Source organism: Xanthobacter agilis (genome assembly GCF_021730435.1).
GTDB classification, from domain to species: Bacteria; Pseudomonadota; Alphaproteobacteria; order Rhizobiales; family Xanthobacteraceae; genus Xanthobacter; species Xanthobacter agilis.
This window is the reverse complement of record NZ_JABWGX010000031.1, coordinates 1-54092: the sequence shown is the minus strand read 5'-3', so window position 1 is coordinate 54092 and position 54092 is coordinate 1. Positions and strand designations below refer to the sequence as shown.

The window sequence follows — 54092 nt, the reverse complement described above, 5'->3', positions numbered from 1 at the left end:
GCGCGGCGACGATGCGCGGGCCGGCCTGTGCGAGCGGTCCGGCTTCCAGCAGCTGGTTCGGCAGGCCGAGGAAGGCGCCCCACCAGATCTCGATGCCCGCCGGGTCCAGCCTCTGGAAGCTCAATTCGCCGTCCAGCATCACCACCACGGTGTCGGTCCCCTCCGGCCAGCCGAAATCCCTGAGGCGTCGACCGGTGGTCACCGTCACCGCCCCGTTCACGGCGTTGAAGGGGATGGCATGGGCGGCGGTGAGCGCTTGCAGGGCCGAGATGCCGGGAACGACCCGCACCCGCGGGCGTGGATCAAGCCGGGCGGCGATGCGCAGCGTGCTGTCGTAAAGGCCGGGATCGCCCCAGACCAGCAGCGCCACCGGGCCCTGTGGTCGCGCCGTGGCGATGGCCCGCGTCCAGAGCGCGGCGATCTCGTCGTGCCAGTGGCGGACGCGCTCCAGATAGGGCCGGCCTTCGTCCCGTACCGGCATGTCGAATTCCGCCACCGGCGCGCGGCTGCCGCAGGCGTTCAGGATGGCGTGGCGCAGGTCGGCAAGGTCGGCCTTGTCCGGTCCTTTGCGGGGCACCAGGACAAGCGCCGCATCGCGCAGCGCCTGCCGGGCCTCCAGGGTCACATGGGCGGGATTGCCGGTGCCGATCCCGATCAGCCAGAGGTCAGTCAAAGCCTACTCCCAGTTCGGCCAGGGGTCCGTAGACGATCAGCGCCGGTCGGCTGCTGATCGCCGCCGCGAGCCGCTCGGCCAGGAGCGCCACGGTGGACCGGGAAAGCGCCTGCGCGGGCGTGCCCACCGCCTCGGCGAGGAGGGCGGGCGTGGCGCCGGGCAATCCGCGTTCGAGCAAGGCAGCGGCGAGGGCCGGGAAGGTGCGCTGGCCCATGAAGACCACGGTGCAGGCCCTCGGATCGGCGAGGGCGGCCAGGTCGAGATCGGGCGGCAGCCGGCCTTGCGCATCGTGTCCGGTCACGAACTGCACCCGCCGCGCGGTGAGCCGCCGCGTCAGCGGGATGCCGCAGGCCGCGGCCGCCGCGAGAGGCGAGGGGACGCCGGGCACGATCTCGTAGGCAATCGCCGCCTCGCGCAGCGCCAGCAGCTCTTCCTCCAGCCGTCCGAACAGGCCGCCATCTCCCGATTTCAGACGCACCACGCGCCCGCCCGCCCGCGCATAATCCACCAGCAGCCGGCTGACATGGTGTTGGCGCGGCGAGGGGCGGCCGGCCCGCTTGCCCACGCCCACGAGATCGGCGCCCGGCCGCGCGAAGGCGAGGATCGGCCCGGCGGAAAGGTCGTCGAACAGCACCGCATCCGCCTGTTTGAGACGATCGACGGCCTTTAGGGTGAGAAGCTCGGGATCGCCCGGCCCGGCACCGACGAAGCTGACAAAGCCGCTCACGGGACATCCTCGGCGATCAGGTGGAAAAAGGTGCCGGTCGCATGGCCGCGGCGTGATCCGGTCTCGGGCACCTCATGGCCGTCGGCGTCGGCCACGCGGGCCAGCGGCGGATCGGGCTGTTCGAGGATGGTGGAGTAATGGAATTCGTGGCCGCGCAGCGCCGTGCCCGCGACGTGGCCGGGCATCGCCGCTTCGAGAACGGCCCGGCGATAACCCAGATGGAGCTTGCGGGTTTCATAGGATGTCACCATGCCTAGCAGGCCCGCCATGGGGTGGCGCACACCCGCCTTGTCGATGAGCGCGGTGCCGAGAACCATGTATCCGCCGCACTCCCCATGGACCGGGCGGGTCTCGGTATGGGCGCGAAGCCCGGCCATGAAGCGTTCGGCCGCAGCCAGCCGCCCGGCATGGAGCTCGGGATAGCCGCCCGGAAGCCAGACGAGATCGGCGGTGGGATCGGGTGGCTCGTCCGCCAGCGGCGAGAACGGCAGGATCTGCGCTCCCGCCGCGCGCCAGCCTTCCAGAAGGTGCGGGTAGGCGAAGGAGAAGGCCGTGTCGGAGGCCAGGGCGATGCGCTGCGCCGGCGGGCGCGGCAGGAGGCCGGACGCAAGCGGCCGGTTTCCACGGGCCGCCGCGGCCACGGCGGCAACGTCCACATGGGCGCGCAGGAAAGCGGCATAACCCACGATGGCCGCCTCGAGGTCGGGATGCTCGGCGGCCTGGATCAAGCCAAGGTGGCGCTCGGGCAGCGTCAGGTCGCCGCGCCGGGGCAGCGTGCCGAGCACGGCAAGGCCGGCGCGGTCCATGCCGAGCCGCACCAGCCGTTCGTGCCGGGCGCTGGCGACGCGGTTCAAGATCACTCCGGCGAACGGCAGGTCGGGTGCATAGGTGGCAAAGCCGAGCGCCGTGGCGGCGGCGGATTGGGCCTGTCCGCTCACGTCGAGCACCAGGATCACCGGCCAGCCCATGGCCCGCGCCGTTTCGGCGCTGGAGCCGAAGCCCAGGCGGCCGCGCGTCGCCACCCCGTCGTGGAGGCCCATGGAGCCTTCACCGATACACAGATCCGCACCGCGCGCTGTCGCGGCCACCGCTGAGAACAGCGTCTCTCCCATCGCCCAGGTGTCGAGGTTGAACGAGGCGCGGCCGCAGGCGGCGTGGTGAAAGGCCGGATCGATGTAATCGGGCCCGGATTTGAACGGTTGCACGGTTCGCCCGTCCTGTGCGAGCGCGCGCAGCAGCCCGAGCACGACAGTGGTCTTGCCGCTGCCGGAGGCGGGCGCCGAGATCAAAAGGCCCGGCGGCAGGAGGGGAGGCAAGGGCTCATTCATCGCCGGGCGTCCAGTGCGCCCACGGGCTGGCGGCCGATTGCGGGCGGTAGCGGCGGTCATAATCGGCGGCGTAGAGGCGGCTTTCGCCGAACCCCTCGCCGGCGAGCGCCGGCCCGACCAGGATGAGGGCGGTGCGCGACATGCCGGCGCCGATGCGCGCCGCGATGGTGGAAAGGGTGGCGCGCACGATCCGCTGGTCCGGCCAACTGGCCCGGTAGACCACCGCCACCGGGCAATCGGCGCCATAGGGCGGCATCAGGTCCGCCACCACCTGATCGAGGTTTTGGATCGACAGATGGATGGCGAGCGTGGCCCCGGTGGCGCCGAAGGCGGCCAGCGTCTCGCCCGGCGGCATGGCGGAGGCGCGCCCCGGCGTGCGGGTCAACACCACCGATTGGGCGATGCCCGGCAGGGTCAGCTCGGCGCCGAGGGCCGCCGCGGCGGCCGCGAAGGCGGGCACGCCCGGCGTGACGGTGTAGGCGATGCCCAGCGCTTCGATGCGGCGGATCTGCTCGCCCATGGCGGACCACACGGAGAGATCGCCGGAATGCAGTCGCGCCACATCCTGCCCGGCGCCATGGGCGCGCGCGATTTCGGCGATGATGGCCTTAAGGTCCAGCGGCGCGGTGTTGACGATGCGCGCGCCCGGCGGACAATAAGCGAGCACCGCCTCGGGCACGATCGACCCGGCATAAAGACAGACCGGGCAGGCGGCGATCAGGTCGCGTCCGCGCAGCGTCAGCAGATCCGGCGCGCCGGGGCCGGCGCCGATGAAATGCACCGTCATCGGCCATCTCCCATTGTATTTCGCTGCCGGCCGAGGTGGCTTGCGCGCATCATAGAACGCTCCGCCATTGCACGATCGGATAGGACGCCTTCCACCCGAGCCGGGTGCCGAGTGGGGTTGCCTGCGCCAGCTCGATGCGCAGCAGATCGCCGCCGAAGCGCGCCCGCGCCGTCACCAGCAGCGCTTCCGATTCCAGCGTCACGGCATGCGCCACCAGCCGCGTGCCGGGGACGAGCCGCGCCGCGAGATCCTCCAGCAGCCCCGCGCTCAGGCCCCCGCCGATGAATACTGCCTGCGGGGCCGGTAGGCCCGCGAGCGCCTCGGGCGCCGTCCCTTCCACCACTTCGAGCCGGTCCGCGCCGAGGCGTTCGGCATTGGCGCGGATGCGCCGCGCGCGGTCGGGGCGGGCCTCGATGGAGACGGCGCGGGTGCGCGCATCGCTCAGCAGCCACGCGATGGCCACCGAGCCGGAGCCGCCGCCGATGTCCCACAGCAATTCGCCCGGCCGGGGCGCCAGCGCGGAAAGGGTCAGCGCGCGCACCGGGCGCTTGGTGAGCTGGCCGTCGTTTTCGAACAGATCGTCGTCGAGGCCTGCGGCGCATGGCAACGCTGCGCCCGCGCCCGCGGTCTCGACGGCGGCGCAGACGGGATGGGTGAACACGGCCGGCGGCAGCCCATTCGCCCGCGCCTCGGTGATGCGCTCGCGCGGGCCGCCCAGCGCCTCCATGATCCACAGGCGGCTGTCGCCGAAACCCAGCTGGGACAGATAGGCGCCCAGCTGCACCACCGCCGCGCCGTCGCGCAGCAGCACGAGAAGCCGCTGCCCCGGCGCAAGGTGGGGCCGCAGCTGCGCCATCGGGGCGGCATGCAGGCCGACGCAGGCGGTGCGCTCCAGCGCCCAGCCGAGCCGGGCGGCGGCAAGGGTGAAGGTGGAGGGGCTCGGTAGGGCGCGCCACTCGCCGGGCGCGAACGCGCGGGCGATCACGCTGCCGGCGCCGAACCAGAACGGATCACCCGAGGCCAGCACCGCCACCCGCCGCCCACGCAATTCGCGCAGACGTGCAAGCCCCTCGGCGAAGGGGGTCGGCCAGACGATCCGCTCGCCCCCGAGATCGGGAACGAGTGCCAGGTGGCGCGGGGGCCCCATGATGATCGCGGCGGATTCGAGCGCGGCCCGGCTTGCGGGGGACAGGCCTTGAAGTCCATCTTCCCCGAGCCCGATGATCGTCAGCCAAGGAGCCTCAGCCATGTCCCCCAACCTCCTGATTCTGGCCGGGACGACCGAGGCGGCGGCACTGGCCCGGTCGGTGGTGCAGGCGGGGCTTTCGGGCACGGTGTCGTTCGCCGGACGGGTGGAGCGCCTGCCGCCCCAGCCCTTGCCGCAAAGGGTCGGGGGCTTTGGCGGCGTCGAGGGGCTTGCGGCCTATCTGCGCGCGCACCGCGTCACCCATGTGATCGACGCCACCCATCCCTTCGCCGCGCGGATGAGCGCCAACGCGATCGCGGCCTGCGCCCAAACGGGCGTGCCGCTGGTGGCCCTCACCCGCGCGCCGTGGGCGCCGGTGCCCGGCGACCGCTGGATCCGCGTTTGCGACATCGCCGGCGCCGTCGCCGCGCTGGAGCGGCCCGCGGCGCGCGTGATGCTGGCCGTGGGCCGGATGCACCTGGCGGAGTTCGCGCCCAATCCCCAGCACTTCTACCTGCTGCGCCTGGTGGAGGCCCCGAAGGAGGCGTTTCCGTTCCCCGATCATCATGTGGTGGTCGATCGCGGCCCCTTCAGCGCGCAGGCGGACCGTTGCTTGATGGAAGGCCACGATATCTCGCTGGTGGTCTCGAAGAATTCCGGCGGCACGGGCGCCTACGCCAAGATCGCGGCGGCACGGGCGCTGGGCCTGCCGGTCATCATGATCGACCGACCCGCGCAGGCGCCACGGGCGGAGGTGGAGAGCGTGGAGGCAGTGCTCGACTGGGTCGCTCATGCGGGCACCGCTCTCGGCGTGTAGATGAACGGCGCGCCCTGGCGCGCGATGATCCGGGTCGCCGAGGAGCCCACCAGCACCACGGTGCGCATGTCGGCCATCTCCGGCCGTGCCTGCGCCAGGCAGACGACGCGGATGTCCTCGTCCGGCGTGGAGACGGCGCGGGCGAAGATCAGGATGCGACCCGGCGCGCAGGCCGCGTGCAACAGGTCGAGCGCCCGCGCGAATCCCTCGGGCCGGGCCACCGAGCGCGGATTGTAGAGGGCGATCGCGAAATCGGCCTCTACCGCCAGCCGCAGGCGCCGCTCGATCAGCGTCCACGGTTTCAGGTTGTCCGACAGGTTGATGGCGCAGAAATCGTGGCCCAGCGGGGCGCCGGCGCGGGCGGCGGCGGCCAGCATGGCGGTGATGCCCGGCAGCACGCGAATGTCCAGCTCCCGCCAGCGCGGATCGCCGTGCTCCACCGCCTCGAACACCGCCGAAGCCATGGCGAACACGCCGGGATCGCCCGAGCTGACCACCACCACGCGCCGGCCCTCGGCCGCCAGGGTCAGGGCGTGGCGGGCGCGCTCGATCTCTTCGCGATTGTCGCTCTCGTGCCGGCGGAGCCCCGCGCGTGGCGCGATGCGGCGCACATAAGGGCCGTAGCCCACCACGTCCGTGGCCTCGGCGATCGCCGCCTCGGCTTGCGATGTGACGAGCTGTGCATCGCCCGGACCCAGCCCGGCGACGGCGAGCCAGCCGGCTTTCGTGCCCTTCGCGCTCATGGCCGCCGCCCCTGTCCGTGCACGATGACGATGGAGAAATAGGGCACCGCGGTCGCTTCCACCTGTGCGAGGGGGGTCACGCGCTGATCCCCCATGCTGGCATATTCCACGAGCAGGGCGCGTTCCGCCTTGCCGGCGGTCTCCAAGGCCCGACGGACACGGCCGAGGTTGCGACCGATCTTCATGACCACCAGGGCATCGGCCTGTGCCATGCGCCGGGCGAGATCGGCCTCGGGCAGGGTTCCGGCCAGCACGGTGAGGGCATCGTCGCCCCAGGTCACCGGCTGGCCGGTCGCGGTCCACGCCGCCGACATGCCGGTTACCGCCGGCACCACCTCCACCGGCACATGGGCCTTGAGGCGCACCTGCAGGTGCATGAAGGAGCCGTAGAAAAAGGGGTCGCCTTCGCACAATACGACGACATCCTCGCCGGCCTCCGCCAGGGTGCGCAGATGCGCGGTGGCTGAGGCGTAGAAGGCCGAGAGGGTTTCATTGTAGCGCGGGTCCGTGAGCGCGATCTCGGTGGTGACGGGATATTCCATCGGATGCTCCCGCGCATCGGGGCGCAGCATGCCCTCGACGATGGCGCGCGCCCGGCCGGCGAGACCGGCCTTGCGGAAATAAGCGACATGCCGCGCGGCCCGCACCAGCCGGTCGGCGCGCACGCTCATCAGTTCCGGATCGCCCGGCCCGAGCCCGACGCCATAGATGGTTCCGACGCTCATTCGGCGCTGCTCGCGATGGCGTTGACGGCGGCCACCGTGATGGCGCTGCCGCCGAGGCGCCCTTCCACCATCAGGCAGGGCGCCGGTTGGGCCGCCCACAGGGCGTCCTTGGATTCCCGCGCGCCGACGAAGCCCACCGGGCAGCCGATGATCGCCGCCGGGCGTGGACAGGTGGCGTCCTCCAGCATCTCCAGCAGGTGGAACAGCGCCGTGGGCGCATTGCCGATGGCCACCACGGAACCCTTGAGCCAAGGCCGCCACAGCTCCAGCGCCGCGGCCGAGCGCGTGGTCTTGTGCCGCGCGGCGAGGGCCGGCACCTCCGGCTCGTGCAGCGTTGCGATCACGGCATTGCCGGCCGGCAGGCGGGCGCGGGTGATGCCCTCGCTGACCATGCGCGCATCGCACAGGATCGGCGCCCCGGCCTCCAGCGCCGCGCGCGCGGTTGCCACCAGCCCCAGCGAGAAGCGCAGATGCGCTTCCAGCCCCACCAGGCCGGCGGCATGGATCATGCGCACCGCCACTCGCTCCTCGTCGGGCGTGAACCGCGCGAGATCAGCCTCGGCCCGGATGGTGGCGAAGGACTGGGCATAGATGGCCGCGCCATCGGTCTGGTAATGGTAGGGCATCGCTTCACCCGCCGAACAAGGTCAGGATCTGGTGCGGGCTGGCCCCGCGACGCAGCGGCTCGTCCCAGGGGGCACCATCGCGAACGAGGTCGAAGGCGCCCGCGCGCCCCACCAGCGTCAGCTCGGACCGCGCCGGATGGGCACACCCCTTGGCGCATCCCGAAATGTGGAGTTGGCCCTTCTCCGGCAGGCGCGCGGCGAGCTTGAGCGCCAGATCGCGGGTGGCGACGCTGGCCTGCGGGCAGGCGGGCGCCCCGGAACAGGCGATCACGCGCAGTCGCGGATCGTCGCCGTCGAAAATCAGGTCCGACGCGCCGATCATGGGAGGGAGGTCGTGGACGGAGGGGTCGTGGACGGAGAGGTCTTGGACATCGGGCAGGAACACCATGCGGAAGGGGGTGATGCGCAGCACCCGCGCGCCGCTGTCGGCAAGCCGATGCAGGCTCTGCGCCCGGATGAGGCCGAAGGCGGCGGCAAGGCCGATGCCGGTGCCGATCGGGCCGGGCCGAGGGGCCGGGCGGTCGGCCTGGGGGTGCGTGTCGCCGGAAAGTTCGGGCGGAAGGGTGGCGCCGGCTGCAAGGTGCCGGCGCATGCGGCCGCGCCCATCGGGCCCCACCCCGCCGGAGGCGAGAAACCAGCGGGCGAGCTCCAGCGCGAGGCGGACGGCGGCGGCGGCGTTCGCCACCATCCGCCCGGTCGCCCGTCCGTCCGCGCGGACCAGCAGGTGCGCGCCAGCCGCCTCGATCCGCACGTCGCCGCTGATGCCGGCCAGCCGTCGTTCGGGGCCGGCATCGACCACGAAACCGAACTTTGAAGGCAGCGGCGCGAGATCCCGGCTGGCGAGCCCGCGCGTGAGGGCGGCCGCACAGCGGGTCTGGACATCGTCCACGCCGAGGGGGCGGAACGGATCGGTCACGATGTTGCGCCGGCGCTCCGCCGCGCTGTCGGCATCGAGCAGGTCGAGCGCGGCCAGCCCTTGGATCAGGGCGGGATGGTCGGCCTCCGCGACGCCGCGCAGTTGCAGGTTCGCCCGGTTGGTCAGCTCGACGACGCCATGGCCATGGGCCGCGGCCAGATCGGCGAGGCCGCGCGCCTGACGGGGTGTCATCTCGCCCAAAGGCGGGCGCACGCGCACCACCAGCCCGTCGCCGGACATCATGGGCCGGTGAGCCCCTGGGCACCATCCCTTGATGGTGGGCGCGCTCATGGTTCCACCCTCATGGTTCCACCCTCATGGTTCCACCCTCATGGTTCCACCCTCATGGTTCTACCCTCATGGCGCGTTCCCGAGGGCGACGACGACGGAGTTGCGCCGGGAGGTCCAAAGACCGGCGGCGTGAAGGGCGGCGAAGCGCGCGCGCATGGCCGCGAGCGCCTCCGGGTTGGCGGTGCACAGGAAAGCGGCCACCTCGGGGTCGCCCAGGGTGGCGTCCCAATAGAGATCGAACAAATGGCCCGGCACGTCGCGGGTGAGGTGGGCGAAGGCGGCCATGTTCTCAAGCGTCGCGGCAATCTCCGCCGCGCCGCGGAAGCCGTGTCGTCGCATGCCGGCGATCCAGCCCGGATGGGTGGCGCGCGCCCGCACCACCCGCGCGATCTCCTCCGTCAGCGTCCGTGCTCGCGGACGGGTGGGGTCGGTGGCGTCGAGGTGGTAGAGCGCGGCGGTGCCGCCCGCCACCGCCTGCGCCGCCGCGAAGCCGGCCTCATGGCCGGCATAGTCCTCCGCCAGCAGAAGATCGGTCTCGGGGAGATCCTGCAGGTGCACGAAGGCGTCGGCCTGGGCCACCCGCGCGCGGAGCCCGGCGGCGTCCGGCCGCGTGGTCTCGCCGTCGTGGGCGAACGCGCTTGCCGCAAGCCAAGCCTCTCCCGCCGCGCGGAGCCCGGCTTGCGAATAGTCCTCCAGGGTCGCCGCCATGCCCAGTCCGAAGGCACCGGGGGCGGGACCGTAAACCCGGGGCGCCTCGCGGCCCGCATAGGGGTTCCACTCCGCTTCCCCCTCGCGCCGGGACAGCGCCCGCACCGCCTGCTGGAACAGCGCCGAGAGGGTCGGGAACACATCGCGGAACAGGCCGGAGATGCGCAGCGTTACGTCGATGCGCGGCCGGTCGAGCGCGGCGAGGGGCAGGATGTCGATGCCGCACACCCGCTCGGATCCCGTATCCCAGAGCGGGCGCACGCCCATGAGCGCCAGCGCCATGGCGAATTCCTCGCCGGCCGTGCGCATGGTGGCCGAACCCCACAGGTCAAGGACGAGCGCGCGCGGCCACTCGCCGTCGTCCTGCAGGTGGCGGCGCACCAATTCTTCGGCGAGGCGTGCCCCTTGGGCATAAGCGGCGCGGGTGGGTACCGCGCGCGGATCGGTGGTGAACAGGTTCCGCCCCGTGGGCAGGACATCCGCCCGTCCGCGATACGGCGAGCCGGCGGGGCCGGGCTCGATGCGGCGCCCGTCGAGGGCATCGAGCAGCGCCTGCCGCTCGGCGGCCGCGCAGGCGTGCGCGTCAAACGCGGTCGCGACCTCGGGTGCCCGTCCCCAGACGTGGAGGCCGTCGCCGAACTGGCTCTCCTTCACATCGCAGACGAAACGGTCGATCCGGGTCACCGCTTCCGCCGGGCTCAAGCGCGCGTCGATGCCGAGGTCGCGCTCCACGCCGAGCGCGCCGGCCTCCTCGCGGATGTCGCGCACGAGCCGGGCGCGCCGCTTGGGATCGAGCCCGTCGGCATTGGAGAACTCGTCCAGCAGCGCTTCCAGCCGCGCGAGGCGCAGCGGCGTGCCCGAAGGGCGCAGCGGCGGCGGGATGTGCCCCAGCGTCAGCGCGCCGATGCGACGCTTGGCCTGGGCCGCCTCGCCCGGATCGTTGACGATGAAGGGATAGACGACCGGCAGATCGCCCACCAGCACCTCCGGCCAGCAGCGCTCGGACAGGGCCACCGCCTTGCCGGGGAGCCATTCCAGCGTGCCATGGGCGCCGATGTGGACGAGCCCGTCCACCTCTCCGCGCAGCCACAGATAGAACGCCACATAGGCATGGCGCGGCACCCGGGAGAGGTCGTGATAGTCGCCGTCGCGTTGCTCCGCCACGCCGCGCTCCGGTTGCAGCGCCACGATCGCCCGTCCGCGGCGGACGGCGGCGAAGGCGAACCCCTCGGCGGTGGCCTGTGCGTCGGCTTCCGGGGCGCCCCATGCCCTCTGAAGGGCGTGCCGCAGGTCCTCGGGCAGGCGCGTCAGGGCCGCCTTGTACGCGGCCATGGGCCAGACGATGCGCGCCTCGCGCAGGGCCGTTGTGAGCGGCGGGCCGTTTTCCACCGCATGCCCCGCCGCCGAAAGGTCAGACAGGATCGCTTCCGCCGAGGCCAGCGGATCAAGGCCCACGGCATGGGCCATGTTCCACGCCCGGCCCGGATAGGTCGACAGCACCAGGGCGAGGCGCCGGGCGCCGGGGGGCTGCGTCGCGAGGCGGTGCCAGGCGGCGACCCGGTCGGCGATGGCGGCGATGCGCCCGGCATGCGGGGCGTGGACGGCGCGTGCGAATTGGAGGTCCGGATCACGTTCCGCCGGCGCCTTGAAGGAGGCGACGCCTGCGAAGATCCGCCCGTCCACCTCCGGCAGCACCACATGCATGGCAAGGTCCGCCGGTGACAGCCCACGCTCGGCCTTCTCCCAGCCGGCGCGCGTGGAGGTGGCCAATGCCACCTGGAACACCGGCACGCCGGCCGCGTCGAGCGGCGAGGCGCCCCCTTCCTGCCGGCCCGAGAAGGCGGTGGCGTTGACGATCGCCGCGGGCCGCAGGCCGGCCGCCTGTCGGGCCAGCCAGAGGCTGGCCTCGGGATTCTTGAGGGACGGGGCGAACAGGCCCAGCGCGCGGAAGCCGCGCTGGCGCAACGCCGTGAGCAGCACCTCCACCGGTTCGGTGTCGGCCGCCGCCAGATAAGCCCGGTAGAACACCACGAGCACCAGCGGCCCGGTGCCGCCCGGATCGGGCGCGGCGGCGGCCTCGCGCACGCCACCTTCCGGGGTCCAGATCCCGAATGGCGGCAGGGCCTTGGAGCCCGGCACCGGGGCGGCATAGAGGCCGGCCGCCAAGGCCATCTGCGCCAATGCCGCCTGCGCCGCCACGGCGCCGCCGGTGTCGCACAGCTCCGCCAGCCGCCTCAGCGTGGAGTGCGGCATGGTGGAGACCGCGTCCAGCCGCGGGTCGGGGCGCCCATCCCCCGGCAGGACCGCGAGGGCGATGCCCCTGGCGCGCGCCAGCGCCTCGATCTGGCCCAGCCCGTAGGGCCAATAGGAAACGCCGCCGATGAGGCGGATCAGGATGCCCCTGGCGCCGGCGAGGGTGCGTTCCACATAGGTGTCGACCGACAGCGGATGCCGCAAGGCGGCGATGTTCGCGAGGCGCAGCGAGGGCATGCCGCCATCGCGCCCGCCGCCGCGACGCCAGCCGGCCGCGAACATGCCGAGGTCGGAATCCGAGAACGACAGCGCCACCAGATCCGCCGGGCTCTGGCCGAGGTCGGCGGGCGTCTCGGTCTCTTCGATGCCATGGCTTTCGCGGAAGACGACGTGCATCGCCTATTCTGCGGCCTTCGCCGGGGGCACCAGCGCGGCGCGGATGGCCTGCGCATCGATGTCGTCATGCTCGGCGATGACCACGAGCCGCCCCTGGCGCGGCTCCCCGGCCCGCCACGGGCGGTCGTACTGGTGGCGCACCCGCGCGCCGACCGCCTGCACCAGGAGCCGCATGGGCTTGCCCGCCACCGCCGCATAGCCCTTCACCCGCAGGATGTTCTGCGCCTTGGCCAGGTCGACGATCCGGGCGGCGAGCAGCGCCGGGTCGTCCTGCTCGGGAAGGTCGATGACCACGCTCTCGAACTCATCGTGATCGTGGTCGGTCGCGGTGTCGTGGTGGCTTGGGCGGGCGTCGAGGTCGTTTTCCGCCGCGGCGCCGAGGCCGAGGATCACGCGCGGGTCCACCGCGCCGTCCACCACCTCGACGATGGGTAGCGCGCGGGGGGCTTCGGCAAGGATGATGGCCCGCGCCTTCGCGATGGCCTCCGGGCCGGCAAGGTCGGCCTTGGTGAGCAGGACGATGTCGGCGCAGGCGATCTGATCCTCGAACACCTCGCTGAGCGGGGTTTCGTGGTCGATGCCGGGGTCGGCCGCGCGCTGGCGGTCCACCGCCGCCGCGTCGGGGGCGAAGCGGCCGGCCGCCACCGCCTCCGCGTCGGCCAGGGCGATGACGCCGTCGACGGTGATGCGCGAGCGGATGTCCGGCCAGTCGAACGCCTTCACCAGCGGCTTGGGAAGGGCGAGGCCGCTGGTCTCGATCAGGATGTGGTCGGGGCGCGGATCGAGCGCCATCAAGGCCTCGATGGTGGGGATGAAGGCATCGGCGATGGTGCAGCAGATGCAGCCGTTGGTCAGCTCGATGATGTTTTCGGCCGGGCATCCCGCGATCGCGCACCCCTTGATGATCTCGCCGTCGATGCCCACGTCGCCGAACTCGTTGACCAGCACCGCGAGCCGGCGGCCCCCGGCATGGCGCAGCAGATGGGTGATGAACGTGGTCTTTCCCGAGCCCAGAAAGCCCGTGATGACGGTGACGGGCACCTTCTCGAGAGTCGCGGTTTCGCGCGTCGCCATGGACCCTTGGCCCCCATTCCTGGTGGTGCCGATGGAGGCTTGATGGCGGGTGGACGCGCGTGCGCAGCCCTCCCGACACCGGGCACCCCGCCGGCTTCGTCGGTTGGACTGGCAGGTCTCCCGGCTTGCGGATATCGGGGAGGCTCGAGGCGGCATTCCGCCGTTTCGGGCTTCCCCGGTGGTTGCCCGACCTTCCCAGTGCGAACACCAGTGGCTTCGGGCGACCTTTCCGGTCACGGTCGCGGGGGCGGCTGCGCTTGGGCCCGACTGCGGAGCGGGCTTGGCACATTCCCTTTTCATCTGTTTACACAGACACCAGTTCAGAGTGAATGTGCCCGAACGATGGACCCTGTCAAGCGCGAAGGACTGCCGAATGGATGAGCGCGCCGCGCGCCACAATGCAAAGATGAAGACCATCAAGTCCGCGCGGGACGAAATGATGAAGGCGAAGACCGAAGAAAAAGGTCTCATCATTGTCCACACCGGAGCCGGAAAAGGCAAATCGTCATCCGGATTCGGCATGGTCATGCGCTGCATCGCCCATGGCATGCCGTGCGCGGTGGTGCAGTTCATCAAAGGCAATTGGGAAACGGGGGAGAAGATGCTGCTTCAGGCGCACTTTCCCGAGGCCTGCCGCTTCTTCGTCTCGGGCGAAGGCTTCACCTGGGAGACGCAGGATCGCGCGCGCGACGTGGCGGCCGCTGCCAATGGATGGCGCATCGCCAGGGAGCAGATTCTCGATCCCGCGATTCGCTTCGTCCTCCTGGACGAGATCAACATCGCCTTGCGCTACGACTATCTCGACCTCCAGGAGGTGCTGGATTTTCTGCTCACACGCAAGCCGCCGATGACCCATGTCTGCCTCACCGGCCGCAACGCGCGGCCGGAACTGATCGCCGCCGCCGATCTGGTGACCGAAATGACGCTGGTGAAGCATCCGTTCCGCAATGGCGTGAAGGCGCAGATGGGGGTCGAGTTCTGATGAATGTCGCGGCGCGTCCCCGTCCGGCCAGCCCCTGCATCGGCGCCTGCGCCATCGACCCGGCCAACGGTTTGTGCGCCGGCTGCGCCCGCACCGGCGACGAGATCGCCCTTTGGGGCAGCGCCGACGCGGCCATCCGCGCCCGCATCTGGGCCGAGCTTCCCGCGCGCGCCGCGGCCCTTGGCCTTCCTCTGCGGCGGCTCGCGTGGCGGGAAGGCGACCTTTTGGACCGCATGGAGCGCTTGTTCCGCGATGCGGCGGGCGTCTTTGTGGTGGGCATTCACGGCGCGGTGGCCGAGGTGATGCGCGCGCCGGACGAGGAGTTCCAGGCGCTGCGGGACGGGCTGGTGCTGACCCTGCGCACGCGGCGCGCGGCGATCCGGCTCGAGGCGCCGGCGCATCTCACCGCGTTCGAGCTTTTCCGCGCGGGAGCCGCGCCCCTCTTGGCGCTGGCGGTTCCGGCGGGGCGGCTGGGGCCGGACGGTCCTTCGGCGTTGACGGCTCTCGGCCCCGACACCGGCGCGTTGCTTCCGCGCGATGCCGGCGGAGCGCGCTTCGATCTCGGCCTCGGCCGGCGCGCCGCGCGCGTCTCCATCCGTTGCGCGCAGGCGCTCGCCGCGCGCCTCGCCCCCCATTGCGGTGCGCCCTGGCCCGGGCACCTTGACCTTATCGCCGCGGACATTCTCGCGGAAAGCCCGGTGCGTGTGGTGGAGACGCCTTGCATCCGGGCGGAGGTGGATGCGGTGATCCCACCGCCCGGCGGCCGCTCGCCAGATGGCCCCCACACCCATCTTCTGCCGGAGCTGGTGCGCATGGGCTTCGACGCTCCGCCGAGCTTGGCCCTGCCCAAAGGCTATGTCCTTTCGGCCCTGTTCCACCTGGCTTGAGCGATGGCACGGGCGGTGATGATCCAGGGCACCGGCAGCAATGTCGGCAAGTCCCTTCTGGTGGCGGGCCTTTGCCGGGCAGCGCGGCGGCGTGGCCTCAGCGTGGCGCCCTTCAAGCCGCAGAACATGTCCAACAACGCCGCCGTCACCGCCGACGGCGGCGAGATCGGTCGCGCCCAGGCGCTGCAGGCGCTGGCCTGCGGCCTTTCCCCCCACACCGACATGAACCCGGTGCTGCTCAAGCCCGAGACCGATATGGGCGCCCAGATCATCGTGCAGGGCCGGCGCCATGCGACGGCGCGGGCGCGCGATTATTTCAAGCTCAAGCCGCAGCTCTTGGAAAAGGTTCTGGAAAGCTTCCGGCGCCTGTCAGCGGCTCATGATCTCGTCATCGTCGAGGGCGCCGGCAGCCCGGCGGAAATCAACCTGCGCAAGGGCGACATCGCCAACATGGGGTTCGCGCGGGCGGCCGGAACGCCGGTCATCCTTGCCGGCGACATCGACCGTGGCGGCGTCATCGCGCAGATCGTCGGCACGAAGGCGGTGATCGCCCCGGACGACGCGGCTCTGGTGGCGGGCTTCATCGTCAATAAGTTCCGCGGCGATCCCCGCTTGTTCGACGATGGCTATGCGGCCATCACGGCGATGACCGGCTGGCGGGGCTTTGGCGTGTGCCCCTGGTTCGCCGAGGCCGGAAGGCTGCCGGCCGAGGATGCGCTGGATCTTGCCGCGTCACGGCACGCCGGCGCGCTGCACATCGTCTGCCTGTGCCTCTCGCGCATCGCCAATTTCGACGATCTCGATCCCCTGGCGCAGGAGCCCGCCGTGCGGCTGACCATGCTCGCGCCTGGCCGGGCTATTCCGGGCGATGCGGATCTGGTGATCGTGCCGGGAACGAAGTCCACGCGCGGCGACCTCGCCTTTCTGCGCGCGCAGGGCTGGGATGTGGATCTTTTGGCCCATCACCGGCGCGGCGGGCGGGTGCTGGGCATCTGCGGCGGATACCAGATGCTGGGGCGCATGGTCGCCGATCCGGACGGGATCGAGGGGCCGGCGGGCGCCGACCCCGGCCTCGGCCTGCTCGACGTTACGACCGTGATGACGCCGGACAAGCGCCTCGCCGAGGTGGACGCGGTGGATGCCGTTTCGGGCACGCCGTTCCGCGGCTACGAGATCCACATCGGCCGGACCGAGGGGCCGGACCGCGCGCGTCCGTTCGCGCGGGTGGCCGGCGCGCCGGAAGGCGCGGTGAGCGCCGATGGCCGCGTGATCGGCAGCTATCTGCACGGCATGTTCCGCGACGACGCCTTTCGCGCGTCCATCCTCGCCCGCCTCGGGGCGACGTCCGCCTTCTCCTATGACGCGACCGTGGAGGCGACCCTTGACGCGCTGGCCCGGCATCTGGAGGCGCACCTCGATGTTCCGGGGCTATTGTCAGCGGCGCGTCAGGTCGGCTGATGGGGGCGTGCGTCCCTCTGCTTGCCGCCGGACATCGTCCTCATTCTTCCGCGCGGCGTCAGCAGGAGCAGGATGCGCTGAGCGGCAGGTCCGCCAGGAAGCGGCCCCGCCCCGTACGGGGTTCCCCAGGAAAGCCCCACCGGCCGCTTCCTGGCCGGCCTGTGCTGGTCTGGCGCATGCGCCACGGGATCATTTTATTCTCGATGCGGCTGACCGGCGGCGACGCGTCGCCCTGGCTGCGGATTGCAACACTCCGCGGCAGCAGGGTCCGGCGCGCCCGGATCGTCCTCCTGAGCGCCAACGGCATCGGCACCCACGCCATCATGGCCGAATGACATTGAAGCCGCCGCCCCATGAGGCGCCTCACTGGACCAGCCGCGCCTGCAGCTAAAGAAGGGCCGCTGCGCCACTCTGACCCATGACGACGAGAGCCATGGGTCCCCCACGCTATTCGCCGCGCTTGATCTCCTGACCGGCGCGGTGTTCGGACGGAACATGCAGCGCCATCGGCATCAGGACTTCATCCGCTTCCTCAACGCCCGCCAGCGCGACATCCCGCCCGGCAGACTGGTCCACGTCATCCTCGACAACTATACGGCCCACAAGGGTTCCGGCGGCTGGGGCGAACGGCCGACGCGCGGCCAACGCCGGCGGGCCTGATCTTTCGTCAGGTGATGTTGTATTTCTTGAGCCTGTAGGCGAGGGTCGGCCGGCTGATGCTCAACAGGCGCGCGGCCAGGGAAAGATTGCCCTTCGCTTCCGCGAGCGCCATGCGCAACATGCGGGCTTCGGTATCGGCGAGCGGGCGCAGGGGGCCTTCGCGTTGGCCGAACTCCAGGTCCGCCATCTCCGAGGCTTGCAGCAGGGCACCGTTCCTCTGCACGGTGAAGGTGGTATCGGTGACTTCCTCGCCGGTGGTGAAGAGGTGGCACAGGTCGAGCGCCCCGCCTTCGTCGGCGAGGATGACGGCGCGCTCGACGAGGTTTTCCATCTCCCGCACGTTGCCGGGCCAGCGGTAATTGATGAGCGCATCCACCGCCCGCTCGCGGAAGCCGGTGATGGTCTTGCGATGCTTGGTGCAAGAGCGTCGCATGAACCAGTTCATCAGCAAGGGGATGTCGTCGCGCCGGTCGCGCAGCGGCGGGACGCGGATCGGAAAGACGTTGAGCCGGTAGAACAGGTCTTCGCGGAAGGTGCCTTCCTTGACCGCATCCCGCAGGTTGACATTGGTGGCCGCGATCACCCGCACGTCCACTTTGCGCACGCGGGAATCGCCGACGCGCTCGATCTCTCCCTCCTGTAGCGCCCGCAGCAGCTTGCCCTGGGCGGTGTAACTCAAGGTGCCGATTTCATCGAGGAAGAGGCTGCCGCCGTGCGCGCGTTCGAACCGGCCCGGCCGGGACACCGTGGCGCCGGTGAAGGCGCCGCGCTCCACGCCGAAGAGTTCGGATTCGATGAGCTGTTCGGGAATCGAGGCGCAGTTGACCGCGACGAACGGCCCGCCGGTGCGGGTGCTGAGGCGGTGGAGGTTGTGCGAAAAGATCTCCTTGCCGACGCCGCTCTCGCCAAGGAAAAGCACGGTGGCTTCGGTCGGCGCGACTTTCTTCACCAGATGGCAGACGGTGCTGAAGCCGCTCGAAATGCCGACCATCCCGAAATCGTTCTCCGCACTTACCTGATCGAGCGCGGCGAGGCGGGCGGTGGCCGGCAGCCTCTCGCCGGGGGTGGGATTGAACTTCACGAAATCGCCGATTTGCAGGAACCTGAGGTCGTCATGAGCGTCCTCGCCCCACTCCTCGGCGGGGCGGCCCACCACGCGGCATTTGGTGTGGCCGGTGCACTTGCATTCCAGCTCGCGCCACAGGATCGGGCGACCCATGAAGGTGCTGGTGTAGCCGCAGGCATAGCCCACCAGCATCCAGCAGACCGGCTCCTCGCCAAGGCCGTAGCTCGCGAGGTGGGCTTCGGCCTCGGCGCTGTCGAGCAGGTAGAAGTCGCCATAATAGCGGCCGTTGCCCACGTCGATGTCGAGCGAGACGGGCTCGCAGTGGACGATCCCTTCGAGCGATACGAGTTGCGGCCCGGCGAGGAAGCTGTCGAGGGTGTTGGATCCCGAGCGCAGCTTCTTGGCCATCTTGGCGTCGCTGGCACCGGCCTGGTAGCCGATGCGGGTGATCAGGCCGCGCGCCGTCTCCTTGCCGAGGCTTTCAATCAACTCCTGGCGCAGGGCGCCGAGGGAGCTGACGTGCATCAGCATCATGCGCTGGTCGTCGAGCCAGATCCGCCCCTGCTGCGGTGCAAAGCGCAGCCGGTTCGCGAGATCATGGATCTCGGGGACCGGAATGTCGGCGCGTTCGGCGTCTACCTTCGTCGGGGGCTCCAGGGTGGACATGCGGGACCCCATCGGTGAGCTGGCTCGCCGATTTATACGCCGTTTCATGCGCGCGCTTCCATCGTTTCTCATGACGCGCCTTTCAGCGCAGCTCTTATTGGTGCTCGCGATGCTTCACCTCGTTTCGCCGGGCGCGCCGGGCGAGGAGCGCCGCCTGTCGGTGGCGACGCTCCTGCGTGCAGATCATCAGAAGAACCGGTCGAAATGGATGCGCGCGATCGGCACTCCCCACTGGACGATCAGGAGCTTTTGCAGTGCCTCGATCATCGGCGGCGGGCCGGCGAAATAAAATTCGCAGCTTTCGACCTGCTCGCCCACCGCGCGTTCAACCTCCTCGTGGACAAAACCGCGAGCCCCGTCCCAATCGCTCGCTTCCGCCTCGGCGGACAGCACCGGCATGTAGGCGGTGACCTTGTCCCGCGCGTCGTCCGCGAGAACGGGGAAGCAGAGATCCGCGCGGGTGCGTGCGCCTTCGAACACGAATAGCCGCCGTGGCCCGCTGTCCTGCGCCGCGGCGCGGGCCACCGATACGATGGGACCGATGCCGGAGCCTCCCGCGATGCACACGACGTCGCGGGGCACGTCTGCGCGGAAATGCGCGTGGCCGTAGGGTCCGTCAAGGGTGACGGCGTCGCCGACCTGGACGTTGTCGAACATGGCGTTGCTACCCCGCCCCCCCGGCACGCGGCGAATGACGAAGCGCCACTCGCCTTCGGCATTGGGCAGATTCGACATGGAGTAGGCGCGCATGCCCGCCGCTCCCGGCGGCTGGAGCAAGGCGTATTGGCCGGCGACGAAATCCGCCGGCCGGTCGGTGCGGAAAACAAATTCGGCCATGTCGGCGGTTACGGCGCGTCGCTCGCGCAATATGGCGCTCACGCGGCGCGGTGGGATCGGCGGGCGGTATTCGTCGTCTGGACGCAGCTTGATGGTGCAATCCCCGAGCGGGCGGGACTGGCAGGCGAGGCGCTTTCCGCGCCGGCGGTCCCGCTCGGACAGGCCCGGTGCCGTCGTCCACAAGGTTTCCATCTCGCCCGAGATGAGCTCGAAGCGGCAGCTCCCGCAGCCGCCGACGCTGCAATCGTAGGGGAAGCCGACCCCCGCGCGCAGCGCGCCGCGCAGCAGCGTGCTTTCTTCGGCGGAGACGTCAAAGACGCCTCCGCCCTCAATGGTGATCCGATGGGTCATGATGGTGCCGCCGCCTCAGAGGCCGATGCTTTGGCGATAGGCGCCGGCGGCGTCGCGAGCGAGCCCGCCGGCGTCGCGGGCATCGGGCAGGTGCGCGCTGTAGGCCTCCATGGCGGCATCGCCGAGCGGCGCCCACTTCGCAAGCCAGCCCTCCAGAACCGGGCGGTTGCCCGCGCTGTCCAGCATCATCTTGACCAGGGCGCCGGTCCAACGGCGGTGGCGGTCGGCGTCCACCAGCTGGGCATCGCACAGGAGGGCGAGCAGGGTGTCGCCATTGTGGCGGGCGGCCTGGCCGAGACCACGCAGCACCGCCTCTTCCACCGCCGGCCGGGCCACCAGATTCATGGCGACGAAGTGCTCGCCCCAATCGTAGGTCGCTAGCCCCCTCTCCACCAGTTCACGCAACCCCTGCCACGCCGGATCCGTCTCCCAGACAGCACGCTCGCCGGTGCCGAACCCTTGCCCCTCGAACCCTTGCCCCTCGAACCGCTTGGCGAGCTCCGCCGTGCGATAGGCGGTGTGGGTCAGCCAGCGCAGGGAATCCGCGGTCTGATAGGTGGCCGCGTTGGAAATGGTGGAGGCCGGAGCCATCTGGCACAGATAGGCCGACCCCATCTGCAGCGCGTGGAAGAGGTAACGCGCCGGCGTATAGATGTGGGCGAGATGCCGTACCCAGGCGCGTTCCAGCATCGCATCGTGCCCGCGCTCGGAGAATTGGTCGAGCAGACCGAAGACATAGTTCTCCTGCCCGTCCTGGAGCATGTTGTAGGTGCGGTACACCATCTCGTCCGGATCGCGGAAGGCGTTCCAGTCGGCATGCTTCAGGGGCGAGGCGTTGCGGTGGGTCTTGAACCACTGCGCCGGCGGGAAATCGGGGTCAAGCTCGAACGGGGCGTCGGGCCGGTCGGTGGTATAGTGGAGATTGGTGGAAACGATCTCGTATTCGCTGGGCTTGCGGCGCCGGGCCGCGAGGTGGCTCCAGGTCTTGAGCGGCTGCGCGATGGCTGGCTGGTTCATCTTTCCCCCCGGAAATCACAGAGTTTTTTCATAGTAGAAACGCACCATGTCTTCGGTCATCTCGATCCGCCCGGCGAACGAGCCGAGGCTGACCTCCAGTTCCTGCATCCGGAACGCCCGCCCAAGGGTGCGTTCGAGGGTCGTCCGGCGCAGGATCATCTCGCCCTCGGTATCGATGCGAACGTAGGCGATCTTGTCATCCACGCGGATGGTCTTGCCGGGATTGTCCTCTTCCGCCGCCTCGATGATGCCGGCGGTGAGCGGGCCGGCGCGCAGGATCGGCCCGACCCGGTTGTTGCGATAGCCATCGGCCACGGTTCCTGTGGTCATGTGCGTTTCCTCCCAGTGTTTTATGTATGGGCGAACAGGGGGCTGACGCCCTCGGTCGAGACGAGGATGGATTCCCCTTCCAGCTTCACCGGATATTGGGCGAGGTGGCAGTCTTTGGGGTTCACACCGTGTCCGGTCGTGGTGTCGAAGGTCCATTGGTGGGCGCGGCACATGACGATGCCGCCCTCTAGGCGCCCTTCCGACAGCGGGATGTCCTGGTGGGGACACATGCCCTGGAAGGCGCGGATTTGCCCGCCCTCGGGCCAGACCAGCAGGATCACCTGCCCGTCCACCTCCACTTCGGTCATGTCGCCTTCCCAGAGGTCGTCGAGGGTGCATGCAAGCTTGAAATTCATGATCTATCACGCATCACAGAAGATGAATTCGAGGGTTTCCATGGGCCTGATGTCGCTTCCGCCAAGGCGCATGTCGCGCGGGAAGAAGTCGCTCGCGCCCTGCCGGCGGACGCGCACCACCTTGTCGGCCTGGGGCGCGACGCGCACGCCCACCGAATGCTGCGCGGCGGTCGCGGCCACCTCATCCATGGTGTTCTCCGTGTCGACCGGGACGAGCAACAGAACGAAATCGTGCTGGAAATTCGAAATGATGGGAAACAGGGCCATGACAGGGCTCCTTGTGGGGACAGGCGAACGGTGGCGTGCGCCCGCGATGGCACCGCGGCCATGCTGCCGCGGCGCCCGCAGCGCCCGCCATCGACGGTTCACGCGGTGGATTTATTCCGCGGCCATGCGGCGGTTGCGATAGGCCTCGACCCAGGCATAGCCGTGGGCGTCATCGCCGCTCTCGCCGGGTTGCAGCCCCATGTACGCGAGCGCTCCGGAGAGATCGGCGGGCTGGATCTGCCCGGCGAGGAAACGATCCACCACCGTCATATGCCCGCGGTAGCGCTGCGGTTCCTGCTCGAAGATCCAGCGGTCGATCTCGGAGTTGAAATGGTAGAGCCGGCCCTCGTAATCGAGGGGATAGTCTTTCACGTTCCAACGGTTGCCGGGCACGGCGCAGATCGGGATCTGGCTCATGTTGCACACGATCGGCAGCGTTTGCGGGAACGTGCGCTCCGGATGGCCGGCGGCGAGATTGTCGATGATGACGTCCCAGGCCTTTCCGAAGGTATCGTTCCAGCCGGGGTACTTTTCCTCAAGCCAGTCGCGGCAGTCGGGCGTTACCCCGGCAGCCGGATTCCACCACAGGGTCGGCCGCCAGAACCACAGGCCCATCTGATAGGCGTGGTGCTGATAGTCGAACTCTGCGATCATCTTGTCCCAATACCAGGGAAGATCAAGGCCGAGGTCGATGAGCGCACGCTCGAACTGGCCGACGATCCATTCCTGCATGAACTCCTTGAACGATTGCTTGCGGTGCGCCAGGGGCGTATTGTAGTCCATGGAGGGGCCGGTGAGGATGCAGAAGATGCGCCAGGCCCGCCCGATGGCGACATCCACGAGCTTTTGCGCTTCGGCCTTGCGGCCGTTGGCGATCAGCACCTGCAGCGCCGGGCCGCCGATCTGGGCGTGGCGCGATTCATCGGTCTGGATGCTCGAGATCAGACTTGAGAAGGTATAGTCGCCGGCCTCGGCCGCGTCGGCCGCGAGCCCCAGGAATTGCATGTTGGTGAAGCCGGTCTCGAAGGCGAAGGTGAGCATCACCGCGATATCGGTGGCGCTGCGCGCCATGAACAGGTCGTCGAAGGCGTGCCGCGCCGCGATCGCGGCCCACTCATTGGTGTGGTAGGCCTTGTGGCCCCAGTCGAACTGGCGATCCTTCGGGCAGTATTCGTGCGGGAAGAAGAGTTGCAACTGGGCGTGACGGTTCTCGTCCATCATGCCGAAGGTGGCCATGTTGCGCATTCCTGGCGCGCGGCCGAAACGGGCCATGCGGGCCTCGGCGCTCATGGCGGCGTATTCGCCCAGCGCGATGGCGCCGTAATGGGACTTCAGGATCGAGCGCCAGCCGGGATCGGCATCATCGAAGATGCGGCTGCGCTGGAGCGCCGCCTTGACGGAATAAGCGCCCGCGTCCTTCTCCCGCTGGATGCTGACATACTCGGGAAACGAGGTTTTGTAGGGCTCGTCATAGACTTCCCATTTCTCGGCGGGCACACCTTGGGCCCCGGTCATGACATCGGGAAAGAGGTCCTCGTCGGTGACGAATGTGGGTGTCCAATTGGTCGAGCGAGCAAGATCGTACCACTCGGAGCGATCGAGTAATGCCATGGCGTGTTCCTCGGGCTTATCGTTTTTTTCGGCGCCGATCTGGCTGGAGCCGTCGTCGCCCCTTTCGATGAGCAAGATGAATGCCACGGCCATCCGGCGCTGGCGGATCTTGCTTTGCAGCATTGTTGCTGAAGACTTATCCTATTGAAACAACAAAAAATTATCGCCGCGCCAGGCGTTTTTCCCGCTGCGCGACAGTGATGGTTGCACTGCACATGCGGCGGGGATTTTCGGAGGCAGGCGAATAGTCTGCGTGGTGATGAAAAATCCCATTCGATTTCATGAAACGCTTCATCATTTGGTGAGGCGCGCATTATGTAAATTAAAAGATTATATTTAAATGTAATATGTCGTGTATCTGACTATGTTTCGCGTATGTAAATATGAATAGGTTCCGGTCGTGGCGGAGTTCGGGGAGGGGCCGAATGTTGAGTGTGGAATTTTTATTTGCGAGAGCTGGAGCCGTGATCGCTTGAAGGGGGCGGGAGGCGTCCGCATGAAACCCCGATGCGGCCGCATCTCCGCGCGGGGCGTGCTCCATCTGTCTTGGCCGGTAGCGGCGTCAAAGCCGTGGGGCGCCGCCGGGTCGTCGGCGGTCAGTCGACGATGAAGCGCCGACGTTCCTCGCGAAAGCGCTGGGTGATGAAGGCTCGCAGCACCGCGATGCGCCGCACATGGACCGTATCGGGATGGGCGAGCAGGAAGTGGCTGCGGCGAAAGGTGAGGCGCGGCAGGATGCGCATCAGGGCCTGATCGTGGGCGCCCGGCGCGCCGGCCACGCGGCCGGACAGCCTGCGGATCGAGGCCTGCCATCAAGATCAGGTGGTGGAGGTTCCGCCCGGCGCGCGCCGCATCGCGCACTCCGATTTCTGCCCGAATGCGGGGCTCTGGTATCTGGCCTTCGCGATCTCCGCGCAGGGACAGCCCGAGTTTCCGGCGGATTATGCGGCGGCGCTAATCGCCGCGCCCCGCATGCGCGCCTCAGTTGCGCCCCCGGCCGGCGCCGGCCGGGGCGATGGGGTCAATGCTCCTCGTCGATCTCATCATGGAGCAGGCCGAGGATGTGACGCTTGAGCGCGATGAACTCCGGTTCGAGCACCAGATCCATCGCGCGCGGGCGGGCGAAATCCACCTTGATTTCCGCCTTGATGCGGCCGGGCCGCGCGGTCATCACCACCACCCGGTCACCCAGCAGGATCGCCTCGTCGATGTCGTGGGTCACGAACAGCACGGTCTTCTGAGTGTGCTCCCACACCCGCAGCAGCAGCTTCTGCATGGTGCCGCGGGTCTGGCTGTCGAGCGCGCCGAACGGCTCGTCCATGAACAGCACGCTCGGATCGTTGGCGAGTGCGCGGGCCAGCGCCACCCGCTGCTTCATGCCGCCGGAGAGCTGGGAGGGAAACACGTCCGCGAACTGGCCGAGGCCCACCTCGGCCAGGAACCGCTCGGCGATCGCGCGCCGCTCGGCCTTGCCGATGCCCTTGCGCTTGGGGCCATACTCCACATTCTGCCGCACGGTGAGCCAGGGAAACAGGGTGTAGCCCTGGAACACCATGCCCCGGTCGGGGCCCGGCTCGCTCACCAGATGCCCGTCCACCCGGATGTCTCCGGACGTCAGCTCGGTGAGGCCGGCGGCAAGGTAGAGCAGGCTCGACTTGCCGCAGCCGGACGGGCCGACGATGACGCAGAACTCGTTCTGCTCCACGTCGATGGACACATCGTCGACGGCCAGCGTGCCGTCCGGACCACCGTAGCGGAGCGTGACATGCTCGATGGCGAGCCGCGCGGGCGTGCCCAGCGGGCGATGCTGGCGGGGGAAAAGCGCGATCGGCGCCGGCTCCACGGGGGAAGAGGCGGAAAGTTCGGTCATCGATGTGCCCATGGCGCGACCCGCGCGCGAAGGAAGCGGAAGAAGAGATCGGAGAGCAGCCCCAGCACGCCGATGGTGGCGATGGCCATGAAGATCACGTCCACCTGAAAGCCGCGCATGGCCTTGATGGTGATGTAGCCCAGCCCCGAGGAGGCGGCCACGAGTTCCGCCACCACCAGATAGGACCACGCCCATCCCAGGGTGACGCGCAGGGTGTCGAGGATCTCCGGCAGCGCGGCGGGGAAGATCACATGCCACACGACCTTGGAACGCTTCGTGCCGAGCGTGTAGGCGGCGTTCACGAGATCGCGCGGCACCGCGCGGGCGCTGTCGGCGATCATCACCACCTGCTGGAAGAAGGTGCCAAGGATGATGACGCTCACCCGCTGCTGGATGCCGATGCCGATCCACAGGATGAGCAGCGGCACGAACGCCGTCACCGGCAGGTAGCGCACGAAGTTGACGAGCGGCTCCAGCACCGCCTGCACCGCGCGGTAGCTGCCCATCCACAGCCCGACCGGGATCGCGACGATGGAGGAGATGGCGAACCCCAGCATCACCACCTCAAGGCTCGCCAGGGTGTGGACGATGAGGCTGCCGTCGGACAAAAGCCGCACCCCCGCGGCACCCACCTTCTCCGGGGAGGGCAGGAACATGGCGGGGACCACGTTGGTGTGGGAGATGATCCACCACGCCGCCACCACCATGACCCATACGATAATCCCGGCGGAGATCACGGCCCGGCGGGAGATATCCCTGAAGGGCGTGGTCATCCGGGTCCAGGGTGCGCGTCGGGAACTCATGTCATGTCTCCTGCGGGCCTGCCGCCGGTCCCGGAGGGGCGCCGGCGGCGACCGGCCTTGGCCGGTGCGGTCACTGGGCGGTGGCGAAGGCGGGATCGACGAGGGTGTCGTAGTCCACTTTCATCTTCATCAGCCCCTTGCCGCCCCAGATCATGTTGGCGAGCTGGATGAGGTTGGCCGCCTCGCCCTGCTGCGGATTGCCGAAGAACTCCACGTTGCGGGCCTTGTCGTAGAAGTTCACGCCCTTGGCCGCGTCGGCGAAGTCCTTGGGATCGGCGAGGTAGCCGCCGACGCCCTTGGCCATGATCGCGTAAGCCTTTTCCGGATTGGCCTTCATGTAGTCGATGGCCTTGTAATAGGCCTTCACGAAGGCGGCGATCTCGGCCTTGTTGGCGGCGATGAAATCGCACTTGAGGCCGACCGTGTCCACGATGGCGCCGGGGGTCGCGGTGGAATCGATCAGCACCTGGCCGTTGCCGGACTTGCGGACGGTGGTCAGGTTCGGCTCCCAGGTCACGGCGGCGGGCACGCGGCCGGCGATAAAGGCCGCGGCCGCGTCGTCGGAGGTCATGTTGGTGATGGTGACGTCCTTCTCCGTCATGCCGTCCTTGTCCAGAAGGATGTTAAACCAGAACTCGGACACCGAGCCCTCGTTCAGCGCCACTTCCTTGCCCTTGAGGTCCTTCAGCGACTTGACTCCCTTGGCGGTGAGCAGGCCGTCGCCGCCGTGGCTGTCGTCGAGCGCCAACACCGACTTGAAGCAGAAGTCGGGCGAGCGCCATTTCATCACCTCGTCCACGGTGGAGGCCATGCCGTCGAGATCGCCGGAGGCGACCGCCGCCATGTAGATGGCCGCGTCCTCGATGGTCTTCAGCTCCACGTCGAGGCCGGCGTCCTTGAAATAGCCGAGGTCACGCGCGAGGTAGAGCGGGCCGTAGCCCACCCAGGTGGTCATGCCGAGGCGGATCTTGGCCGCTTCGGCGGGGCCGGCGAACACAAGGCCGGCGGCGAGGCCGGCGAGCAGGGTGGCGGTCTGGAAGGTCTTCTTGATCATTGCTTTGGGTTCCGTCGCGGGTCGCGGCCGGGTCGCGCGGGCGGTCCGGGCCGGGGTGGAACGCGCTGATCGCCGGGACGTCGTGGAGGCACAAAAGAGGCTGGAAAGCGCCCTCGCGACCTGCGTAAAACCCCGGAGATCAACTCCGCCGACGAGCTAAACACGCACCCTTCTTTGGCAAAAATAGTCTTTTCGGGGGTTTTGCCTCGCCTTGGCCTAAGTAGGAAAAGCCCAGGCTTCGGCCAAGGCGAGGACCATGCGCGCATCGCGGATCAGCGGCTTCCGGCGCGGGGGATCAGGGCTTGCGCACCCGCCGGTCGAGGGCCGGCGGCACCATGCCCGGGATGTAGGCATCGGAGATGAACGAGCGGCAATGGGTCTCGAACGCCTGGAGCAGGCGGGACTTCTTGAACTGCGCGACGGTGGCGGTGCCGACCACCATCGGCCGGTGCTCGCCCGACAGGCGCACCCGCACCACCCGCCGCCCGTCGAGGGCGAAATCGGAGCGCGGGCGCACGTTGAAGAGGGTGTAGCCATAGCCGTTGGCCACCATGGTGCGCACCACCTCCTGGTAGGCGGAGCGCGAGTGGATCTTCGGCTGCAAGCCCTCCTTGAGGAAGAGCGCGAGGAAATACTCGCGGCTGATGGGCAGGTCGAGCAGGATCAGCGGTTCCTCGACCAGATCCTGGAGGCTGACCGCGGACAGGCGGGCGAACGGATGGGCCTCGCTGACCAGGACGTGCGGCGCCAGGCTGGCGAGGGGGGTGAAGGCGATGCCGTCGGGAATCTGGAGGTCGTAGGTGACCGCGATGTCGATCTCGGCCCGCCGCAGCCCCTCCAACAGCCATTCCTGGTTGGCCTCCACATGGCGGATCTGGGTGGCGGGAAATGCCGACATGAAGCCATGGGACAGTTCCGGCATGATCATGGGCGCCAGCGTGACCATGCAGCCCACGGACAATTGCCCGCGCACCTGGTCGGTTGCCTCCGAGGCCACCGCATAGAGCCCCTCGGCCTGCTCGATCAGGTGCTTGGCCTCGGCCAGCAGCTTGCGGCCGGCGGGGGTGAGCGAGAGGCCCTGCGCATGGTGGCGCACGAACAGCTGGACGCCCAGTTCCTGCTCCAGGTGGCTGATGGCGGTGGAAATCGAGGGCTGGGAAATGCTGATCCGCTCCGAGGCGAGCGTGATCGAGCCGGTCTCGCCGGCCGCGATGAAATACTCCAACTGCCTCAACGTATAGCGCATGGCCGTTCCCTACCCCGTTTCCGGGGCCCGGCGCGAGCAATCCCGGCGTGTGTCTATATTTGACACAACTCTACACCTGCCCCATGCCGGCTTGAGGGGGAGATGTGTCGAAGGCGCGGAGGCCGGGCGTCACCGGGGGGGCTTGCGGCGGACAGGGTTTCAAGACGCCTCCCCAGGGGAGGCCTTTCACTCGGCTGCGCGCGGCGTCGTTCCGGTGTCACCCCCGCGCGCGAGCGGGCGGTCCGCGGTGGCGCGGGTGGCCGGGCTCAGCACGGTGTCGGAGAGCCCGGCGGAGCGTTTCACGAACTCCAGCGGACCGTCCCAGTCGAAGTTCCGGTAGACGGCGGCGAGGTGCGCATAAGGGGGGGACTGGGCGAACAATTGGAACGCGAGACGGTGCCCCGCATAATCGGAGTTCAGGAGGTCGCGGGCAAACGCCAGCAGCTTGCGGCGGTCATCGGCCATCCACTCGGCGTTGATCGTATAGAATTTGTCGAGCCACGGCCTGGTGTCGGGATGGGCGAAAGACGCCGCGTCCGGGGTGGTGCAGACCTGCCCGCCGCATAGCTCGCGGGCGATGTGCATCGCCTCGTGGAGCTGGGAGCAGGCGAGCACCCGGCCGGCATACAGCAGCGACTGGTTCGGCATGGCGAGCCCGCTGGGCGAGCGCTCCGACAAGGTGATGGCCGCCGTGAGATGGGCGTTGATCCCCTCCCGGTAGACCGCGAGCTGGGCCAGCTTCTCCCGCACCGCCTGCTGCGTGTCGAGCCCGGTCTGGCGCACGTTGAACAGCGCGGCGCCGATCAGCATGTCGGCGAAGGCAAGGCTGCGCTGCACGAAGGCGAAGGCCGAATAGCGGTGCAGCGTCGCGCGGATGAACATGGCCGCCCGCGTATGGCGGTAGAACAGCACGTTCTCCCAGGGGATCAGCACGTCGTCGAAGATGACGAGCGCTTCCACCTCATCGAACCGGCTGGAAAGCGGATAGTCCGCGGCCGGCCTTTGCCCGGCGAACCCGGTGCGGCAGATGAACTTGATGCCGGGCGAGCCCAGGTCGCAGATGAAGCCCACCGCATAATCGGAATAGGTGCTGTCGCCCCAATCGGCGATGGTGGGCTTGGTGAAGGCTTGGTTGGCATAGGCCGCCGCCGTCTCGTATTTGGCGCCGCGCACCACGAGGCCGGCGTCGGTCTCCTTGACCACATGCAGCAGCATGTCCGGGTCCTGCGCCTGCGGCGGCTTGGAGCGGTCGCCCTTGGGGTCGGTGTTGGCCGAGACATGGAACGGGTCGTGGTGCAGCACCTTGTCGATATGATTGCGGATGTTCTCGGAGAAGCGGGGATCCACCTCGTTGAGCACGTCCTGCCCGTCGAACAGCGACCACATCTCGCCGACGGTCTCGTCGCCCACGCGGGTGACGACGCCGCCGATCTCGCGCAGCACGCAATCGGTGGCGCGGCGCTTGTCCCACCAATCTTCCTGGGTGATGGGCAGCTTGTTGCCGATGCCGTTGACCTCCCCGTCCTGGGTGAAGGTCATCACGTCGCGGGTTCGCGCTTCCCACTGCATGTCGTAGATGCGGGCGCGAATGTCCACCAAAGGCTTGAACATGGGGTGGGTGGGCACGTCCCGGACCCGCTCGCCGTTGATGTAGACCTCGCGCCCGTCGCGGATCGACTCGAGATATTGCGCGCCCGTGCGGATCATGGCCGGACCTTTGCCAGGAAGAGAGGCGGGCGGACGCCGCCGCGCCGCCCGTGGAGGCGATCCTGTCGCGGCGGCGGGGCCGAGGAAAATAAGGGTTTCCGGTCCATTGCTTCGGAAAGCCCGAACCAGCGGGCCGCAGGCCCTCAGGCGGACAGGCGGGCCAGCAACGCATCCATGAAGTGGTCGCAGGCGGCGATCTGGTCCCTCGCCACCCATTCGTCGGGCTTATGGCCCTGGTCCATGGAGCCGGGTCCGCAGACCACGGTGGGAATGGACAGGCGGCTTTGGAACAGTCCGCCCTCGGTGCCGAAGGCGAGCTTCATGCGTGCGTTGGAGCCGGTGAGGGATCGGGTGAAGTCCACCACCGGCGCATCATCGGCGGTGGCGAGGCCCGGATAGCTGTTGGTGGCCTCCAGCTTCACCGCCGCCTCGGGGAAGGCGGCGGTCCAGGGCAGGGCGACCGCCTCAGCGTCCGCCTCCAGCTCGGCCAGCAGGGTCGCCGGATCGTCCTCGGCGAGGTTGCGAAATTCCAGCTCCAGCGTGCAGGCATTGGGCACGATGTTCAGCGCCGTGCCGCCGGCGATGCGGCCCACATGGAAGGTGCTGTAGGGCACGTCGTAGGCCGCGTCGCGCGCGCCGCCGCGGGCATACAGCGCCTGCCGGGCGCGGATCTTGTCCACGAAGGCGGCGGCGAGGTGGATGGCGTTGAGGGCGGTGGGCGCGAGGGCGGAATGGGCCTCGCGGCCGCAGCACAGGGCGCGCAATGCCGTCTTGCCCTTGTGGCCGGTGGCGACCGCCATGGCGGTGGGTTCGCCGATGATGGCCATCTGCGGCCGGAACGGCGCCAGCGCCAGCGCATCGATGAGGCCGCGCACGCCGATGCAGCCGATCTCCTCGTCATAGGACAAGGCGAGGTGCAGCGGCAGCGCCAGCTCCATGCGTGCCGCGCGGTCGGCGGCGGCGAGCGCGCAGGCGAGGAAGCCCTTCATGTCCGTGGTGCCGCGCCCCAGCAGGCGCCCGCCCACCTCGCGCAACCGGAACGGATCGCCACTCCAAGCCTGGCCTTCCACCGGAACGACGTCGGTGTGGCCGGAGAGCATGACGCCGCCGGTGTCCCTGGGGCCGATGGTGGCGAACAGATTGGCCTTGGTGCCGTCGGCATTGGGCACCAGCATCGCCTCGATGCCGCGCGCGGCCAGGAATGCCTCCACGAAGGCGATCAGCTCCCGGTTGGAGGCCGAAGACACGGTGGGGAAGGCGACCAGCCGGTCGAGAAGGTCAAGGGATCGGGCGGACATCCGGGGCTCCGGGGACGCTTGCGGCGATGCGCGTCGAAAAGGGGCGCACATCCGCCCCGCGTTCGCACTCCATAGCAGAGGGAAGGCCGGCATCGGGCTCGGAAGTCCCGAACCAGAGCTTAGAAAAAAGCGAATTTCGATGCGCTGGAACCATCGATAGCTTTCGGCAGACCCGCCAGAATGCTGCCGAGGAGCCGCCGCGTGCCCCGCGATCCCCGTTACGACATCTTGTTCGAGCCCGTGAAGATCGGCCCCGTCACCACCCGGAACCGTTTCTACCAGGTGCCCCATTGCAACGGCATGGGCTATCGCGACCCCACCGCGCTCGCCACCATGCGCGCCATCAAGGCCGAAGGCGGCTGGGGCGTGGTGTGCACCGAGCAGGTGGAAATCCACCCAACCGGCGACATCTCTCCCTTCATCGAGCTGCGCAACTGGTCCGACCAGGACGTGCCGGCGCTGGCGCGCATGGCGGACGCCGTTCACGCCCACGGGGCGCTCGCCGGCCTCCAGCTTGCGCACAACGGCATGAACGCGCCGAACCTCTATTCGCGCGAGATCCCGTTCGGTCCCGCCGATTTGCCGGTGTTCTCCATCTATGACGACCCGGTCCAGGCCCGCGCCATGGACAAGACCGATATCCGCAACCTGCGCCACTGGCACCGCGCCGCCGCGCTCCGGGCGAAGGCCGCCGGCTACGACATCACCTATGTCTATGCGGGCAAGCTGTTCGGCGGCGCCATGTTCTTTCTCTCGCGCCGTCACAACACCCGCACCGACGAATATGGCGGGAGCCTGGAGAACCGCTGCCGGCTGCTGAAGGAACTGATCGAGGACACCAAGGACGCGGTCGGCGACACCATGGGGGTGGCCTGCCGCATCTCCGTGGATGAGCTGATCGGCCCCGAGGGGCTCCATGCGGCGGAGGCGCGGGACATCATCTCCCACCTGGCCGAGGTGCCGGACCTGTGGGACCTCACCCTTTCGAGCTGGGACAACGACAGCCAGACCTCCCGCTTCGCCGATGAGGGCTATCAGGAGCCGTTCGTCACCGGGGTGAAGAAGCTCACCACCAAGCCGGTGGTGGGGGTGGGGCGCTTCACCTCGCCCGACACCATGGTGCGCATGATCCGCCAGGGCATCCTGGACCTCGTGGGCGCGGCCCGCCCCTCCATCGCCGACCCGTTCCTGCCGAAAAAGGTGGAGGAGGGGCGCATGGAGGACATCCGCGAGTGCATCGGCTGCAACATGTGCGTCTCGGGCGACCACACCACCACCCCCATCCGCTGCACGCAGAACCCCTCCATGGGCGAGGAATGGCGGCGCGGCTGGCATCCCGAGCGCATCCGGGCGAAGGAAAGCGACGCCAAGGTGCTGGTGGTGGGTACCGGTCCCGCCGGCCTCGAAGCGGCCATGATGCTGGGGCGTCGCGGCTACGAGGTGGCGCTGGCCGAGGCCACCCGCGACCTCGGCGGGCGGCTGGTGGCCGAGCGGCGACTGCCGGGCCTGTCCGCCTGGGGGCGGGTGGTGGATTACCGGGTCGGCCAGATCGACCCCATGGCCAATGTGGAGGTCTATCGCGAAAGCCGGCTGACGGCGGACGACGTGCTGGGCTTCGGTTTCGCCCATGTGGCGGTGGCCACCGGCGCGACGTGGCGGGCCGACGGCATCGGCCGCCGCCTCCTGAGGCCCCTGCCCCTGGCCGAAGGGGTGGAGGTGCTCACCCCCGATGACCTGATGGCGGGCCGTCGCCCCGCCGCCGGCCCGGTGATCGTCTTCGACGACGACCATTATTACATGGGCGGCGTGCTGGCCGAACTGCTGGCGCGCGAGGGCCGCGAGGTGGCGCTCGTCACCCCCAACGGGGAAGCCTCCACCTGGATGAAGCTGACCATGGAGCAGCACTTCGTGCAGGCGCGGCTCTTGGAGGTGGGTGTTTCCATCGTGCCCCATCGTCTGCCGACGCGGGTGGAGCGGGGCGAGATCGAGCTCGCCTGCGTCTATTCCGGGCGCACGGAGCGGCGCGCCTGTGCCTCCATCGTCCTGGTCACGGCGCGCCTGCCGCGCAAGGGGCTGGCCGAGGATCTGGAGGCGCGCCGGGCGGAATGGGCGGATGCCGGCCTCCTGTCGGTGACGCGTGTGGGTGACGCCCTGGCGCCGGGCACCATCGCCGCCGCCGTGTGGGCCGGTCGCCGCTTCGCCGAGGAGCTGGATGCCCCGCCCCGCGGCCTCGACGATCTGCCCTTCCGCCGCGAGGTGGCGGGCCTTGCGGACGGGCCTTTGCCCTGGGTGGCGCACTGACGCGCCGGCCTGAAGCTGGGCCGATGATGTCACGCCATGCGCAAGGGGCGTGTCGAACATGAGTGTTGCCACCGTGGCGCTCCCGCGGAGCCTTGGCGCTTGTCCGCTCAACGGCAGAAGACATGAATTCAAAACGGCATGTTTAGGATCATCCGAAGCACTGCCAAAGAAAATCATATTTTTTATGATCCAGGGCGGTCGATAGATTGACCATGAAGCCTTGGGGTTCCCGCTGGAAGTCCTTGAGGACGAGCGAGGTATGAGAAATGTCGGTTGAAAAGACGGATACGCTGATCGTCGGCGCGGGGCAGGCCGGATTGGCCATGAGCGCGCATTTGAGGCGGAGCGGCGTGCCCCATCTGGTCCTGGAGCGCTCCCGCATCGCCGAGCGCTGGCGCTCCGAGCGCTGGGATTCGCTGGTTGCCAACGGGCCGGCGTGGCACGATCGGTTCCCCGATCTCTCGTTTTCCGATGTGGACCCCATGTCGGGTCCGGACGACTTCGTGGCCAAGGAAGCGGTCGCTGATTATTTCGTCGCCTATGCCGAGAAGATCGCGGCGCCGGTGCGCTGCGGCGTCGAAGTCCTGAAGGTGGAGCGGAATGCCGGACGCCCCGGTTTCCGTGTCGAAACCTCGGCCGGCGTGATCGAGGCCGATCGCATCGTGGCCGCGACCGGCCCCTTCCAGCGCCCCATCATCCCCGCGCTTGTTCCCGCCGAGACGGGGGTGGCGCAGATGCACTCCGTCGACTACCGCAATCCGGCGCAGCTCGCGGCCGGCGCGGTGCTGGTGGTGGGGGCCGGCTCCTCGGGCGTCCAGATCGCGGAAGAACTCCTGGCGTCCGGCCGGCGCGTCTATCTTTCGGTCGGGCCGCACGACCGTCCGCCCCGGAGCTATCGCGGCCGCGATTTCGTGTGGTGGCTCGGCGTGCTCGGCAAGTGGGACGCCGCCGCCCAGGAACCCGGCAAGGAGCATGTGACGATCGCGGTGAGCGGCGCCCAGGGCGGCCATACCATCGACTTCCGGCGCCTCGCCGCGCAGGGCATGACCCTGGTCGGGCGGACGCAGGGCTGGGTGGGCGGCGCGCTGACCTTCGCGCCCGATCTTGCCGCAAATCTGGCGCAGGGGGATGAGAATTATCGCTCGCTGCTGGACGAGGCCGACGCCTATATCGCCCGCAACGGCCTCGACCTGCCGGTGGAGCCGGAGGCGCGCACGCGGGTGCCGGATGCGGATTGCGTGACCGATCCCATCCTCGCCCTCGACCTCGCGCAGGCGGGGATCACCACCATCATTTGGGCGACGGGCTTCGCGCTCGACTATGGCTGGATGAAGGTCGATGCGTGCGACGAGAGCGGGAAGCCGAAGCATCAGCGCGGCGTTTCCACCGAGCCGGGCATCTATTTCCTGGGGCTGCCCTGGCAGTCGCGGCGCGGCTCAAGCTTCATCTGGGGCGTGTGGCACGATGCCAAGTATCTGGCCGACCAGATCGTGATCCAGCGCAGTTATGCCGCCTACCGCGATGCCGCCCAGCGGCGTCCTGAAACCGTCTGAGTGAATCGGTCCGTTCCGGCGGCTTCAACCCGAGATCCCATGGAGAGCGCAATGGCGCACACCCGCATTCGCAAGTTCAACACCAAGGACACCTACCCCGAGCAGAAGCTCGACAACGATCTGGCTCAGGCGGTGGTGACGCAGGGCGGCAGGATCGTGTGGCTGCGCGGCCAGTGCCCGCAGAATCTCGACGACGCGGTCAATATCGACAGCCACGATCCGGTGGAGCAGACCCACAAGGTCATGCGGAACATGAAGCAGCTGATCGAGGAGGCCGGCGGCAGCATGGAGCACCTGGTCAAGGTGGTCGTCTACATCACCGACGTGCGTCACCGCGAGGCCATCTATCGCACCATGGGCGAATACATCAAGGGCGTGCATCCGGTCTCCACCGGGCTCGTGGTGAGCGCCCTGGCCCGGCCCGAGTGGCTGGTGGAGATCGACGGCACCGCGGTCATTCCGGAGTGATCCGATGACCTTTTCCCTGGTGGCGCGTTGCCCGCAGACCGGCATGTTCGGCATGGTCATCTCATCGTCTTCGCCGGCGGTCGCCGCGCGGTGCTCTCATGCCCGCGCGGGGGTGGGGGCGGTGGCCTCCCAGAACGTGACGGACCCGGCGCTGGGCCCGCTCACGCTCGATCTCATGGAGGGCGGCATGAGCGCGGCGGAGGCGATCGGCGAGCTGCGCCGGCGCAGCCGGTTCATGGACTACCGGCAGGTGCTGGCGGTGGATCGGAACGGGATGAGCGCCGTTCATTCCGGTGCCAACGCCCTCGGCATCTGGACCTCGGCTCAGGCCGAGAACGTGGCCGCGGGCGGAAACCTGCTCGCCCATGACGGCGTCCCGCAGGCCATGGTCGAAGAGTTCTTGAGCAGCTCCGGCCATCTGGGCGACCGGCTCGTCGCCGCGCTGCGGGCGGGCCTTGCCGCCGGCGGGGAGGCGGGGCCGGTCCATTCGGCGGGGCTCAAGATCGTGGACCAGCTCAGTTGGCCGGTCGCCGATCTGCGCTGCGACTGGACGCAAGAGTGTCCGGTGGCGGCGGTCGCCACCGCCTGGAGCATCTACAAGCCGCAGTTGGGCGCCTATATCCAGCGCGCCCTCGACCCGCGGGAGGCGCCGTCCTACGGCGTTCCCGGAGACGCGTGAGACAGGAAGAGGCAGGCCATGCGGAACGACACTTACGAGGATTGGAAGGCGCGCGCGGCGCGCATCAGCTTCCGCCGGCAGGCCTTCATCGACGGCCGGTTCGTCGATGCCGTGTCGGGTGAGACCTTCGACAGCATCAACCCCGCCACCGGGCAGGTGCTGGCGCAGGTCGCCGCGTGCGACGCAGCCGACGTGGACCGCGCGGTTGCGGCCGGGCGCCGGGCGTTCGAGGACGGGCGCTGGTCCCGCCGGGCGCCGGGAGAGCGCAAGGCGGTGCTGCTGCGCCTCGCCGAGCTGATCCGGGCCCATCTCGAAGAGCTGGCCCTCACCGACAGCCTCGACATGGGCAAGCTCGTCCATGACGCAGCCACCATCGACGTGCCGGGATCGGCCCATTTCTTCCAGTGGTATGCCGAGGCCATCGACAAGCTCTATGGCGAGGTGGCGCCCACGGCGGCCGGCGATCTGGCGCTTGTGCGCCGGGTGCCGCTGGGCGTGGTGGGGGCGGTGGTGCCGTGGAATTTTCCCCTCGACATGGCCACCTGGAAAAGCGCGGCGGCCCTGGCGGCGGGCAATTCGGTGGTGCTGAAGCCGGCCGAGCAATCCCCGCTCTCGGCGCTGCGCCTGGCGGAACTGGCGGCGGAAGCGGGCGTTCCCGACGGCGTGTTCAATGTCGTCCCCGGCTTCGGCGCGACGGCGGGCAAGGCGCTTGGCCTGCATATGGACGTGGACTGCCTGGCCTTCACCGGCTCCACGCAGGTGGGCAAGCTGTTCATGCAGTATTCCGGGCAGTCGAACCTGAAGCAGGTGTGGCCCGAGACCGGGGGCAAGAGCCCGAACCTAATTTTCGCCGACTGCGCCGATCTCGATGCGGCGGCGGACATGGCCGCGTTCGGCATTTTCTTCAATCAAGGCGAGGTGTGCTCGGCCAATTCGCGGCTATATGTGGAGCGCTCCATCAAGGATGCGCTGGTGGAAAAGCTGATCGCGCGCGCGAACGCCACCCAGCCGGGCGATCCCCTCGATCCCGCCTCGAAGATGGGCGCCATCGTCGATGAGAAGCAGACCCAGGGCATCATGCGTTTCATCGCGGCGGGCAAGGCCAGCGCCAACCTCGTCACCGGCGGCGCGCGGGTGCATATCGACGGCAAGGGGTGCTTCGTTGCGCCGACCATCTTCGACGAGGTCCGGCCCGATGACCCCTTGGCGCGGGACGAGATTTTCGGCCCCGTGCTCTCGGTGGTCGCCTTCGATACGGAGGAAGAGGCCATCCGCATGGCCAATGACTCCATCTACGGCCTTGCCGCCTCGGTCTGGACCGACAACCTCAGCCGCGCCTTGAGGGTTTCCGAGCGGCTCCATGCCGGCACGGTTTCGGTCAATACGGTGGATGCGCTCTCGGCTCAGACGCCGTTCGGCGGGATGAAGCAATCGGGCTTCGGCCGTGACCTGTCGCTGCATGCGCTGGACAAGTACACGGCGTTGAAGACCACCTGGATCAAGTACAAGAGCTGAGGCCGCCGCCTTTCGGGGCCCGCTGTCCTGATGCCGCCGACGGTGGCGGCGCGGAGCCTCCCTTTTCACCCAGCGCCGCCCGGCAGAGGGCGCCAGGAACAGCTTCGATGCGCGACGCGAGATACGATATCCTCTTCGAGCCCCGGCAGATCGGGCCGCTGACGGCGAAGAACCGCTTCTACCAGGTGCCCCACTGCAATGGGGGAGGCTATCGCGATCCGTCGGCCGCCGCCGCCATGCGGGGGATCAAGTCGGAAGGGGGGTGGGGGGTCATCTTCACCGAGCAGACCGAGATGCACCACAGCTCGGAAATCACCCCCTTCATCGAGCTGCGCCTGTGGGAAGACCAGGACATTCCGGCCCTGCGCCGGATGTCGGACGCGATGAAGACCCATGGCGCGCTGGCCGGCATCCAGCTTGCCTATTCCGGCATCAACGGCCCGAATTTCTACACCAAGGAGGTGCCGCTGGCGCCGTCCGCCCTGCCCATCCGCACCTTCACCAACGATCCGGTGCAGGCCCGCGCCCTGGACAAGACCGACATCCGCAACCTGCGCCGCTGGTTCGTGAATGCGGCGAAACGCTCGAAGATCGCCGGCTTCGACCTGATCTGTCTTTATGGCGCGCACGGCTTCGGCATCTTCCAGCATTTCCTGTCGCGCGCCACCAACCAGCGCACCGACGAATATGGCGGCAGCCTGGAGAACCGCTCGCGCTTCGCGCAAGAGGTGGTGGCCGACATCCGGGACGCGGTTGGCGACACCATGGCGCTCACCATGCGCGTGAGCCTCGATGAGACCATCGGCACGCTCGGCTTCTCCAATGCCGAGGTTCGCGAATATGTGGCCATGAACGCCGATCTGCCCGACCTCTGGGACCTGGCGCACGGCGCCTGGGAGGATTGCTCCGGCCCCTCCCGGTTCAAGGAGGAGGCGGCGCAGGAGGTGCTGGTCAAGGGCATCCGCGAGCTGTCGTCCCGGCCGGTGGTGGGGGTCGGGCGCTTCACCTCGCCCGATGTCATGGCGCGCATGATCCGGCAGGGCATCCTTGACTTCATCGGCTGCGCCCGTCCCTCCATCGCCGATCCGTTTCTTCCCAGGAAGGTGGAGGAAGGCCGGATCGAGGACATCCGCGAGTGCATCGGCTGCAACATCTGCATCACCGGCGACATGACCATGTCCATCAGCCGCTGCACCCAGAATCCGACCTTTATGGAGGAGTGGCGCAAGGGCTGGCATCCCGAGCGGATGAACCCCAAGGGCGAGAGCACGACCGTGCTGGTGGTGGGTGCCGGCCCGGCCGGGCTCGAGGCGACGCGGGCGCTGGCGCTACGCGGCTATGACGTGGCCCTGGCCGAGGCCGGCACCGTGCTGGGCGGGCGCGTTGCGCGCGAGCGGCTGCTGCCCGGCCTCGCCGCCTGGGGGCGCGTGGTGGACTACCGCCAGTATCAGATTTCGCAGCGTTCCAATGTCGAGACCTATTTCGACAGCCGCCTGACGGTGGACGACATCCTGGCGTTCGGCTTCCAGCATATCGCCATCGCCACCGGCGCGCACTGGCGCCGCGATGGGGTCGCGCGCCAGCATGTGGTGCCGATGCCGATCGATCCGGCGATGCCCCTATGGACCCCCGACGACGTGATGGCGGGCGCTTTTCCGCAGGACTTTAGGGGCCGGACCGTCGTGGTCTATGACGACGATCATTATTACATGGGCGGCGTCATGGCCGAGGTCATGGCCAAGGCCGGGGCGAAGGTCGTCCTGGTGACGCCGTCGGCTTATGTCTCCGACTGGACGCGCAACACGCTGGAGCAGGGCGCGATCCATGTGCGTCTGGCGGGGCTGGGCGTCGAGATCCGCCTCAACACCGGCATCGCCGCGATCGCGGCGGACACGGTGGAGACCCGTTGCGTCTATACCGATGGGCGCCGGCCGCTGGCCTGCGATGGCGTGGTGATGGTCGCGTCCCGGATCTCAGACGACCTGCTTTTTCAAGACCTTCTGCAGCGCCGCGCGGATTGGGCCGATGCCGGCATCTCATCGGTGAAGGTGCTCGGCGACGCCGCCGCGCCCGCGCCCATCGCCTGGGCCACCTATGCCGGCCACCGTTATGCCCGCGAGCTGGACATGCCCGATCCCGGCGACGCGCTGCCCTTCCGCCGGGAGGTGACGGCGCTCGGCCCGCTGTGATGGGGGCGTCCGGGGGCTTGCCCCGAGGGCCTTTGGTCAAGCCCGCGCGGCGTTCGCGCGGGCTGACTTGGCGCCGGTCAAAGACCGGGGCCGATGGTATTGTGCGCATGCGCATGGGGCGTGCGCACGCGTGAGCCATGCACGCCACGGGCGCGGCCGGTGCAGGGCTATAGGCCGAGGCCGGCCAGTTCGCGCATCTCTTCGGCGGCGGACTGAAGGCGCGGCAGGATGCGGGCGATGAGGTCCTCCGGCGCCGTCCGGCTGGAGGCGACCCCCACGTTCAGGGCCGCCACCACCTTGCCCGTCCGGTCGCGAACCGGCACGGCGATGGATCGCAGGCCGATCTCCATTTCCTGGTCGATCACCGCATAGCCGGCCTCGTCCACCCGTTTCAGCTCCGCCGCGATGGCGTCGGCGGTTGTCAGGGTGAACGGCGTGCGCACCGGAAACGGCGCGGCCGCGCAATAGGCCGCGCGTGCCGCCGGCTCCAAGGCGGCCAGCAGCACCCGGCCCATGGAGGTGCAATAGGCCGGCAGGCGGCTGCCCACCGAGAGCGCGATGGAAATGATGCGCTGCGTCTCGGAGCGGGCGATGTAGACCACCTCGCCCTCGTCGAAAACGCCGATCGAGCAGGATTCGCCCACTTCATCCCGCAGCTGGTCGAGGCGCGGCTGCGCGGCCTCCGCGAAGCGGGTCGAGGTGAGATAGGCGCGCGCCAGCGACAGCAGCAGCGGGCGCAACTGCCATTCGCCGTCCCGCGCCGCCAGATAGCCGAGCTGTTCCAGGGTGTAGAGGCAGCGCCGCGCCGCCGGTCGAGGGAGCCCGGTGAGGGCCGCCGCGCGCCCGATGGTGAGCTTCGCCTCCTTCTCGAACGCCCGCAGCACCAAGAGCCCGCGGGCGAGGGACAGCATGAAGTCCGGGTCGCCCGCGAAGCGGTCAAGGGCCGCGGATGGGGCGGGCATGGGCGCGGGGGCACCTTCGCCTGCGTCTTTTCTCTTGACCATCGCGCTCGCCTAACGTTGACTATCGAATATCGTACATAATGTACGATTATCGGTCAATCAGGAATCTGCGATGGCCCGGTTTCTCTCCCTTGCCGACGCCTGCGAGGAGGTCGTCCGCGACGGCGACAGCGTCGCGTTCGAGGGCTTCACCCATCTCATCCCTTATGCCGCGGGCCATGAGGTGATCCGCCAGAGGCGCCGCGATCTCGGTCTGATCCGCATGACGCCGGACATTCTCTACGATCAGATGATCGGCTGCGGCATGGCGGCGAAGCTCACCTTTTCCTGGGGCGGCAATCCGGGCGTGGGCTCGGCCCATCGCATCCGGGAGGCGGTGGAGCAGGGCTGGCCGCGCCCCATCGAAATCGAGGAGCACAGCCATGCGGCCATGGCGGCGGCCTATGCGGCGGGGGCCGCGAACCTGCCGTTCGCGGTGCTGCGCGGCTATCGCGGCGCCGAGCTGGCGCGGGTGAACCCGGCCATCAAGTCCGTCACCTGTCCTTATACGGGCGAGGTGCTCGCGACGGTCCCGTCGGTGCGGCCCGACGCGGCGGTGATTCACGCCCAGAAGGCGGACCGCGAGGGCAATGTGCTGATCGAAGGCATCATCGGCGTGCAGAAGGAGGCGGTGCTTGCCGCCAAGCGGTCCCTGGTCACGGTCGAGGAGATGGTGGACGACCTGCGCGGCGCCACCCATGCCAATGCCTGCATCATCCCCGGCTGGGCGATCACGGCGGTGGTCGAGGTGCCGGGCGGGGCGTTCCCCTCCTATGCCCATGGCTATTACCCGCGCAACAACGCCTTCTACATCGGCTGGGACGCCATCTCGCGCGACCGCGCGGCGTTTGCCGCCTGGATGGAAGAGCATGTGATGCGCAAGGGGCCGGAGGCGTTCGCGCCCCATGCCCGCGCCGCCACCGCGAACAAGGCGGCCTGACCCATGAGCCACTACACCTCCACCGAGATCATGACGGTGACCGCCGCGCGGCTTTTGTCCAATGCCGACGTCTGCTTCGTGGGCATCGGCGCGCCCTCGGCCGCCTGCAATCTCGCCCGGCTCACCCACGCCCCCGGCATCACGCTGATCTATGAGAGCGGCACCATCGCCACCCGGCCCAGCGTGCTGCCGCTCTCCATCGGCGACGGCGAATTGTGCGAGACCGCGCTCGCCACCGTCTCGGTGCCGGAAATGTTCGCTTACTGGCTCCAGGGCGGGCGCATCACAGTGGGCTTCCTCGGCGCGGCGCAGATCGACGCCTATGCCAATCTCAACACCACCGTGGTCGGCCCCTACGACAAGCCCACCACCCGCCTGCCCGGCGGCGGCGGCGCCCCCGAGATCGCCACCAATTGCGGCGAGGTGTTCATCATCCTGAAGCAGACCAAGCGCGGCTTCGTGGACAAGCTCGATTTCGTCACCTCCATCGGCCATGGCCGGGGCAAGGGCGACCGCGAGCGGCTCGGCGTCACCACCAAGGGACCGACCCAGGTGATCACCGATCTCGCCATCCTGCGTCCGGACCCCGAGACACGCGAGCTCACCGTGGTGAGCCTTCACCCCGGCGTCACGCGGCAGAGCGTGGTCGAAAACACCGGTTGGGCGCTCAAGTTCGCGCCCACGCTGGACGAAACCCCGGCGCCCACGGTGGAGGAACTGGAGGTGCTGCGCGCCCTCCAGGCGCGCACCCGCGCCGCCCATGGACAAGCCTGAACCCTGGAAACGCCCAAATGACTGAAGCCTTCATCTGCGACGCCGTTCGCACCCCCATCGGCCGCTTCGGCGGCGCGCTGGCCTTTACCCGCGCCGATGACCTCGCCGCGGTGCCGATCAAGGCGCTTCTCGCCCGCAACCCGCAGCTCGATCCGGAAGCGGTGGACGAGGTGATCCTCGGCTGCGCCAACCAGGCGGGGGAGGACAATCGCGACGTCGCCCGCATGGCGCTCTTGCTCGCCGGCCTTCCCGCCTCCGTGCCGGGGGTCACCGTCAATCGCCTGTGCGCCTCGGGCCTGGAGGCGGTGGGCCAGGCGGCCCGCGCGGTGCGCCTTGGGGAGGCCGACCTCGTCATCGCCGGCGGGGTGGAGAGCATGACCCGCGCGCCCCTGGTCATGGGCAAGGCGGAGAGCGCCTTCGCCCGCGCCGCCCAGATCGAGGACACGACCATCGGCTGGCGCTTCGTCAACCCGCTGATGAAGGCGCAATACGGCGTCGAGTCCATGCCGGAGACCGGCGAGAACGTGGCCGCGCTGTTCCAGGTGAGCCGCGCCGAGCAGGACGCCTACGCCCTCCAGAGCCAGCGGCGCTGCGCCGCCGCCCAGGCGGCCGGCTTCTTCTCCGGCGAGATCGTGCCGGTCGAGGCCAAGGACGCCAAGGGCCGGTCCGTCCCGTTCGCTGTGGACGAACACCCCCGAGCCGACACCACGCTGGAGGGGCTTTCCAAGCTGAAGACGCCGTTCCGCAAGGAGGGCGGCACGGTCACCGCCGGCAACGCCTCGGGCGTGAACGACGGGGCGGCGGCTCTTTTCGTCGCGTCCGAGGACGAGGCCCGCGCGCAGGGCCTCGCGCCCCTGGCCCGCATCGTGGCCATGGCCTCGGCCGGGGTGGAGCCGCGCGTCATGGGCGTCGGGCCGGTCCCGGCCACGCAGCGGCTCATGGCGCGCACCGGCCTGAAGATGGACGATTTCGGCGTCATCGAGATCAACGAGGCGTTCGCCTCCCAGGTGATCGCGGTGTTGCGCCAGCTCGGGGTCGATCCGTCCGAGGAGCGGGTGAACCGGCATGGCGGGGGCATTGCGCTCGGCCATCCGTTGGGTATGAGTGGCGCGCGCATCGCGCTCACCGCCGCGCGCACCCTCCAGCAGACGGGTGCGCGCTATGCCCTCGTCACCTTGTGCGTGGGCGTGGGGCAGGGGGTGGCGGTGGCGCTGGAGCGGGTGTGACATGACCGAAACGGACGCTTTCGATATCGTGACCCTCGGCGATGGCTGCCGCCTCGCCTACCGTTTCGACGGACCGGCGGAAGCGCCGGTTCTGCTGCTTTCCAACTCGCTTGGCACCAGCTTCGAGATGTGGGCGCCGCAGATGCCCGCGCTCACCCAGCGCTTCCGGGTGCTGCGCTACGATAGCCGTGGCCACGGCCGCTCGGACGCCCCCGCCGGCGCCTACGGCATGGACCGGCTCGGCCGCGACGTGGTGGAGCTGCTCGATGCCCTGGGGCTCGACCGAGTGGGCTTCTGCGGCCTCTCCAAGGGCGGCATGGTCGGCCAGTGGCTGGGCGCCCGCGCGCCGGAGCGGCTGGACCGGCTGGTGCTCGCCAACACCGCCGCCCATATGGGTCCGCCTTCGGGCTGGGAGAGTCGCATCGGCGCGGTGCGGGCCGGCGGCATGGCGGCCCTGGCGGATGCGGCGATCGCCCGCTGGTTCACGCCGGAGTTCGTGGCGCGGGTGCCGGACCAGGTGGCCTCGGTGCGCGACATGCTGCTGGCCACTCCGGTGGAAGGCTATGCCGCGTGCTGCGCCGCCATCCGCGACATGGATCTGCGCCTCACGGCCCCGCTCATCCGCGTGCCGACCGTGGTCATCGCCGGCGCGCACGATCCGGCGACCCCGCCGGAGCAGGGCCGCTTTCTCGCTGACGCCATTCCCGGCGCGCGCATCGTGGAGCTCGACACGGCGCACCTGTCCAACATCGAGGCGCCGGCGGCATTCACCGCCGCGCTCCTCGACGCCCTGGGCTGAGACCGGTCCGCCGCCGTGGCCCCTCATGGCGGCAACAGGCGGTTCTCGGACAACTGAAGCCAGTCCGGACGGTCGGCGTACATCTCGCGGATCAACTGCTTGATGGCGTCGATGCGCCCGGACGTGTCATGGGCGCGGTAGCTCATGATGATGGGCGAGACCATCCGCGGGTCGTCGAAGTGGCGGTAGGCCACATCATAGCTGCGCAGGCGCTGGGCGGCCGCGGGCACGATGGAGACGCCGGCGTCGGCCGCCACCAGGCCAAGGGCCATCTGCAATTCGCGCACTTCCTGGATGGCGCCGGGCCGCACGTTGCGGTCACCCAGCAGCGCCAGCACCTCGTCGGCAAAACTCGGCCGCGGCTCGGACGGGTAGAGGATCAAGCGTTCCTCCTCCAGCGTTGCCAGCGGTAGAGCGGTGCGCCCGCCGACCTTGGGGTGGTCGAGGGGCAGGGCGAGCACAAGGCGTTCCTCGCGCAGCGTGATGCGCTCGATGGCGGGGTCGGCCACCCGCACCCGCCCGAATCCCACGTCGATGCGGCCTTCCTTCAGCGCCGATACCTGCTGGGAGGAGATCATCTCCTCCAGCTCGATCTCGAGGTCCGGCCACAGGCGGCGGATGCGCCGGGCGAGGTCCGGCATGCCGCCATAGAGGGTGGAGGCCACGCAGCCGATGACGAAGATGCCGCGCCCGGAGCGGCCGAGCTGGCGCGTCGCCTGCCGGATCTGGTCCATGCGGCCGATCATCTGCAGCGCCTGCTCGTAGAAGAAGCGGCCCGCCTCGGTCAGCTTCAGCGGCCGCTCCGAGCGATCGATGAGCTGTACGCCCAGTTCCTCTTCCAGCGCCTGGATCTGCCGGCTCAGGGGCGGCTGGGCGATGTGGAGCCGCTCGGCGCCGCGGCTGAAGCTGCGCGCCTGGGCGACGGCGACGAAATAACGAAGATGGCGGATGTCCATCTATACCCTCTGGGTATTTTATTTGACCAACTCGGTTTTGGATTTCCGCCTTTTCGGCGCGTATCAAAATCGCATGACGATACATGCGACCCTTTCCAAGCAAGCGCCAAAGATCGACAGAGTCGAGACCTTTCTCGTCGATCTGCCGACCATTCGCCCGCACCGGCTCTCGGTTGCGACCATGGAGGGGCAGACCTTGATGCTGGTCCGGCTCCATATGTCGGACGGCATCGTGGGCCTCGGGGAGGGGACCACCATCGCCGGGCTCGCCTACGGGCCGGAGAGCCCCGAGGGTATGAAGCTGACGATCGACACCTATATGGCGCCGGTCCTCGCCGGCTGCGACCCCACCCGCATCCAGGCCACCATGGCCACCATCGGCAAGGTGGTGAAGGGCAATCATTTCGCGAAATCGGCGGTGGAGACGGCGCTGTTCGACGCCCAGGGCAAGCGCTGCGGCCTGCCGCTGTCGGAGCTGCTCGGCGGACGGATGCGGGACCGCCTGCCCGTCGCCTGGACGCTGGCGTCCGGTGACACCGCCCGCGACATCGCCGAGGCGCAGGAGATGCTCCAGCGCCGGCGCCACCGCATCTTCAAGCTCAAGATCGGCCGTCATCCGGTACGCCGGGATGTGGCCCACGTCGGCGCCATCAAGGCGGCGCTGGGCGATCGCGCCAGCGTCAGGGTGGATGTCAACATGGCGTGGAGCGAGAGCGAGGCGGCCTATGGCCTCAAGGCCCTCGCGGAGGCCGGGTGCGACCTGGTGGAGCAGCCGGTGTCTTCGGCGGCGGCGCTCGCCCGCCTCACCGCCCGCGGCCTCGTGCCGGTGATGGCGGACGAATTGTTGCAGGGGCCGGCCAGCGCCTTCGATCTCGCCCAGGCGCGCGCCGCCGATGTGTTCGCGGTGAAGATCGAGCAGGCCGGCGGCCTGCTCGCCGCCGGCCGGGTGGGCGCCATCGCGGACGCGGCGGGCATCGGGCTCTATGGCGGCACCATGCTGGAAGGCGCGGTGTCCACCCTGGCCGCCGCCCATCTGTTCGCGGCCTTTCCGCACCTGGCCTTCGGCACCGAATTGTTCGGCCCCCTCCTCATCACCGAGGACATCCTGGCCGAGCCCCTGGACTATTCGGATTTCGAATTGACCGTGCCGCGCGGGCCGGGCCTGGGCATCGCCCTCGACGAGGCGCGCGTGCAGCACTTCCGGCGCGACGGGGCGCGGCGCACCCTCGTGCGCGCCGTCACTCCAGCGGGAGCCTGAGCCATGCTGTTTCATGTGCGCATGGACGTGAAGCTGCCCCGCGACCTGCCGTTGGCGGAAGCGGACGCGCTCAAGGCCACCGAGCGGGCGCGCGCCCAGGAGCTGCAGCGCGCCGGCGTCTGGCGGCATCTTTGGCGCATCGCCGGCCAATACTCGAACATCTCCATCTTTGACGTGAGCAGCCCCCAAGAGCTGCACGACGTCCTGTCCACCCTGCCGCTGTTTCCGTTCATGGAAATCGCGGTGGCTCCGCTGTGCCGCCATCCCTCATCCATCCGGGAGGACGACACCTGACCCACGTCTGAACACGTATTTGACTGCTTCGGAGGAAACGCCAAATGTCCAAGAACGACAGCCAGAAGAACATTATCGACCGGACCATCATCGCCGCCCTCGCGGATCGCGCCGCGGGCCATGACGCGCCGGGCGGCAATCCCCGCCTCAAGGAGATCGTGCGCCGCCTCACCGCCGACCTCATGGTGGCCATCGATGATCTCGACATCACCCAGGACGAGTTCTGGGCGGGCGTCACCTACCTTGCCAAGGCGGGCCAGAGCAACGAGCTGGGCCTCATCGTACCGGGCATCGCGGTGGAGCACTATCTCGACCTTCGCCTCGACGAGAAGGAGCGCCGGGCCGGCCTCGACAGCGGCACCCAGCGCACCATCGAAGGGCCGCTCTATGTGGCCGGCGCGCCGCTGGCTAAGGGTAGCGCGCGGCTCGACGACGGCTCCGACGACGGCGAGGTGCTGTTCGTGCAGGGCCGGGTGAGCGGACCGGACGGCCGGCCGGTCGAAGGCGCCATCGTGGACGTGTGGCACGCCAACACCATGGGCAATTACTCCCATTTCGATCCCAGCCAGCCGGCCTTCAACCTGCGCCGCCGTATCGAGACCTTGGCTGACGGCACCTATTCCTTCCGCACCATCATGCCCGCCGGATATGGCTGCCCGCCCGGCTCCCAGAGCCGCCTGTTGATGGAGAGCCTCGGCCGCCATGCGGAGCGCCCGGCCCACATCCATTTCTTCGTGACCGCGCCCGGCTTCCGCAAGCTCACCACACAGATCAACATCGAGGGCGATGAATATCTGCACACCGACTTCGCCTTCGGCACCCGCGAGGGGCTGATTCCGGCGGTGAAGCGGGTGAGCGACGCGGTGGAGATCCATGCGCGCGGCCTCAACAAGCCGTTCGCGGCCATCGACTTCGATTTCTCCATCGCCCTCGATGCCGAGGGGGTGGTGGGCACCGAGGTCAGCCGCCCGCGCGCCGCCGCCTGAGGCGCCCGCCCGTCTTCAACAACCACAAAACATCCCCGAGGTCGCCGCCTGCCAACGGCGGCGTGCCGCGGCGGAGGGAGGACACGCCATGAACGCTCACGCCCCCATCACCGACGAGGCGGCGCTCGCCGAACGCATCGAGGCCGCCGTGGTGGAAGATCCCGCCCAGGGGCTCTACCGCTGCCGGCGCGACATCTTCACGGACCCGGACATTTTCGAGCTGGAGATGGAACACATCTTCGAAGGCAATTGGGTCTATCTTGCCCACGAAAGCCAGATCCCCAACCCGAACGATTATTACACCACCTTCATCGGCCGTCAGCCCATCGTCATCACCCGCGACCGCAAGGGCGAGCTCCATGCGCTCGTCAATGCCTGCTCCCATCGCGGCGCCATGCTGTGCCGTCACCGCAAGGGCAACAAGTCCACCTACACCTGTCCGTTCCACGGCTGGACCTTCTCCAACACCGGCAAGCTCTTGAAGACCAAGGAGCCGGACGGCGCCGGCTATCCGGACGGCTTCAACGCCAACGGCTCCCATGATCTCGTCCGGGTGGCGCGGTTCGAGAATTATCGCGGCTTCCTGTTCGGCGCGCTGAAGGGGGACGTCAAGCCGCTCAAAGCGCACCTGGGCGAGGCGGCGAAGATTATCGACATGATCGTGGACCAGTCGCCGCAGGGCCTCGAAGTGCTGCGCGGCGCCTCCACTTATGTGTTCGACGGCAATTGGAAGGTCCAGGCGGAGAACGGCGCCGACGGCTATCACGTCACCTCGGTGCATTGGAACTATGCGGCCACCACCAACCACCGCAAGGCGGCGGCGGCCGCCGCCGCGGGGGTGGACGTGGTCCGCGCCATGGATGCCGGCAGTTGGGCCAAGCAGGGCGGCGGCTTCTACTCCTTCGATCACGGCCATTTGTTGCTGTGGACCCGCTGGGCCAATCCCGAAGACCGTCCGCTGTACGAGCGCCGGGCGGAGCTGACCGACAAATTCGGCGAAGCCATGGCGGATTGGATGATCAGCCGCTCGCGCAACCTGTGCCTTTATCCCAACGTCTATCTGATGGACCAGTTCTCCTCGCAGATCAGGACCTTCCGGCCGATCAGCGTGGATAAGACCGAGGTCACCATCTACTGCATCGCCCCCAAGGGCGAGAGCGCGGAGGCGCGCGCCCGGCGCATCCGCCAGTATGAGGACTTCTTCAACGCGTCCGGCATGGCCACCCCCGACGATCTGGAAGAGTTCCGCTCGTGTCAGATGGGGTTCATGGCGACGGCCGCCGCCTGGAACGACCTGTCGCGCGGCGCCGCGCACTGGATCGAGGGCGCCGACGCGGGTGCCGCCGCCATCGGCCTCAAGCCCCTGCTCTCCGGCGCCAAGACCGAGGATGAGGGCCTGTTCATGCTCCAGCACCAGTATTGGAAGGACACGCTCGCCCGCGCCGCGCGGCGGGAGAGCCCCGACGCGGACGCCTGATCCGCACCCGAACCGAACCTGCGCAGCACAGACGGTCGCCGCACGCAGAATGCGCCACCGCCGGGAGGACCAGATGAACGTGACACGCGAGGCCGTGGAGGCCTTCCTTTATCGCGAAGCCCGCTATCTCGACGACAAGGACTGGGACAACTGGCTCTTGCTCTATGCGCCCGACGCCATCTTCTGGATGCCGTCCTGGGACGACGACGACGCCTTGGTCGAAGACCCGCAGAAGGACATTTCCCTTATCTATTACGGCCAGCGCCAGGGCCTGGAGGACCGGGTGTTCCGCATCAAGACGGAGCGTTCCAGCGCCACCAGCCTGCCGGAGCCGCGCACCTCGCACAATCTCACCAACATCGAGATCCTGGACGAGACCGCCGCTACCGTGGCCCTGCGTTTCAACTGGTTCACCTTGAGCTATCGCTACAAGATGACCGACACCTATTTCGGGTCATCATTCTACACGCTCGACACCAGCGGCAACGACTTCAGGATCAAAAATAAGAAGGTGGTTCTGAAGAACGACTACATCCACCAGGTGGTCGACATCTATCACATCTGAGCGGGAGGCGGCGATGAGCCACACGATTGCGCTGAGCTTCGAGGATGGGGTGACCCGCTTCGTCTCCTGCGACGAGGGGGAGACGGTGGCGGATGCGGCGTACCGCTCCGGCATCAACGTGCCGCTGGACTGCCGGGACGGTGCCTGCGGCACCTGCAAGAGCTATTGCGAATCCGGTGCCTATGACGCGGGCGACTATATCGAGGACGCGCTCACGCCGGACGAGGCAGCGGCGGGCCATGTGCTCACCTGCCAGATGCGCCCGAAAAGCGACTGCGTGGTGAAGATCGCCGCCAGCTCGGCCCTGTGCAAGGCCGGGGTCTCCCGCTTTTCCGGGCGCCTCGCCCGGCTTGAGCGGCTGTCGGCCTCCACCATCGGTTTTTCCATCGCGCTCGATACGGGCGGCGCGCCCGCCTTCCTGCCGGGGCAATATGCCAACCTGTCGGTTCCGGGAACTGGCGAGGTGCGCGCCTATTCCTTCTCGGCTTTGCCGCGGGAGGGGCACGTGGAATTCCTGGTGCGCAACATCCCCGGCGGGCGCATGTCCACCTGGCTGTCGGAGCGGGCGCGGGTGGGCGACGCCCTCACCTTCACCGCGCCCATGGGCTCCTTCTACCTGCGGCCGGTGACGCGGCGGCTCCTGTTCCTGGCCGGCGGCACCGGTCTGGCGCCGGTCCTCGCCATGCTGGATCTGCTGGCGCGGGACGGGCTCCCGGTGCCCGCCCACCTCATCTACGGCGTCACCGCCGACGCGGATCTGGTGCTGCTGGACCGGCTGGAACAGGTCGCGGCGCGGTTGCCCCATTTCACCTTCGCGACCTGCGTCGCCGATCCGGCCAGCGTCCATCCGCGCAAGGGCTATGTGACCCACCATCTTGCGCCGGAGCATCTCGCGGGCGGCGCGGTGGATGCCTATCTGTGCGGGCCGCCCGCCATGGTGGATGCGGTGCGGGCCCATGTGCAGGCGCTGGGCATCACCCCCGCCGCATTCCATTACGAGCGGTTCTCTCCCGGTCTGGAGGCCAAGGCGGCATGACCCGGCCCTCCCGCTTCACGGCCAGGGTGGCGCTGGTCACGGGCGCCGCCCAGGGCATCGGCCGCGCGGTGGCGCTGGGTTTCGCCGCCGAGGGCGCCCGCCTCGTGGTCGCAGATCGCTCGCCCCTGCTGGAAGAGACCCGCGCGCAGATCGCGGCGCTCGGCGCCGAGGTGGAGGCGGTGACGGTGGACCTCGAAGCCTTCGCCGGCGCGCAGGCCCTCGCGGCGGCCGCGACCGCCCGCTTCGGGGCCATCGACATCCTGGTCAACAACGTCGGCGGCACCATCTGGGCCAAACCCTACGAGCATTATGCGGAAACGGAGATCATCGCCGAGATCAACCGCTCCCTTTACCCCACCCTGTGGGGGTGTCGGGCCGTGCTGCCGGTGATGCTGGCGCAGGGGAGGGGGGTGATCGTGAATGTGTCGTCCATCGCCACGCGCTCCATCCACCGGCTGCCCTATGCGGCGGCCAAGGGCGGGGTGAACGCCATCACCGCGTCGCTGGCGTTCGAATATTCCGGGCGCGGCATCCGCATCGTGGCGACCGCCCCCGGCGGCACCGAGGCGCCGGCGCGCCGCATCCCCCGCAATGGCGCGCAGCGCACGGTGGCGGAGGAGGCCTGGTATCAGGAGATCGTGGACCAGACCGTTTCATCCAGCCTCATGAAGCGCTACGGCACGCTTGCCGAGCAGGCGGCGCCGATCCTGTTCCTGGCGTCCGACGAGGCCTCCTACATCACCGGTGTCACCCTGCCCGTCGGCGGCGGCGACCTCGGCTGAGATCCGGCGGCCCCCGCCCGCCGGTGGCCAACCGGTGACAAAACCGTCCGATCCGCCCGGCACGTCGCCGGGCGGGAGGATCGGCGTGTGCTCCGACAGAAGAGCAAGCCTGCACCCACGGAGAGGAAACGGCCATGTCCACAGAAAGATCTGCTTCAAGAACCGTCGATATCCAGCACTTGATCGACGACAGCCCCATCTCGCGCTTTCAGTTTCTGATTATCGTCCTGTGCTTCATCATCGTCGCTGTGGACGGGTTCGATACCGCCGCGGCGGCGTTCATTGCTCCGGCCATCCGCGCCGAATGGCAGCTTACGCCGGCCACCCTCGGGCCCATGTTCGGCGCCGGCCTGTTCGGCCTCATGCTGGGGGCGCTGGTGATCGGCCCGTTCGCCGATCGGCTCGGCCGCAAGCCGCTGCTGGTGTTCTCCGTCTTCTTCTTCGGCCTCGCCTCGCTGGGGGCGGCGTTCTCGCACTCCATCACCGAGCTGACCTGGTGGCGCTTCGTCACCGGCCTCGGGCTCGGCGCGGCGATGCCGAGCGCCATCACGCTCACCTCGGAATACTGTCCGCAACGCAAGCGTTCCTTCCTGGTGACGGTGATGTTCTGCGGCTTTACCCTCGGTTCGGCCATGGGCGGGCTGCTCGCCGCGCAGCTTGTGGCGGAGCACGGCTGGCGCTCGGTGCTGCTGGTGGGCGGCGCGGTGCCGTTGCTGGTCGCGCTGGCGTTATGGGCGTTGCTGCCGGAATCCATCCGCTTCCTGGTGTTGAAGGATCCGCGCTCGGTCAAGGCGGCCCGCTACCTGTCGCGCATCGCACCTGCGGTGGACCTTGCCGGGGCCGTCTTCATCGGCCCGCAGAAGGCCAAGGGCTTGCCGGTCACCCAATTGTTCTCGCGTGCTCTTGTTGGCGGCACGCTTCTGCTGTGGCTCACCTTCTTCATGAGCCTGCTCGTCTATTATCTCCTCACCAACTGGCTGCCGACCTTCATCAACAGCTCGGGCGCCTCGATCCAGCAGGCGGCGCTTGTCACCATGCTGCTGCAACTGGGCGGCACGCTGGGCGGGGTGATGCTGGGCCTGTTCATGGACCGGATGAATCCCCATACGCTGCTCGGTGGCGCCTATGTGGGCGGCGGAGTGTGCGTCACCCTCATCGGCGCTTCGGCGGGGGTGCCCGGCCTGCTGCCGCTGGCGGTGTTCGGCGCGGGCTTCTGCATCGCCGGTTCGCAGATCGGCATCAATGCCCTCGCGGCGGCCTATTACCCCACCGCAAGCCGCGCCTCCGGGGTGAGCTGGGCCAATGGCATCGGCCGCTCGGGCTCGGTGGTGGGCTCCATGCTGGGCGGCCTGCTGCTGTCCTTCAACTGGGGCTTCGAAACCATCTTCGCCATCGCCGCGGCGCCGGCGCTGGTGGCGGGCCTTGCGATTTTCCTGAAGGGCCGGCTTCAGGGCGGTCGCGCGCCCGAGGCGGCGCCCGTTCCCCAGGAGGCCTGACGGTTCGCGCCCACCTCCGACGAGGGGCTCGCGTCGGCCCGCCCCGCGTATCCGCTGAAACGACCGGCGCGCCGCCCAAAG

Annotated in this window: 51 protein-coding genes, 1 pseudogene and 1 riboswitch; of the genes and pseudogenes, 24 read left to right on the top strand and 28 right to left on the bottom strand. The window is 68.8% G+C overall.

Annotated features, from left to right (window positions below; all coding sequences use genetic code 11):
* The 5 genes from cobF to cbiE form a co-directional block, all read right to left on the bottom strand.
* Positions 1-673, bottom strand: a 673-nt coding sequence (gene cobF, locus HUW53_RS18795; RefSeq protein WP_237347291.1) for a precorrin-6A synthase (deacetylating), incomplete at its 3' end; no start/stop codon positions are given.
* Positions 666-1400: a uroporphyrinogen-III C-methyltransferase gene (gene cobA, locus HUW53_RS18790; RefSeq protein WP_237347290.1), complete on the bottom strand. Its 735-nt coding sequence runs from the start codon at positions 1398-1400 to the stop codon at positions 666-668. The genes cobA and cobF, both read right to left, overlap by 8 nt.
* Positions 1397-2728 (bottom strand): cobyrinic acid a,c-diamide synthase CobB, encoded by a 1332-nt coding sequence (locus tag HUW53_RS18785; protein WP_370877856.1) that lies wholly within the window; start codon positions 2726-2728, stop codon positions 1397-1399. Before HUW53_RS18785 ends, cobA begins: the two co-directional genes overlap by 4 nt.
* The gene (cobM, locus tag HUW53_RS18780; RefSeq protein ID WP_237347289.1) at positions 2721-3515 is read right to left on the bottom strand and encodes a precorrin-4 C(11)-methyltransferase; all 795 of its coding nucleotides are present in this window, start codon (positions 3513-3515) and stop codon (positions 2721-2723) included. Before cobM ends, HUW53_RS18785 begins: the two co-directional genes overlap by 8 nt.
* Before the next feature lie 49 nt (positions 3516-3564).
* Entirely contained in the window at positions 3565-4764 is a 1200-nt protein-coding gene (gene cbiE / locus HUW53_RS18775; RefSeq protein WP_237347288.1) for a precorrin-6y C5,15-methyltransferase (decarboxylating) subunit CbiE, read from the bottom strand.
* On the opposite strand from cbiE, the gene HUW53_RS18770 reads away from it, so the two are divergent.
* Entirely contained in the window at positions 4763-5518 is a 756-nt protein-coding gene (locus HUW53_RS18770) for a cobalt-precorrin-6A reductase (protein WP_237347287.1), read from the top strand. The genes cbiE and HUW53_RS18770 overlap by 2 nt on opposite strands.
* On the opposite strand, the gene cobJ is transcribed toward HUW53_RS18770, so the two are convergent.
* From cobJ to cobW, 6 genes are all read right to left on the bottom strand, one after another.
* Positions 5491-6261: a precorrin-3B C(17)-methyltransferase gene (gene cobJ, locus HUW53_RS18765; RefSeq protein WP_237347286.1), complete on the bottom strand. Its 771-nt coding sequence runs from the start codon at positions 6259-6261 to the stop codon at positions 5491-5493. The genes HUW53_RS18770 and cobJ overlap by 28 nt on opposite strands.
* Positions 6258-6986 carry a precorrin-2 C(20)-methyltransferase gene (locus HUW53_RS18760; protein WP_237347285.1) on the bottom strand — a complete coding sequence of 243 codons (729 nt, stop codon included), beginning with the start codon at positions 6984-6986 and terminating at the stop codon, positions 6258-6260. The genes cobJ and HUW53_RS18760 overlap by 4 nt, the downstream gene beginning before the upstream one ends.
* Positions 6983-7612, bottom strand: coding sequence for a precorrin-8X methylmutase (locus tag HUW53_RS18755; RefSeq protein ID WP_237347284.1), 630 nt, complete (start codon positions 7610-7612; stop codon positions 6983-6985). Before HUW53_RS18755 ends, HUW53_RS18760 begins: the two co-directional genes overlap by 4 nt.
* 4 nt (positions 7613-7616) lie before the next feature.
* Positions 7617-8819 (bottom strand): precorrin-3B synthase, encoded by a 1203-nt coding sequence (cobG, locus tag HUW53_RS18750; protein ID WP_237347283.1) that lies wholly within the window; start codon positions 8817-8819, stop codon positions 7617-7619.
* Positions 8820-8885: 66 nt separating this feature from the next.
* Positions 8886-12176 carry a cobaltochelatase subunit CobN gene (cobN, locus tag HUW53_RS18745; protein ID WP_237347282.1) on the bottom strand — a complete coding sequence of 1097 codons (3291 nt, stop codon included), beginning with the start codon at positions 12174-12176 and terminating at the stop codon, positions 8886-8888.
* A gap of 3 nt (positions 12177-12179) precedes the next feature.
* Entirely contained in the window at positions 12180-13250 is a 1071-nt protein-coding gene (cobW, locus tag HUW53_RS18740) for a cobalamin biosynthesis protein CobW (protein WP_237347281.1), read from the bottom strand.
* 93 nt (positions 13251-13343) lie between these two features.
* Positions 13344-13585: riboswitch (cobalamin riboswitch) on the bottom strand.
* A gap of 38 nt (positions 13586-13623) precedes the next feature.
* Between cobW and cobO the strand changes: the two genes are divergently transcribed.
* The 5 genes and pseudogenes from cobO to HUW53_RS18715 form a co-directional block, all read left to right on the top strand.
* On the top strand, positions 13624-14232 hold the full coding sequence (cobO, locus tag HUW53_RS18735; RefSeq protein WP_237347280.1) for a cob(I)yrinic acid a,c-diamide adenosyltransferase: 609 nt from the start codon (positions 13624-13626) through the stop codon (positions 14230-14232).
* Positions 14232-15119, top strand: a complete 888-nt coding sequence (locus HUW53_RS18730) for a DUF1289 domain-containing protein (RefSeq protein WP_237347279.1) — start codon at positions 14232-14234, stop codon at positions 15117-15119. Before cobO ends, HUW53_RS18730 begins: the two co-directional genes overlap by 1 nt.
* Positions 15120-15122: 3 nt before the next feature.
* On the top strand, positions 15123-16577 hold the full coding sequence (locus HUW53_RS18725) for a cobyric acid synthase (RefSeq protein WP_237347278.1): 1455 nt from the start codon (positions 15123-15125) through the stop codon (positions 16575-16577).
* Between the two features lie 176 nt (positions 16578-16753).
* Positions 16754-16912, top strand: a complete 159-nt coding sequence (locus HUW53_RS18720) for a hypothetical protein (RefSeq protein WP_237347277.1) — start codon at positions 16754-16756, stop codon at positions 16910-16912.
* 37 nt (positions 16913-16949) lie between these two features.
* A pseudogene (locus HUW53_RS18715) lies at positions 16950-17183 on the top strand (IS630 family transposase); the annotation flags it as partial.
* A gap of 61 nt (positions 17184-17244) precedes the next feature.
* Here HUW53_RS18715 and HUW53_RS18710 read toward each other — a convergent pair.
* The 14 genes from HUW53_RS18710 to argE all read right to left on the bottom strand — a co-directional run bounded on the left by HUW53_RS18710 (position 17245) and on the right by argE (position 31716).
* Positions 17245-18969: a sigma-54-dependent Fis family transcriptional regulator gene (locus HUW53_RS18710; protein ID WP_237347276.1), complete on the bottom strand. Its 1725-nt coding sequence runs from the start codon at positions 18967-18969 to the stop codon at positions 17245-17247.
* A gap of 186 nt (positions 18970-19155) precedes the next feature.
* The gene (locus HUW53_RS18705; protein ID WP_237347275.1) at positions 19156-20157 is read right to left on the bottom strand and encodes a 2Fe-2S iron-sulfur cluster-binding protein; all 1002 of its coding nucleotides are present in this window, start codon (positions 20155-20157) and stop codon (positions 19156-19158) included.
* Between the two features lie 15 nt (positions 20158-20172).
* Positions 20173-21174 (bottom strand): aromatic/alkene monooxygenase hydroxylase subunit beta, encoded by a 1002-nt coding sequence (locus HUW53_RS18700; RefSeq protein ID WP_237347274.1) that lies wholly within the window; start codon positions 21172-21174, stop codon positions 20173-20175.
* A 15-nt stretch (positions 21175-21189) separates the two neighbouring features.
* Positions 21190-21504, bottom strand: coding sequence for an MmoB/DmpM family protein (locus HUW53_RS18695; RefSeq protein WP_237347273.1), 315 nt, complete (start codon positions 21502-21504; stop codon positions 21190-21192).
* A 20-nt stretch (positions 21505-21524) separates the two neighbouring features.
* Positions 21525-21860: a monooxygenase system ferredoxin subunit gene (locus HUW53_RS18690; RefSeq protein WP_237347272.1), complete on the bottom strand. Its 336-nt coding sequence runs from the start codon at positions 21858-21860 to the stop codon at positions 21525-21527.
* A 6-nt stretch (positions 21861-21866) separates the two neighbouring features.
* Complete coding sequence (locus tag HUW53_RS18685; protein ID WP_237347271.1) at positions 21867-22127, bottom strand: toluene-4-monooxygenase system B family protein; 261 nt, start codon at positions 22125-22127, stop codon at positions 21867-21869.
* Positions 22128-22238: 111 nt separating this feature from the next.
* Positions 22239-23825, bottom strand: coding sequence for a ferritin family protein (locus HUW53_RS18680; RefSeq protein WP_237347270.1), 1587 nt, complete (start codon positions 23823-23825; stop codon positions 22239-22241).
* A 509-nt stretch (positions 23826-24334) separates the two neighbouring features.
* Entirely contained in the window at positions 24335-24517 is a 183-nt protein-coding gene (locus HUW53_RS18675) for a hypothetical protein (protein WP_237347269.1), read from the bottom strand.
* A gap of 242 nt (positions 24518-24759) precedes the next feature.
* Positions 24760-25608: an ABC transporter ATP-binding protein gene (locus tag HUW53_RS18670; RefSeq protein WP_237347268.1), complete on the bottom strand. Its 849-nt coding sequence runs from the start codon at positions 25606-25608 to the stop codon at positions 24760-24762.
* Positions 25605-26411, bottom strand: a complete 807-nt coding sequence (locus HUW53_RS18665; protein ID WP_237347267.1) for an ABC transporter permease — start codon at positions 26409-26411, stop codon at positions 25605-25607. Before HUW53_RS18665 ends, HUW53_RS18670 begins: the two co-directional genes overlap by 4 nt.
* A 70-nt stretch (positions 26412-26481) precedes the next feature.
* Positions 26482-27465 (bottom strand): ABC transporter substrate-binding protein, encoded by a 984-nt coding sequence (locus HUW53_RS18660; protein ID WP_237347266.1) that lies wholly within the window; start codon positions 27463-27465, stop codon positions 26482-26484.
* Between the two features lie 295 nt (positions 27466-27760).
* Positions 27761-28711 (bottom strand): LysR family transcriptional regulator, encoded by a 951-nt coding sequence (locus HUW53_RS18655; protein WP_237347265.1) that lies wholly within the window; start codon positions 28709-28711, stop codon positions 27761-27763.
* A 186-nt stretch (positions 28712-28897) separates the two neighbouring features.
* Positions 28898-30418: a 4-hydroxyphenylacetate 3-hydroxylase family protein gene (locus tag HUW53_RS18650; protein WP_237347264.1), complete on the bottom strand. Its 1521-nt coding sequence runs from the start codon at positions 30416-30418 to the stop codon at positions 28898-28900.
* A gap of 143 nt (positions 30419-30561) precedes the next feature.
* Positions 30562-31716, bottom strand: coding sequence for an acetylornithine deacetylase (argE, locus tag HUW53_RS18645; protein ID WP_237347263.1), 1155 nt, complete (start codon positions 31714-31716; stop codon positions 30562-30564).
* Positions 31717-31917: 201 nt separating this feature from the next.
* Between argE and HUW53_RS18640 the strand changes: the two genes are divergently transcribed.
* Positions 31918-34017 carry an oxidoreductase gene (locus HUW53_RS18640; RefSeq protein ID WP_237347262.1) on the top strand — a complete coding sequence of 700 codons (2100 nt, stop codon included), beginning with the start codon at positions 31918-31920 and terminating at the stop codon, positions 34015-34017.
* 148 nt (positions 34018-34165) lie between these two features.
* Here HUW53_RS18640 and HUW53_RS18635 read toward each other — a convergent pair whose 3' ends face one another.
* A complete protein-coding gene (locus HUW53_RS18635; RefSeq protein ID WP_237347293.1) occupies positions 34166-34342 on the bottom strand; it encodes a hypothetical protein in 177 nt (58 codons plus the stop codon).
* Here HUW53_RS18635 and HUW53_RS18630 point away from each other — a divergent pair.
* The 5 genes from HUW53_RS18630 to HUW53_RS18610 all read left to right on the top strand — a co-directional run bounded on the left by HUW53_RS18630 (position 34284) and on the right by HUW53_RS18610 (position 40421).
* Complete coding sequence (locus tag HUW53_RS18630) at positions 34284-35570, top strand: flavin-containing monooxygenase (RefSeq protein ID WP_237347261.1); 1287 nt, start codon at positions 34284-34286, stop codon at positions 35568-35570. The genes HUW53_RS18635 and HUW53_RS18630 overlap by 59 nt on opposite strands.
* Positions 35571-35621: 51 nt before the next feature.
* A complete protein-coding gene (locus tag HUW53_RS18625) occupies positions 35622-36038 on the top strand; it encodes a RidA family protein (RefSeq protein WP_237347260.1) in 417 nt (138 codons plus the stop codon).
* Between the two features lie 4 nt (positions 36039-36042).
* Positions 36043-36717: a DUF1028 domain-containing protein gene (locus HUW53_RS18620; protein ID WP_237347259.1), complete on the top strand. Its 675-nt coding sequence runs from the start codon at positions 36043-36045 to the stop codon at positions 36715-36717.
* 18 nt (positions 36718-36735) lie between these two features.
* A complete protein-coding gene (locus tag HUW53_RS18615; protein ID WP_237347258.1) occupies positions 36736-38232 on the top strand; it encodes an aldehyde dehydrogenase in 1497 nt (498 codons plus the stop codon).
* 107 nt (positions 38233-38339) lie between these two features.
* A complete protein-coding gene (locus tag HUW53_RS18610) occupies positions 38340-40421 on the top strand; it encodes an oxidoreductase (protein ID WP_237347257.1) in 2082 nt (693 codons plus the stop codon).
* A gap of 167 nt (positions 40422-40588) precedes the next feature.
* On the opposite strand, the gene HUW53_RS18605 is transcribed toward HUW53_RS18610, so the two are convergent.
* Positions 40589-41383: an IclR family transcriptional regulator domain-containing protein gene (locus HUW53_RS18605; RefSeq protein WP_237347256.1), complete on the bottom strand. Its 795-nt coding sequence runs from the start codon at positions 41381-41383 to the stop codon at positions 40589-40591.
* A gap of 112 nt (positions 41384-41495) precedes the next feature.
* Here HUW53_RS18605 and HUW53_RS18600 point away from each other — a divergent pair, with 112 nt between their 5' ends.
* From HUW53_RS18600 to pcaD, 4 genes are read left to right on the top strand one after another with little or no spacing between them, the layout of a single operon-like run.
* Positions 41496-42362 carry a CoA transferase subunit A gene (locus HUW53_RS18600; RefSeq protein WP_237347255.1) on the top strand — a complete coding sequence of 289 codons (867 nt, stop codon included), beginning with the start codon at positions 41496-41498 and terminating at the stop codon, positions 42360-42362.
* A 3-nt stretch (positions 42363-42365) separates the two neighbouring features.
* Positions 42366-43136, top strand: coding sequence for a CoA-transferase subunit beta (locus HUW53_RS18595; protein WP_237347254.1), 771 nt, complete (start codon positions 42366-42368; stop codon positions 43134-43136).
* A gap of 17 nt (positions 43137-43153) precedes the next feature.
* Positions 43154-44362, top strand: a complete 1209-nt coding sequence (gene pcaF / locus HUW53_RS18590) for a 3-oxoadipyl-CoA thiolase (RefSeq protein WP_237347253.1) — start codon at positions 43154-43156, stop codon at positions 44360-44362.
* Between the two features lies 1 nt (position 44363).
* Positions 44364-45161, top strand: a complete 798-nt coding sequence (gene pcaD, locus HUW53_RS18585) for a 3-oxoadipate enol-lactonase (protein ID WP_237347252.1) — start codon at positions 44364-44366, stop codon at positions 45159-45161.
* A gap of 23 nt (positions 45162-45184) precedes the next feature.
* Here the strand turns inward: pcaD and HUW53_RS18580 are convergent, their stop codons facing one another.
* Entirely contained in the window at positions 45185-46117 is a 933-nt protein-coding gene (locus HUW53_RS18580) for a LysR family transcriptional regulator (protein WP_237347251.1), read from the bottom strand.
* Between the two features lie 73 nt (positions 46118-46190).
* Here HUW53_RS18580 and HUW53_RS18575 point away from each other — a divergent pair, with 73 nt between their 5' ends.
* The 8 genes from HUW53_RS18575 (at position 46191) to HUW53_RS18540 (ending at position 54011) form a co-directional block, all read left to right on the top strand.
* Positions 46191-47375 (top strand): muconate/chloromuconate family cycloisomerase, encoded by a 1185-nt coding sequence (locus tag HUW53_RS18575; RefSeq protein WP_237347250.1) that lies wholly within the window; start codon positions 46191-46193, stop codon positions 47373-47375.
* A gap of 3 nt (positions 47376-47378) precedes the next feature.
* A complete protein-coding gene (gene catC, locus HUW53_RS18570; RefSeq protein WP_237347249.1) occupies positions 47379-47669 on the top strand; it encodes a muconolactone Delta-isomerase in 291 nt (96 codons plus the stop codon).
* 44 nt (positions 47670-47713) lie between these two features.
* Positions 47714-48655 (top strand): catechol 1,2-dioxygenase, encoded by a 942-nt coding sequence (catA, locus tag HUW53_RS18565; protein ID WP_237347248.1) that lies wholly within the window; start codon positions 47714-47716, stop codon positions 48653-48655.
* 88 nt (positions 48656-48743) lie between these two features.
* Positions 48744-50132, top strand: a complete 1389-nt coding sequence (gene benA, locus HUW53_RS18560; RefSeq protein WP_237347247.1) for a benzoate 1,2-dioxygenase large subunit — start codon at positions 48744-48746, stop codon at positions 50130-50132.
* A 73-nt stretch (positions 50133-50205) separates the two neighbouring features.
* Entirely contained in the window at positions 50206-50697 is a 492-nt protein-coding gene (benB, locus tag HUW53_RS18555; protein ID WP_237347246.1) for a benzoate 1,2-dioxygenase small subunit, read from the top strand.
* Between the two features lie 13 nt (positions 50698-50710).
* The gene (benC, locus tag HUW53_RS18550; protein WP_237347245.1) at positions 50711-51733 is read left to right on the top strand and encodes a benzoate 1,2-dioxygenase electron transfer component BenC; all 1023 of its coding nucleotides are present in this window, start codon (positions 50711-50713) and stop codon (positions 51731-51733) included.
* Positions 51730-52515: a 1,6-dihydroxycyclohexa-2,4-diene-1-carboxylate dehydrogenase gene (locus tag HUW53_RS18545; RefSeq protein WP_237347244.1), complete on the top strand. Its 786-nt coding sequence runs from the start codon at positions 51730-51732 to the stop codon at positions 52513-52515. The genes benC and HUW53_RS18545 overlap by 4 nt, the downstream gene beginning before the upstream one ends.
* 134 nt (positions 52516-52649) lie before the next feature.
* On the top strand, positions 52650-54011 hold the full coding sequence (locus tag HUW53_RS18540; protein ID WP_237347243.1) for an MFS transporter: 1362 nt from the start codon (positions 52650-52652) through the stop codon (positions 54009-54011).
* Positions 54012-54092: the final 81 nt, after the last annotated feature.

Coding starts and splice junctions, on each gene's coding strand:
- HUW53_RS18580 (WP_237347251.1), bottom strand. CDS start 46,117: ATGGACATCCGCCATCTTCGTTATTTCGTCGCCGTCGCCCAGGCGCGC.
- HUW53_RS18695 (WP_237347273.1), bottom strand. CDS start 21,504: ATGACCACAGGAACCGTGGCCGATGGCTATCGCAACAACCGGGTCGGG.
- HUW53_RS18610 (WP_237347257.1), top strand. CDS start 38,340: ATGCGCGACGCGAGATACGATATCCTCTTCGAGCCCCGGCAGATCGGG.
- cobM (WP_237347289.1), bottom strand. CDS start 3,515: ATGACGGTGCATTTCATCGGCGCCGGCCCCGGCGCGCCGGATCTGCTG.
- HUW53_RS18650 (WP_237347264.1), bottom strand. CDS start 30,418: ATGATCCGCACGGGCGCGCAATATCTCGAGTCGATCCGCGACGGGCGC.
- cobJ (WP_237347286.1), bottom strand. CDS start 6,261: ATGAGCGCGAAGGGCACGAAAGCCGGCTGGCTCGCCGTCGCCGGGCTG.
- HUW53_RS18760 (WP_237347285.1), bottom strand. CDS start 6,986: ATGAGCGTCGGAACCATCTATGGCGTCGGGCTCGGGCCGGGCGATCCG.
- cbiE (WP_237347288.1), bottom strand. CDS start 4,764: ATGGCTGAGGCTCCTTGGCTGACGATCATCGGGCTCGGGGAAGATGGA.
- cobO (WP_237347280.1), top strand. CDS start 13,624: ATGGATGAGCGCGCCGCGCGCCACAATGCAAAGATGAAGACCATCAAG.
- pcaF (WP_237347253.1), top strand. CDS start 43,154: ATGACTGAAGCCTTCATCTGCGACGCCGTTCGCACCCCCATCGGCCGC.
- cobW (WP_237347281.1), bottom strand. CDS start 13,250: ATGGCGACGCGCGAAACCGCGACTCTCGAGAAGGTGCCCGTCACCGTC.
- HUW53_RS18670 (WP_237347268.1), bottom strand. CDS start 25,608: ATGACCGAACTTTCCGCCTCTTCCCCCGTGGAGCCGGCGCCGATCGCG.
- HUW53_RS18700 (WP_237347274.1), bottom strand. CDS start 21,174: ATGAACCAGCCAGCCATCGCGCAGCCGCTCAAGACCTGGAGCCACCTC.
- pcaD (WP_237347252.1), top strand. CDS start 44,364: ATGACCGAAACGGACGCTTTCGATATCGTGACCCTCGGCGATGGCTGC.
- catC (WP_237347249.1), top strand. CDS start 47,379: ATGCTGTTTCATGTGCGCATGGACGTGAAGCTGCCCCGCGACCTGCCG.
- HUW53_RS18620 (WP_237347259.1), top strand. CDS start 36,043: ATGACCTTTTCCCTGGTGGCGCGTTGCCCGCAGACCGGCATGTTCGGC.
- benC (WP_237347245.1), top strand. CDS start 50,711: ATGAGCCACACGATTGCGCTGAGCTTCGAGGATGGGGTGACCCGCTTC.
- HUW53_RS18660 (WP_237347266.1), bottom strand. CDS start 27,465: ATGATCAAGAAGACCTTCCAGACCGCCACCCTGCTCGCCGGCCTCGCC.
- HUW53_RS18545 (WP_237347244.1), top strand. CDS start 51,730: ATGACCCGGCCCTCCCGCTTCACGGCCAGGGTGGCGCTGGTCACGGGC.
- HUW53_RS18725 (WP_237347278.1), top strand. CDS start 15,123: ATGGCACGGGCGGTGATGATCCAGGGCACCGGCAGCAATGTCGGCAAG.
- HUW53_RS18755 (WP_237347284.1), bottom strand. CDS start 7,612: ATGCCCTACCATTACCAGACCGATGGCGCGGCCATCTATGCCCAGTCC.
- benA (WP_237347247.1), top strand. CDS start 48,744: ATGAACGCTCACGCCCCCATCACCGACGAGGCGGCGCTCGCCGAACGC.
- catA (WP_237347248.1), top strand. CDS start 47,714: ATGTCCAAGAACGACAGCCAGAAGAACATTATCGACCGGACCATCATC.
- HUW53_RS18595 (WP_237347254.1), top strand. CDS start 42,366: ATGAGCCACTACACCTCCACCGAGATCATGACGGTGACCGCCGCGCGG.
- HUW53_RS18785 (WP_370877856.1), bottom strand. CDS start 2,728: ATGAATGAGCCCTTGCCTCCCCTCCTGCCGCCGGGCCTTTTGATCTCG.
- HUW53_RS18705 (WP_237347275.1), bottom strand. CDS start 20,157: ATGACCCATCGGATCACCATTGAGGGCGGAGGCGTCTTTGACGTCTCC.
- HUW53_RS18600 (WP_237347255.1), top strand. CDS start 41,496: ATGGCCCGGTTTCTCTCCCTTGCCGACGCCTGCGAGGAGGTCGTCCGC.
- HUW53_RS18710 (WP_237347276.1), bottom strand. CDS start 18,969: ATGTCCACCCTGGAGCCCCCGACGAAGGTAGACGCCGAACGCGCCGAC.
- HUW53_RS18625 (WP_237347260.1), top strand. CDS start 35,622: ATGGCGCACACCCGCATTCGCAAGTTCAACACCAAGGACACCTACCCC.
- HUW53_RS18770 (WP_237347287.1), top strand. CDS start 4,763: ATGTCCCCCAACCTCCTGATTCTGGCCGGGACGACCGAGGCGGCGGCA.
- benB (WP_237347246.1), top strand. CDS start 50,206: ATGAACGTGACACGCGAGGCCGTGGAGGCCTTCCTTTATCGCGAAGCC.
- HUW53_RS18665 (WP_237347267.1), bottom strand. CDS start 26,411: ATGAGTTCCCGACGCGCACCCTGGACCCGGATGACCACGCCCTTCAGG.
- argE (WP_237347263.1), bottom strand. CDS start 31,716: ATGTCCGCCCGATCCCTTGACCTTCTCGACCGGCTGGTCGCCTTCCCC.
- HUW53_RS18690 (WP_237347272.1), bottom strand. CDS start 21,860: ATGAATTTCAAGCTTGCATGCACCCTCGACGACCTCTGGGAAGGCGAC.
- HUW53_RS18615 (WP_237347258.1), top strand. CDS start 36,736: ATGCGGAACGACACTTACGAGGATTGGAAGGCGCGCGCGGCGCGCATC.
- HUW53_RS18685 (WP_237347271.1), bottom strand. CDS start 22,127: ATGGCCCTGTTTCCCATCATTTCGAATTTCCAGCACGATTTCGTTCTG.
- HUW53_RS18720 (WP_237347277.1), top strand. CDS start 16,754: ATGCGCCACGGGATCATTTTATTCTCGATGCGGCTGACCGGCGGCGAC.
- cobG (WP_237347283.1), bottom strand. CDS start 8,819: ATGAGCGCGCCCACCATCAAGGGATGGTGCCCAGGGGCTCACCGGCCC.
- HUW53_RS18730 (WP_237347279.1), top strand. CDS start 14,232: ATGAATGTCGCGGCGCGTCCCCGTCCGGCCAGCCCCTGCATCGGCGCC.
- HUW53_RS18575 (WP_237347250.1), top strand. CDS start 46,191: ATGACGATACATGCGACCCTTTCCAAGCAAGCGCCAAAGATCGACAGA.
- HUW53_RS18605 (WP_237347256.1), bottom strand. CDS start 41,383: ATGCCCGCCCCATCCGCGGCCCTTGACCGCTTCGCGGGCGACCCGGAC.
- HUW53_RS18655 (WP_237347265.1), bottom strand. CDS start 28,711: ATGCGCTATACGTTGAGGCAGTTGGAGTATTTCATCGCGGCCGGCGAG.
- HUW53_RS18630 (WP_237347261.1), top strand. CDS start 34,284: ATGTCGGTTGAAAAGACGGATACGCTGATCGTCGGCGCGGGGCAGGCC.
- HUW53_RS18540 (WP_237347243.1), top strand. CDS start 52,650: ATGTCCACAGAAAGATCTGCTTCAAGAACCGTCGATATCCAGCACTTG.
- cobN (WP_237347282.1), bottom strand. CDS start 12,176: ATGCACGTCGTCTTCCGCGAAAGCCATGGCATCGAAGAGACCGAGACG.
- HUW53_RS18635 (WP_237347293.1), bottom strand. CDS start 34,342: ATGGCCAATCCGGCCTGCCCCGCGCCGACGATCAGCGTATCCGTCTTT.